Here is a 41,289-nt window from a genome sequence, read left to right as displayed (position 1 = left end):
TGGTTCGGAATAGTGTAGTGCTGGCGGTCTATCTCTTGTTTTCGGTTGCTTGCTTCCTTACCGTACATGAGCATTGTATTAAGGATTGAAACCTCTGATAAGCCTGCTATGTTGAGTCTTTCAGACAGTTTGCCTGATGATTCCACTTCATGAATACGGAGCAGCATTTATCCGTACTGGGACAGAAGCTGAGCGTTGCAGGAAGCTCCGTATCTTCATCTTCTATTTCATAATAACCGCCCCTAGAGAACAGACAAGCAGAATCAACCGACTGTTTGATACTCTCCCATCCGGGGATATCCGTGAGAAGTGGGTGGTGATCAGCACGACCTTCAACAGCTCTCGAGATCTGCGTCAGCGCAAGAACAGCGGCGTTATGGTGCCGAGCCATCACTTTAAGGGCAGCACAGGCATTTGGAGAACTATATACCGGATGCCTTTTCGGCGAAAGGTAATAGACATCTTGTAGGCAGTCCACCAATATAAGATCAACAGGCTTCCGAAAATCTTTCATCACCAACTTCATTTCATCAATGTTGCCGACACGATCCTCTGTGTAGAAGTTGCTGCATGAGGTTAAGTCGCGCTTAAAAGCATACACCCGGTCAGACACTTGAGATACCGACTGCCTTAAAGAAAAGACAAGAACCGTGCCACCCGCATCAGTAATGTTCGATGCGATTTGGAGTGCTATTGTCGTCTTCCCCATACCAGGGCGAGACCCAAGTAGGGCCAGTGTCCCCCGGCGTAAAAATGTGGTTTGTGAGTCGATTGACTCAAATCCTGTTCTAATAGCGGGATGATTGAGGTCGTATTTGGGTTTACCAAGTAGGAACTGATCCATTCTATCCATATCCAGAACGCCTCCAAAATAGAAATTGATGCTTCTGAAATGAGAATAACAAATGGGCTGTACGATATTCAGGACAGAATCCGAATTCCCTTAGCCGTTGAAAATGAACGCGTTGAATTATCCGAAGCGGGCATCTAACTTCATGTAAAAGTACGAGTAGATTTTGGTATTATGGAAATTGCCTTTCAAACATAGTAGGATACCCATGTACTTATTCAGTTTACTTCTCCCGTGCGTGGGACCTTTACTATGCAGTGAGCCTTTGAGTAAATGACTCAAGACAGTTTTGGGATTTGTGCCGCAAGGCGCAGTGCCCCACCTAATAGCGCTTTGATTTGATGTATTTCAAGTCGAAGTGCTCTTTTTTTGTCCAAATTCCGATTCCATCGGGTTTGAGAATATTTTGAAAGGCGGTTACGCAATCATGACGGAAAGCAAAATCTACGCGGACAATTTCAAATGCTCTTTCGGAAATTCGGATCAGTTTCTGGATTTTCTGAAGGAACGGAAGGAGAAAAGCTTATGGATGAAAGCGCCCTCGAACAGCCTCCAGTTTAAGCCCCTTGAGAAGGACTCCGAGCTTGGGAGCCTGTACATGCAGCTCTATCAGTCCAACGGCAGTGCGGAGATCCTGGTTGATACCATGGAGAATACCAGCCTGCTGCTGAGCGTGAATGGCGCGGATTACCCCGTGCGATCCTGCGCCCTGAAGACCATCCTTGAGCGTGCCAGGATTTCTGGAAACGCACTTGGGAAGGTATCGAAGTCGGTACTGACGCAGATTCTCAACTACTGCCTGGATGTCGCCACTGGAGATAGTCTGATCAAGGTGGCGGATGACAAAGTATCTGCGGTACATGGTGGAGATCCCTCTGACTACGCTGTGCTGGAGATGCTGCCCATGTTCCAGAGCGTGAAGGACTTCCTGGATGACGAGTTCCCTGGGAACAGCTTCCTTACGGCAAACTACGATCATTCGGTGGTCACGGCAATCTGGAGCCTGGATGGACAGGCCAACGACCTGCTGGATACCTACTATCAGGAACTGGCGGCAAATGGCCTGAGTGGAAAAGTCAATGTCACACCGGGCCTGCGAGTCACAACTTCTGATGTCGGTGTCAGCGGAGCCAACCTGTACCCAATTCTGCTGAACAAGCATGGAGACAAAATCATTCCGCTGGGAGCCCCTATCAAAACCGAGCATAGCAATGGTGTTAATCTGGATAAGTTCGAGGCGCAGCTGAAGCTGCTCTATGCACGGTTCCGGGAGACCATTGAGAAGCACAAGAAGATGATGGGGATCGAGATCCGGTATCCGAAGAACACCATGCTTGGCGTTCTCAAACACATCAAAGCACCGAAGAAGGCGAGCTATGAGGCCCTGGATCAGTTCCTGGCTCTCAATGGCGAGCAGCCCTGCACCGCCTATGAGCTGTATCTGGCAATGAGTGAGGTAATTTTCCTCATTCAGTGTGAGGGTGCATCCGGTGTCCGGATCGCACAGCTGGAGGAGTGTATCGCGAAGGCCGTCCATGTGAAGTGGTCGGAATACGATCACCCCGGCGACTTCAAATGGTAATCAGGAGGGAGAACAAGATGGCAAACTATTACGCGTCAATAAGAACGAATTACTTCCGCGTCAAAGACGAAAAGAAGTTTCGTGAGTTTATGGCCCATGTCTCCGGAACGGAAGATCGCGTTGAGTTGTGGGAAGAAAAGGACAAGAATGGCAACACCGTCTTTGGCTTTGGTACGCTTGGCGGTATTGCCGGTGTCACTGATTACCACAACAATTCTGAGGATGACGGCGAGGATGAGGACAGCGAGGCCGATTTCGACGCGTTCCTCGATTCGCTTCAGACCTTTGTTGCTGATGATGATGCAATCATCATTCTGGAAAGCGGCCATGAGAAACTGTGTTATGTGGTTGGAAGCGCATACATCATCACGAAAGATCGTTGTGACTGTCTGGATATCAGCGATCTTGCCGTGAAGTACGCTGCACAGTTGCTCGGGAATCCGGAGTGGACGACTATCTGTGATTACTAAGGAGCGTTTAATATGTCACTTGATTTGAATTACAAACCGAATGTGTTCGTGGAAACGGCCAACCTCACGGAAGACGAGTGGCTGGCGTGGAGGCGGAAAGGTGTGGGCGGCAGCGATGTAGCTGCGGCCCTCGGTTTATCCCCCTACAGGACGGCGAGAGAGCTTTACTATGACAAGATCGGCGTCGTGCCCGCAGTGGAGGGTGAGGACAAGTCTATCACCTTTGAAATCGGACATCTGCTTGAAGATGTTGTGGCTAAGATCTTTGCCAAGAAAACCGGCCTGTCTGTCTTTCAGGATCAGAAAATGTTCCAGCATCCGCTGTTCCCATTCATGCTGGCGGATGTGGACCGATTCATTCATCTGCCTAATGGTGACACTGGCATCTTAGAGTGCAAAACCGCTCACTATGATACCCAGTACCTGTGGGCGAATGGCGCAGTGCCCAGGCACTACGAGTTGCAGGTAAAGCATTACATGGCAGTCATGAACATTGATGTCGCCTACATTGCGTGCCTGTTCTCAAATAGCGAAAGTGACTTCGTGTGGCGGAAAATTGAGCGGGATCTGGATGAGGAGGAAAACAATATCCTTCTGCTCCAGAACTTCTGGAACCGCTATGTTCTCAACCGCGTGGAACCTCCGCTGACGGAGAAACCGGACATGGTGCTGGCTGCGCTGAGCCGCTACTATGGGCCTGCGGATAAGAACGCACCTACCGTTACCGTTGGTGCTGAATTTGCCCCGGCCCTGGAGCAGCTGCTTGCCATGAAGGCTCAGAAGAAGGACCTGGATGCTCAATCGAGGAAACTCGACGAGCAGATTAAGCGCACCTATGCCCCAATTGCGGAGCTGATGGGCGCTGCCTGCGGTGCCATCTGCGAGAGTAACGGGATCAAGTACAACATTTCGTTTGCTCCACAGTATCGCGAGGGCATCTCCAAGGACAACCTCAGCAAGCTGAGAGCGCAGTACCCGGATGCCTATGACGATCTGGTGCAGACCACGGAGAGCCGGATCTTCAAGTTGACTAAAGCCATCGCATAACAGGAGGTCTTCAACCATGGAAATGACCTATGTGTGTTCGCCGCTCTCTGCCCCATCTCGGGCAGAGAGATTGGCGAATGCCGCAAAAGCTACTACTTACATGATCTGGGCGGAAAAGGAGTTTGGCGGTCGCGCTGTTGCTCCTCACGCCTATCTTCCGTATTTATTAGATGACAGTGTTCCGGAGCAACGGGCACTGGCATTGGATTTCGGACTGAAACTACTGGGTATGTGTTCCCGCCTGGTTGCCTTTGGAGACCGGTTATCTGCTGGTATGAAAAAGGAGATTGAGGCGGCACACGAAAAGGGTATTCCTGTCTTCTATCGGACTGGCATCTGCACTGAGAGCAAGCCTGCCGTCAAGAGGACACCGGTAATTGTTGGCCGACCTATAAACGGGGTTACTCTCAATGGCCTGGAGTACCTGCAAGATGAAGATGGTGTCCCTATCTACTTTGAGGATCGGGATGCTGCCAGAAAGTATCTTCGCGAGCATGGCGTGACTGATGACGAGATGGAGGATATGGAATTCCGCGAAAGCAACGGAATCTGCCGTTTCTGCGGGAGCCCTCTGTTTCCCAGTGATGTCGAGGAATACACCTATCAGTGTTTCCAATGCGATGAAGACTTTTACTCCATCGAGCAGAGTCCGGTATCCAACAGTTTGAATGCGGAGGTGAATGGATGATATGCCGATATGAACGGACGATCTTCAAGTCCTCAGATGGATTCTGTATCTTTCTCTATGTGACGGAAGACCAGACGGTTCCAATGGAGGCACGAAGAAACAGCTATCAGTCAAGCAAGAAAATCCACTTCAGCGCCATTGGCCACCACCTGCCGGAAACGGACACGGTGGAGGTCGATCTGGACGGTAAGTGGCAGCAGTCAAGTTATGGTGTCCAGTTGTCGGTTGAGAAATGCGAGCAGAAGCTACCCACCGATAACAAGGGCATCGTAGCGTATCTCAGTTCTGGTTTTATCAAAGGGATAGGCCCTGAAACCGCAAAGGCCATCGTTGCCCGTTTCGGTAGCAGGACGCTCGAAGTGATGGAAAATGACCCGCAGCAGCTCCTGACAATCAAAGGGATCAAGCAGGGCAAACTCCAAAAGATCATCGACTCCTATGAAAAGACCCGTAAACTGGGGGCTCTGACTGCGTTCCTTGCTCCTTATGATGTTTCGGAGAAGAAGATCATGAAAATCCAGGAGAAGTTCGGTGACAACAGCCTCAACATCGTCAAGACAGATCCATTTCAACTTTGCCGGATCAAAGGGTTTGGCTTCCTGACGGTTAATGCCATTGCGAAGAAGGTCAAAGTCAGCCCGAAAAATCCGTTGCGGTATGCTGGCGCTATTGAGTACACACTGGAGGAAGCTCGAAACTCCGGGCACTTATTTCTCCCGCGTGATGAGTTGATTGACCGGAGCCACACTCTTCTGAACGATGGTTATGGGCGCGAAGTGGTGTCAAAGGCTGAAATACTCACTGCCATACAAAGCGAGCACCAAAATGGAAGCATCTATGTTGAGCATGAAAGAGTCTATCTGACATTCGAGCGCACCTGTGAGGTGAAGGCGGCGAAAAGGCTGGTGTCATTGCTCCTGTCTGAGCCAATTCCCAAGATCAGAAATCTGGATGATGAAATCAAGAAGACTGAGGCGAAGATTGGACAAACCCTTGCTCCATCGCAAAGAAATGCGGTCAAGCTGTGTCTGGAAAACCGCTGTGCCATCATGACCGGCGGCCCCGGCGTTGGCAAAACCACCACTTTGCGTGCGATACTGGACATCTACCATCGCCTGAACCCGGACAATGAACTGCTTCTTGCAGCTCCGACCGGTAAGGCAAGCAGGCGGATGACAGAGCAAACGGGATTCCCGGCATTTACCCTGCATTCGGCTATGGGAATTATCTCGGAAGAGGATCTGGAGGAAGAGAAACCTGATTTCCTCTCAGCGGATTTCGTTGTCATTGACGAATATTCCATGGTGGATATGAAGGTGACTTATGCCTTGTTCCAACGGCTTAAACCCGGCGTACAGATCCTGTTCGTCGGTGATCCGGATCAGCTCCCCTCAGTGGGCGCAGGAAATGTCTTGCGGGAATTGCTGCGAAGCGGTGTGATTCCAACGGCGGTGCTGGATACGGTTTTCCGTCAGGCATCGAACAGCCGGATCTTCCTCAATGCTTACGCGGTGAACAACAATGACACCAATCTCCAGTTTGGAGATGATTTTGCCCTTTATGAAGCAAAGGATAGCGAGGCGGCAGCCGCACTGGTGATTCGAGCCTATCTGTCCGAAGTGAAGAAAAAGGGCATTGAGGGTGTTCAGATACTGTCCCCTTTCCGCAAGCGAGGAGCAGTGGGTGCAGATCAACTCAACAAAGAGATCAGAGATCTCATCAATCCGCAGCGTGCCGGCGTCAATGAGCTGAAGCATGGTTCAAAGGTGTTCCGCGAGGGTGATCGCATTATTCAGACGAAGAACAACGAGGCTGTGTCCAATGGAGATGTGGGCGTCATCGAACGCATCTACAAAGATGACGAGGGTGATGTTCAGGTTGACATTAAGCTGTTCGACGGTCGGGCTGTTACCTATAGCGAAGACTTAATGGATGATGTTGACTGGTCTTATTGCATCACGATCCACAAGAGCCAAGGAACAGAGGTGCCAACTGCTATCATCCCGCTGATGAAGGAACACTACATCATGTTGCGGCGGAATTTGCTTTATACAGCCATTTCCCGTGCAAAAGAGAAAGTGATCCTGATAGGACAGCGGCAGGCAGTCTACATGGCAATTCACCGGAGCGATGTGGATAAGAGAAACACGGTGTTTGCGGACCGTATCGTGGCCTATCTCAACAGAGAAGTTCAAAAAAGAGCGTGTTAAAAAGCGGCGTCAAGGAGGCGTTCTGCCTCCTTGCGCCGACTATGATTGGAGGTTTCATACAAATGACGGAAAACAATGCGCGAATCATCCCTACGATCAATGCGGTAGACAACTTCAACCCTGCGGACTTTACACGGCAGTTGCCCAATGAGGATGGCACTATGAGTCTTTATTTGGATGTCAAGTACCGGCTCCTTTGGTTCCGGCTCCACAGACCCAACGGGAAGATCGACTCCGAGATCATCCATGTGGATGATAAATCGGCGGTGGTCTGCTGCAAGCTGTATGCGGATCGAGGCGATGCCCTGGATCAGTATGTGGCGAAGTCCAGTGCCCAGAGATTTGTGACCCAGGAACGCTTTGGTGACCGCTATCTTGAAACGGCGGAAACCGCAGCGATGGGCCGAGTGCTTGCCGCTGCCGGATACGGTACGCAGTTCTGCGGCGCTGCTGATATGTTTGGCGATATTATGGTGGATGCGCCTGTGGATCTCGGTGCAGTTGAAGAAGACTGTTCCGAAGAGCCGGGAGTGGCAAGCCAGGTCAAACATGAAACGAAGCAGACCGGAACTGCTCAAACGGCTGCCACGGTTTCTATGCCGCAGCCGGCACCTGCTACTGCCCCAGCCCCTGCTGCTGCTCCTAAAAAGCAGGAGCCTGTCACGCTGGAGGACTATCTGAACTCCATGACGCTGGAAGAGGCAAAGAATGTGCGTATTGATGTTGGCTACTACAAGGGCAATACCCTGGGCGAACTCGCCCTGCGGAAGCCCAGCGATCTGGAGTGGTATGTCAAAAACTATTCGGACCGGAATCTGGCGCTGAAGGCCGGGGCAATCCTGCTTGTCGATGCAGCCAGTAAAATGGCAAGCTGATGGGTTGGTTTGGCAGATGGGAGGTGAAGCACAATGGGTTTCCGTGACGAGCTGCCATGCAGCATTCGGGATGTGGTGGATTTGCTCAGTATCCAGGTGATCCGGGACACTGGCACGCAGCTCCATTGCAGATGCCCATTTTGCGATGACAGAAAAGCACACCTGAATGTCAAACTGGATAAGAATGTGTTTCGCTGCAACCGATGCGGCGAAGGCGGAGGAGTGCTGCACCTGTATGCCGCAGCCACGAACATCAGCATGGCAGCAGCCTATGAGGAGTTGTGCCGCGTTTTTCAGTCCGGAGAGGACATCCGAAGAAGAAAGCTTAATGACACGCCCCGAAATCAGAGGATTGTAACACCGGAAGCTGAGTTGGCTCCATCCAATATCCGCGATAATACTTACAGAAATCTCCTCTCTCTGCTCACTCTTGGGTCCATGCACAGAGAGTCCCTGCTTATGCGGGGACTCTCTGGCGATGCAATTGACCAACTTGGGTATCGAACCACACCTGCGGTGCGGTCGGGGCGCATAGTTGCGGAGCTTCTGGAGCGCGGATGCGAATTGGAAGGTGTTCCAGGTTTCTACCGTGATCGCGAGACTGGCAGTTGGAAATTGGATATTCGGGCTTCGGGTATTATGATCCCAGATCGGAATATGCTCGGAGAGATTGAGGCCATTCAGATCCGCCTGGATCGGCCCTACAAGTCCAAATTTAACAATCTCACCAGTGTTGATAAGTATTACGGGACAACCGCTTCCTGCTGTCCACATTTCGCAGGCCCACATGATTCTGATGCGGTCTATCTAACTGAAGGTGTCATGAAGGCAGATATTGCTCAGTATCTATCGAATGCACTTGGCCAACCCAGATGCTTTATTGGCCTAACTGGAGTGGGCAATATCAATCAGTTCCGTAGACTGCTCAAGGAATTGGCCACCGTTCATATCAACCGGATCATTGTCGCTTTCGACATGGATGCCCTGATCAATGAAAATGTGCGGAATGCACGACAGCGGGTATTACAGGAAGGCAGCGATGCCGGATTTGAGATGACACCAATTGCCTGGGATGAAAAATACAAAGGGATTGATGACCTGCTGCTCTCTTTCAAGGAGGCAAGGGCATCATAAAATCAGTAAGGTCGCTGTTGCACTTCATGAGCAACGGCGACCTTTTTGCGGAGATGACGACTGATATGACTGTGAAAGATATATTAAGCTTCCCAAGCGGGCTCTACACCAGCGGTGATCTTGTGATTATGCGCCAGAAAGGAATAGGCTTCTTGATCATGGAAGAGACACATCATAACTGGGTGGAGTTACGCAGATATGATGAAGCTGGTCTATTGACCGAGGTAACTTATGAACGAGCGTGAAAGGAATTGATGGAATGAATACGAAAATCAACTATTTATATCGTGACGCTGATAACTACAAAGTCCACAATGAGTGCGTTGTCCAAGGAACTATTTCCGCTGAACAAATCGCTGTTATCCTGGAATGTTTGGATGAAGGAGAATACTTTATCCCCCATCTGGTGGGCCTGCCGGAGAAACGGTTTGATACCTTTGATCCGCAGGTCGATCATCCGTATTTTGAGTTGTCGGAGGATAGCTTTGCGGAAACGATGGAGTCGGAAACTGTCGAAGTTCAGGTAGATGAACTCGTATCAGCGTTTTTGTGCTGCAAGGGGAAATGGGAGCAAATTGACCCGGATCGGACGATGGAATTGCTGAACATACTCATTGATGAAAAAGTCAATGATGAAGGCGGCCATGGATATCGGGTTGTTGAGAGATTAGTGGAACTAGGCTTCTCCAAAAAGGAACTCATGGTTCTGAAGTTTGCTGAGAGCGACATCGACCGCGCAATGCAGGAGGGCAAAGAAAATGTTTGAAATCTACTTTTCTGACCTGACACCGGAGGCACAAGAGCGTTTCTTGGCCTCCTGTGGCCTTTCCAACGCTGCTGAGGGCAATTATGATGTGTTCCCGATAACAGCCATCCCCACTCCGGAAATGGACAGGGAGAGCGCAGGAACAAGCGAAAACGGGGCCTGTAATGAGGAATCTACCAAAGCCTCAGATATTGTGGAATGGGAGGAACCCTGGCATGAATGAAGTCAAACACGAGCGATTTCGGCGTATTGTCGAAAAGAGAATGACGGGCATCATCAAGGATCTAAAGAAACTCGGGAATTGCGCTGAGCCAGCATCGTATGAGTACACGGAAAGAGAAGCAGAGCAAATAATTGCGGAGCTTGAATTACAGATTTTTCACCTCCGGGAGCGGTTCGCCGGCAGAAAGCGGTTCTCGTTGAGAAACGAGGACAATACAGCCAACGACACACCAGATAACGCGGCTTCCTTTGAAGTTGATTGCGGGGTTGGCGTTATTGTAGTTGATGAACTCCTGAGCGGCCCCCATCCTGGAGTAAGAGTATTCTTCAAACTCCCTGATTGTAACCGTCCCGAAGAAAACTAATTTGAACTTATTTGCCATTAGGGGGTTTCATTTGCCCCACCTTTTTCTCCATTTATAGTGAAGGGGCATTTGCCCACAAATCCATTTTTTTGAAGGAGCAAATTACGATGGAACTGTTTAACCGAAGAGAGACGGCAGCCATTCTTGGAGTATCGCTAACTACCTTGGATAAAATGCGTGAGAACAAGAAAATCGGATACTATCAGTCCTGCCCAGGCGGTAAGGTTCAGTTTACCAGAAAACACATTGAACAATACTGGGAGCGGATTGAGAGTGAGCCGCGAGAGAAGTATGCGAGGAAGCCTAAGAAGGCAAAACTGATTTTTTAATGGAGTGGGCCGTTGCAGAATGCCAAATTCTGCAACGGCCCTTTTTCTGCGCTCAAATTCTGTTTTCAGATGGGGGACGATCATTCGAGATTCAGAGCGAAGAACAAACCATTGCTCATTATCCATAGAACGCAGGATGAAGAAAAACAGAGTCGTGATTAGATGTGCGGATACCAATTTCTGGGCGGTTTTCCCACCGCAAATTTAACCTCAAACCCTCAAAAAAAGGCTTCCCACCGCAAATTTAACCTCAAAAATTGTGCTATAAAAGGTTACGCACCACAATATATTGTGGTGTGCTTTTTGAAAAAATAGACCCCTTAGATTTAGGTATCGTAACTTTTGACATAAGAAAACCCCGGAAAACCGAAGTTTTCCGGGGTAACTGATAACAAAATCAGCGCTTGGAGAACTGGGGAGCACGACGGGCGGCTTTCAGGCCGTACTTCTTGCGCTCCTTCATACGGGGATCGCGGGTCAGGAAACCGGCCTTCTTCAGGATGGGACGGTTGTCCTCGCTGGCCAGCAGCAGGGCGCGGGCGATGCCGTGGCGCAGAGCGCCGGCCTGACCGGAAACGCCGCCGCCGGTGACGGTGGCAACGATATCCATCTTACCGGTGTTGCCAGTGGCCTCCAGGGGCTGACGGACCACCATCTTCAGGGTGTCCAGGCCGAAGTACTCGTCGATGTCGCGGCCGTTGATGATGATGGAGCCGGTGCCGTTGGGGAACAGATGGACGCGGGCCACGGAGGACTTCCGGCGGCCAGTGCCATACAGATAAGGCTTCTTAGACTGATACATTCTCTTACTCCTCCTTATTCGACGTCCAGAGCGACGGGCTTCTGGGCCTGCTGCTCGTAGTTGGCGTCAGCGTAGATGTGCAGGCGCTTCAGAGAATCCTTGGCCAGGGTGTTCTTGGGCATCATGCCCTTGACGGCCACTTCCATGGCCAGCTCGGGCTTCTCCTGCATCAGGATGCGGTAGGGAGTCTCCTTCAGACCGCCCACCCAGCCGGAGTGGCGGCGGTAGATCTTCTGGGTGCCCTTGTTGCCGGTCAGAACGGCCTTGCCGGCGTTGATGATGATGACGTGGTCGCCGCAGTCAGCGTTGGGGGTGAAAGTGACTTTGCCTTTGCCGCGCAGCAGGTCGGCAGCCCGGACAGCGGTCTTGCCCAAGGGCTTGCCGGCGGCGTCCAGGATGTACCACTTGCGCTCAATGTTGGCCTTGTTTGCCATAAAAGTGGACATGGTGTTTCCTCCATATGATATATTTGCATTTGCTTTACAAATCAAGAGCTCCGGGGTAAAATCGGAGCAAGGATATTTATACCACGGGAAACAAGCTCTGTCAACAGCAAAATGATTTACACCGGGAAAAACTCGATTTTTCTCTCGATATCTCCTGATATCTCCTGAAATCTCACTTTCGATTTTCGATTTGAGGAGGCGGCCATGAAAAAGGCATCGATACAGCGATGGGGATTTTTGTTCCTGTCCTTTGCGATACTGATCTGTGCAGGCGGCTGGAAGCCCGCGGTCTACGGCAATGACGAGGCGTCCATCAAGCGGTATATCGTCCAAGAGATGGGCCGGAAGCTGGGGGACCATGTGGAGCTGCTGGCGGTGGAGGATCGGGGCGAGGACCGCATCGTCGTGTACCGCCTGGAGACAAAAAGACCGGATGACCGTTACGTCATCCGGTTCCGGCGGAATGATGGGGGAAACTATGAGCAGTACGGCCGACTGCTGAAGGGCTTGCCCATGTACGGCGGCCCCGGCATCTGGTCGGAGCAGGTGCGGCCATGGGGCTCGGACCGGCGGCTGTACGGCGACAAAAAGATGTACTATGTGGTCTGGAGCGAATCCCCGAAGCTGGAGGAGATCCGGGTCCAGGTCGGCAATCAGCCGGAGCAGACGGCCCGGCCGGTGGAAACGCCGTCCCTGACGGTCCTGGAATTTGAGGACCCCGCCGGGAGCTTCCGCACGACCAGCTCCTTTCGTGACGCCGGGGGGAACGAGCTGTGATATGTAGCCCTACAACACCCATTGGGTCAACAGCAGCAGCACGAACCCCGGCAGGCCCAGGATGCCGATGACCAGGGCGTTCCACAGGTTCAGGCCCAGGGTGATGCCGGTGAATCCGGAGGTCAGTCCCACCGCCCACAGGGCCAGAAAGCCCAGCAGGGTGTTCACCAGCAGCTTCAGCGCCAGCCGCAGCGGCGCGCTGAACACCCGGATTAGGGCGATGAGAAAAAATCCGGCCAGGATGGCGGCAATGACTTTTTGACTTAGGTCCATACGGCGTCCCCCTCCATGCGGATGGCGGCGGCAGCCTCGGGGCTGCGCTCCTTGATGGCGCGGATCAGATAGTTGCACCGGGCTTTGACGGCGCTGATCTGATAGATGCAGGATTCCACCAGCTCCGGGTCCAGGGCCTGGTCAAACTGGCGGTAGGCCAGGGCCAGGTCCCCCTGGGCGTCGACCAATTCGGCTTTCAGAGCCAGCAGCTCGGGATCGGGTTTGGATTTTTGGGAAAAGGGGATCATTTTCATGGCATCGTTCCTCCTGCTATCATGTCGTGTTGGGGATCGGGGCTGCTTGTAAATACTTCCTTATACATTTATGGAGAGTTTGGACAAATATGCCAGATTTTATGCGGCAGGGAGGGAATATTATGCCAACGGAACAGGAGAACTATATGCGGCAGGCCCTGGACCTGGCTCGGGAGGCCGCGGCGGCGGGGGAGGTCCCGGTGGGCTGTGTCATCGTCCGGGACGGCGAGATCGTGGGCCGTGGCCGCAACCGGCGGGAGGAGCGGCAGGCCACCGCCTCCCACGCGGAGATGGAGGCCATCGCCCAGGCCAATGAGACCCTGGGGACCTGGCGGCTGGACGACTGTGAGCTGTATGTGACGCTGGAGCCCTGCCCCATGTGCGCCGGGGCCATTTTGAACGCCCGGATACGCCGGGTGTGGTACGGCGCCCGGGACGAGGCCATGGGGGCCTGCGGCGGCGTGACGAACCTGTTTATGGAGGCGTTTCCCAACCGGCCCGCGCTGGTGGGCGGCATTCTGAAGGAGGCGTGCGGGGCAGTCCTGGCGGACTTCTTCGCCGGTCTGCGGCAGCGCGGAAAAAGTTGACATAAAGATATTTTTAGATTTAAGACTTTTGTAACAATTGCTGCTGGTTTGGTTAACAACTCTTCTGTATTGTAATACTTGCAAGAGACAAAACTTCTTTTCATCCAATCTTCCAAAAAATAGAGAACAGGGCCAGCTTTCCGGCTGGCCCTGTTCTCTTTCTGATCTCCCGCATGTCGAAACCAGTGGTATTTGCGGGAAAATCGTGTTATGCTTTAAGCGTGATCCGCCGTTCCAACGGCCAGGCGCAGAAGCAGAAAGCCCAGCAGCGTCAGCGCGCCGCCGATGTACAGAAGGATGGAGGAGAGGTAGGGACTCTCGTCTGCCAGCGCGGCGATGCAGAGGACCACGGAGGCCCCGGCGTACAGGGCGAAGCGGCGGGTCCGTCCGGCCCGGAAGGCAAAGGAGGACAGCCGGTAAAAGGCCAGGGACAGAAAGACCAGAGCCAGAAGCTCCACATAATACGCGGACAGCGAGGGGTCCACAGAGTCGATCCGGTAGACCAGCACCAGCCGCACCACCAGGCTGACGGCGGGAGCCAGCAGCAGGTTTGCGCTGGCGGGACGGGGCGCCGCGCCGTCTTTGCGGCGGCAGGCCAGCAGGTTGATGAACAGCCCGGCGGCGGCCAGAATGGACAGCAGGCCCATCAGGATCTGGGCCTTTTCGGAGAAGCCGGGGGCCGGGACCTGCCAGACATCGTCCGGCACACCGCCGGGACCCGCCGCGGCAGCGGCCATTCTGGCCATCAGACTGCCCATGCCAAATCCCTCGCAGAGGTCCGCCAGGCCGGACAGGGCGGTGAGAAACACCCCCATCACCGGCAGGGTCAGGAGCCTCACATCGCTGGTGATAAAGGCGTCGGGAAAAGCGGGACCGGCCTCTGTTTCCTTCGGCAGCTGCCGGGCCAGCAGGATCAGGACGGCGGCCAGCGCCGCCAGCAGGACCACCAGGGCGATCCCGGCGGGAGCGCCGGGGACCGGCAGTCCGGTATCGGCTTCAAATCCGGTGTGCCGCTGGACCAGCCGCAGCACAAAGGCGGCAGCGCCGCCCAGCACCGCCGTCAACGGGAGCAACCATTGTTTTTTCATATCAAAGACCCTTTCGGATGAAATATTTGCGGAAACACGGTTAGTATAACACGCCTGATTTCATTTGTCCATGCCGCATGTTCCGCACCGCGGGGGCATATCATGGAGGGACAGGCCCATGCCGCGAAAACGAAAGAGGAGGAACACCATGAAACGAGAAAGTCAAGTCCGGCAGACCGCCGCCGTCTCGGCGGTGCTGCTGGCGGCGCTGTTTATCCTGCCCCTGGCGGTCATCGTGCCCTTCCGGTCGGAGCTGTTCGGCCGGGAGACACCGGTGGACGAGACGGAGGGGGCGCCCTTCGTCAGCGGCGACCTGGACGCCCGGACGACCCTGCAGGTCCTGAACGGAGACCAGGTGGAGGAGATGGACCTGGGGACCTATCTGGTGGGGGTGGTCCGGGCGGAGATGCCCGCCTCCTTTGAGCAGGAGGCGCTGAAGGCCCAGGCGGTGGCGGCCCGCACCTATACGCTGTATAAGATCCAGACCGGCGGCAATCACGGAGACGCCGCCGACATCTGCACGGACTCCACCTGCTGTCAGGCCTACATCAGCGAGGAGCGGGCCAGGAGCAACTGGGGAGAGGATGCCGATGCATACGAAAAAAAGATCGAGGAGGCTGTCACCGGCACGGACGGGCAGGCCATCCTATATGGCGGGGTGCCCATCCTGGCGGTGTTCCACTCCTCCTCTGCGGGGCTGACCCGGGCGGCGGGAGAGGTCTGGATCAACGACCTTCCCTATTTGCAGGCGGTGGCTTCCCCGGAGGCCAAGGACGCCATCCCCAACTACTACAGCCGCGCGGAGTTCACGGCGGAGGAATTCAGGACGAGATTTCTGGCCGCCCACCCGGAGGCGGACCTGTCCGGGGCCGTCTCCGGATGGCTGGGGAACGCCGTCACCGACACGGCGGGAAGCGTGGACACCCTGTCCGTGGGCGGCGTGACCGTAAAGGGCAGCGAGCTGCGGTCCATCCTGGGCCTGCGCTCAGCCTGCTTTGAGTGGGAGGTCCAGGAGGGAAAGCTGGTGTTCTTCGTCACGGGATACGGCCACGGCGTGGGCCTGAGCCAGTACGGCGCCAACCAGATGGCGGCGGAGGGGGCCGGGTATCAGGAGATCCTGACCCACTATTATACCGGCGTGACGGTGGAGCCCTACCTGCCGGGAGGCCTGTCATAGATCGTGCTGATTTGGAACCATTGAAAGTGCCATTCGGCGGAACCACGGGAAAAGCCCCGCGGGAACAGGCCCGCAGCGCAAGCTCCATTTCTGCGATCCATTTTATCCTACCATATTTTTTCGCTGCCTGCAAAGCTTCGCCAAACCGCCGGAAGTTCTGCGATACCCACGGAATCTTTAACAGGGACCTGCCTGGCTGACGCTTTACAAAAACCCGGGATCTGTGATAAAATAATGCATTCCATAGAAGATCGAGAAAAGGAGGGACCGCATATGAAACGGAGAATCGCGGCGATGATCTTCAGCATCCTGCTGGTGCTTCAGCTGGCGGTCCCGCCGGCCGGCGCCGCTGAGACAGTCTACTTTCTGGCGACGAGCAATGAGGTCCATCCGCTGTCCGACCAGACCATGCCCTTCTGGTCCGGCGGTTACCTGTACATCCCCGCCTCGATCTTTACGGGGACCTGGCGGCGGTATTTCGGCATCTCCTATAACTACAATCCCACCAGCCGGACGGCAATCCTGTATAACGGCGTTGGCGATCACTCGCTGATATTTGACCTGAAGGAGACCTACACCCTGGACAGAGAGGGCAACATCAGCTATCCGGGGGGCATTCTGCGGAACGGTGTGCCCTTTGTGCCTGCGTATTTGGTGGCGAAGTATTTCAACTTCGAGTACTCCGTCATAGAGGTCGAACACGGCTATTTGGTGTGGCTGCGGCTGCCGGGATTCGGCCTGCCGGACAAGCAGTTTGCCGACGCGGCCACCTACAGCATGGTGCGCCGGTACGATGAGTATGTGAAGGAAAAGGCGGGACGGGACAACGAGACGCCGAACACCCCCAGCACCCCCAACACCGCCAGCGGAAAGCGCATCTACCTGTGTTTGGAGGCGGACGGGACTGCGTCCGCCATGCTGGATGCGCTGGACCGGTACGAGATGCAGGCGGCGTTTTTCTGCACGCCGGAGTTTTTGAAGAACAACGGCGCCCTGCTGCGGCGGATGGCCGCAACCGGACAGGCCGTGGGCATTCTGGTCGACGGGGAAAACGAAGACCAGTCCATCGAGGAGCAGCTGCGGGAGGGGAACCAGGCCCTGGAGCTGGCCACCTGCGGCAAGACCCGGCTGGCCATGGTGAAAAATGGGGATGACGCGGCGGTGCAGGCTGCCCAGGCCGCGGGCTTCCGCTGCCTGGAGGCGGACCTGGACCGGTCGGGCTATGACCTGCGCAGCGCGTCCAATGCCAGCGCCCTGCTTCAGAAGATCTCCGCCAGACGGGGAGATGTGACCGTCTGGCTGGCGGATACCGCCAGCACAACAGGCATGCGGGCCTTTTTGTCCGCCGTGCAGGACGCCAACAGGCGGTGCCTGGCCGTGACGGAGACCGCGTGAGCGCAGGAGAGACAGACAATTTACAGAAAATTCAACACCCCGAACGGGTACGGGGTATAATGTGGATATAAATTTGTAAAACTTGGGAGGGAGCGCCATGGGCCGCAATATTCTGGTGGTAGAGGATGACCGCAATATCTCTGACCTCATTCAAATGTATCTGGTGAAAGAGGGATTTGACGTCCGCATCGCCGGGGACGGCGGAAAAGCCATTGAGGAATTTCAGAAAGAGGCCCCGGACCTGATCCTGCTGGATATCATGCTGCCTGTGATGGACGGCTGGGCCGTCTGCGCCAAGATTCGGGAGACCAGCAAGGTCCCCATCATCATGCTGACGGCCAAGAGCGAGGTCTTTGACCGCATCCAGGGCCTGGAGATGGGTGCGGACGACTACATCGTCAAGCCCTTTGAGATGAAAGAGCTGATCGCCCGCATCAACGCGGTGCTGCGGCGGACGGAGATCCCCAACGACACCAGCAAGCGGCTGACCTTCGACAAGCTGGTCATCAATCTGGACTCCTATGAGCTGGTGGTGGAAGGCAGGAAGATCGACACGCCGCCCAAGGAATTGGAGCTGCTGTACCACCTGGCCTCCACGCCCAACCGGGTCTACACCCGGAACCAGCTGCTGGACGAGGTGTGGGGCTTCGACTACTTCGGCGACAGCCGGACGGTGGACGTGCATATCAAGCGCCTGCGGGAAAAGGTGGAGAACGTGTCCGACCAGTGGGCGCTGAAGACCGTCTGGGGCGTGGGCTATAAATTTGAACTGACCGGCGGCAAGGCGGAGAAGGCAGGAGAATGAAACGATTCCGGAACCACTTTCAGGGACTGTACTGGCGGCAGCTGTCCGTGACCGCCGGCATGGTGATACTGACGCTGTTTTTGCTGGGCGCGTCCTTCTTCTCCCTGAGCTATAACTATGCCCGGGGGCAGAAGAGCGAGGAGATCGGGACCAAGGCCCGGGTCATGAGCCAGCTGTCCGTCAATTATTTGGAAAATGGGCGGTACCTGACCATTGAGGAGCTGCAGAGCGACCCGGATTTTCAGCAGCTGGCCTCCTTTGCCGCCATGGTGTCCGACGCGCACTTCATGATCTGTGACACGGCGGGCCACGTGCTGCTGTCCACGGACAAGGCGCTGGACGGCATGGTGGTGACCATGCCGGCGGAGATGACCCGGGAGATCATGGAGAAGGGCTATGCCGCCCGGCGGGACAGCCTGAACGGTTTGTATGAGGGCAAGCGGTTCGTGGTGGGGGTGCCCGCCGTCAACCCGGAGACCCAGGAGAAGGTGGGCGAGGTGTTCGCCGTGTCCACCATGGCGTCTCTGGACTCCATGTGGAGCGGCTTCATCGGCCTGTTCTTCATGACGGCCTTTGTGGTGCTGATGATCTCCTTCATGGCCTCCTCCGTGACCACCATGCGGCAGATCCAGCCCATCCGGGAGATGGCCCAGGCCACCCGCCGGTACGCGGAGGGCGACTTTGACATCCGCATGAACGACTATGGCCGCGACGACGAGATCGGAGAGCTGGCGGCCTCCTTCAACAACATGGCGGAGAGCTTACAGCAGACGGAGCGCCAGCGGCGGGAGTTCATCGCCAACATCTCCCACGAGCTGAAAACGCCCATGACCACCATCGCGGGCTACACGGACGGCATCCTGGACGGGACCATCCCGCCGGAGAGCGAGCGGCAGTATCTGCAGATCATCTCCGACGAGAGCCGCCGCCTGAGCCGCCTGGTCCGGCGGATGCTGGACGTCAGCCAGCTCCAGGCCATGGACCCCCTGCGGAACGGCAGCCACTTCGACCTCTGCGAGAGCATGCGCCGGGTGCTGATCTCCATGGAGAAGAAGATCACGGACCGGGATCTGGACGTGGAGGCGGATATCCCGGAGGAGCCGATCCTGGTTCTGGGCGACAACGACATGATCACCCAGGTCATCTACAACCTGCTGGAAAACGCCGCCAAGTTCGGCAGACCGGGGTCCACGCTGTATCTGGGCGTCGCCGTCATCGACGGCAAGGCTCGTGTCACAGTACGGAATTGGGGAGATACCATCCCGGCGGAGGAACTGCCGCTGCTGTTCGAGCGGTTCCATAAGAGCGACAAGTCCCGCAGCGAGGACAAGGACGGCGTGGGACTGGGCCTGTATATCGTCAAGACGATCCTGGAACAGCACAAGGAAAAAATCAATGTGACCAGCGAGGATGGAGTGACGACGTTCACCTTCTCCCTGACCACGGAATGAGGAAGCATGGAAGAGGGAAACAAGACCTGCCGGGAGGAGAGGACCCCCGGCGAGGTCGTGGAAGTCTACCGGCAGCCGGACCCCCGGGAGGTGGTGGAGACCTATATCCGCCCTCTGCCGAAAACTGCCGCTGCCGAAGCGGCGGAGAAGGTTTCTGCCAAACCCAAAAAGCACAGGAGACTGGGCCTGTGGATCTTCATAGCCTGCATCGCGGCGGGAGTGGTCCTGGCCGTTGGGGCGCGGGTGCTGGACAGCCTGTACAGCCAGGAGCAGCACGATCCCTTTGAATGGTATTACGATGAATACGAGCCAAGCAATGTGTCCACGGAGATCACCATTCCAACAGCACCCACCGGACAGGGCGTGGAACTGGCGGTGACGCGGGAGCAGGGAGAGGCCTTGACGGCCCAGGAGGTCTACCGCCAGGTCAACCCGGCGGTGGTGACGGTCCTGGTCCAGCTGGACCCGGAGAAGGACGTCGCCTCCGTCGGCACCGGCGTCATTTTCACGGAGGACGGCTATGTCGTCACCAACTACCATGTGATGGAGGGCGGAAGCGACTGCCGGATCATCCTGGACAGCGGCCGCAGCTACACGGCGCGGTATGTGGCCGGTGACGCGGAAAACGACCTGGCCGTGCTGAAGATGGATGCGGAGGGCCTGCCCGCGGCGGTGTTCGGCGACTCGGACCTGCTGACGGTGGGCGACAAGGTGTACGCCATCGGCAATCCCCTGGGCGTGGAGCTGCGGGGGACACTGACGGACGGCATCGTCTCCGCCATCAACCGGGACGTGTGGGTGGACGGCCGCACCATGACCCTGATCCAGACCAACGCGGCCCTGAACTCCGGCAACTCCGGCGGCCCGCTGATCAATGAATACGGCCAGGTGGTGGGCATCAATGTGATCAAGATGAGCTCCGCCTACTCCAGCGTGGAGGGCCTGGGCTTTGCCATCCCCTCCGCCTATATGGGACGGATGGTGAACGACCTGCTGGCATACGGCGAGGTCCAGCCGGAGGTGGTGCTGGGCGTGTCGGTCGCACAGATCGGCGAACAGCTGGAGGAGGACCTGTGGGGACTGGAGGTCGTCGAGGTGACCGCCGGCTCTCCGGCGGAAAAGGCGGGCATCCAGGTGGGCGACTATGTGACCGCCGCCAACGGCGAGGCGCTGTATGGCAGCCGGGACCTGCTGCGTATCCGGCGGCAGTACCATGTGGGGGATGAGATGCCCCTGACCCTCTGGCGGGACGGCGAGATTCTGGAAGTGGTCCTGAAATTGGATATGACCAGCGGCCAGAGTGAATAAGCATATCCTGTATAGCAGAAGAGACCGTCTCCTAGGAGACGGTCTCTTTTTATGCCTGGAGACAGATCAGGCGCGGAGGGCAGAGCCTCACGCCTGCTTTTTCTGCGGCCAGACCAGGCTGACGCCGGACAGCAGCAGATAGACGCCAAAGGGCTTGCGCAGGATCTCCACATCCACGGCGGTGGCGATCCATGCGCCGATGAGGGCGGCGAGGACCGCCGTGGGCACGGCGTTTTTCAGGGTGGGCTTGTCCAAGTAGCCGTTTTTGGCGTGGCAGATTAGGGCGGAGACGGCGGTGGGGAGAAAGAACAGCAGGTTGATGCCCTGGGCGGTCCGCTGGTCCACACCGAGAAACAGCGTCATCACCAGCAGGAGCAGCGTCCCGCCGCCCACGCCCCAGGCGGAGATGACGCTGGCCCCCAGGCCGCAGAGAAAGGGAAGAAGCCAATCCGTCACAGCAGATATTTCACCCCCGCGTAAAAGAGAAAGGCGGCAAACAGCCACTTCAAAAATTTGGTGGAGACCTTGCCGTACAGCCTGCCGCCCAGAAACCCGCCGATGAGGCCGCCCATCAGATAGGGCAGGGCGGTCATGAGGGAGACCCCGCCCCGCCACACGTACACGGCGGCGGACACCAGGCACACCGGGAAGATGACGCCCACGCAGGTGGCGTACAGCTTTCGCGGGGAGAGGCGTCCCCACCGGGAGAGGATGGGCAGGAACACCATGCCGCCCCCGCCGCCAAACAGCCCGTTTGCCAGCCCGGACGCGCCGCCGGCGATCCGCGCCGGCCAGTTGGACTTCATCGCACCGCCTCCCATCCAATATGTAGAGGGGAGCCTTGGGGAGGAGCGGGCTCTTCCCCAAAGCTCCCGGCGCGGTGTTATTTCAGCTTGAAGCTCTGGCAGTCGGTGCACTCCACCATGGTGGGGTTGGTCTCATGGGTGCCCACCTGGATCTCGGTCAGGCCGCAGTACTGGGTGTCCTGGCAGTGATGGGCGCAGTTATTCACGGTGCACTTGATGCTCTGGTTGGGGGTGCATTCGCAGCCGCTGTTGGTGCAATCCTTGTTCATCAGAATGATCCTCCTGCGTGAAAGAATTTGGCTTTCCGCCGGTAGCTAGTGTGCACAGGAGGCCCCTGATTATGCATATTGATTTTGGATACGGACAAACCGCGGGCAGGCGGGTGAAATGATGGTACGCCGCCCATATATTGCGTGTTGGCAGCGGCCTTCAGGTGTTGGGAAAAACTCCGAGTCCGCTTTTATGTAGAAGCGGGTGAAGTATATGCAGTTTTTGCAGATGGAATCATCTCTAAACATAGAATATTTCATGATACTGATTATATATGATATCAAAATGATGTTAATATGAATTCGCAAAAAATGATGGAGGATTGATATAATAATGACATCAAAATGATAGAGGTATTGCCATGGGAAATTATTATACCCCATTTCCTCTGCGCGCTGCGGAAGAGACCATTGCGAAAATGAAGTGGCTTGGGAAAAAACACCATCGGTCGGCTACAAAGGAAATGGAAGTTGCCCTGGAGCAATATATTGCGGCTTATGAGCAGCAACATGGGGAGATAAAAATAGACGGGGAGCCCTAAGCTCCTCGTCTGTTTTTATAATCAAATAACTTGAAAAGTGATCAATTCACTTTTCAAGTGTCACAGCGCATGTGCGCTGTGACAGGCCGCGGTCCGCGGCCTTGATTTTCATTTCATAGTCAATTACTGTGCGCTTTACGCACAGCGGGCATCGCTCGCTAAAAAAATCGCATGCGATTTTTTAAGTTAATGGACAATATCAAATTCCCAAAATCGAGATGGCGAACCGGAAGTAGATCAGCAGGGACAGGGCGTCCACGATGGTGGAGATGAAGGGCGAGGCCATCACAGCCGGGTCAAAGCCCAGCTTTTCCGCCAGGATGGGCAGGGAACAGCCCACCAGCTTGGCGCACAGCACCGTGCCCACCAGGGTGGAGCAGACCACCAGCGCCACCATGGGCGTCACGCTGGGGTTGTGCAGCAGCCAGCGGTCCACCAGCATCATCTTCACAAAATTGGCGGCCGCCAGACAGACGCCGCACATCAAAGAGACCCGCAGCTCCTTCCAGAGCACCCGCAGGGTGTCCGAAAAATGGACCTCGCCCAGGGACAGGGCACGGATGATGGCGGTGGAGGCCTGGGTGCCGCTGTTGCCGCCGGTGCCGGAGAGCATGGGGATAAAGGAGGTCAGGATGGCGCAGGACATGAGGGCGTTTTCAAAATGCGTCATGATGATGCCCGTGAATGTGGCGGAGAGCATCAGCAGAAGCAGCCAGGGGGTGCGGGCCTTCCAGGTCTCAAAGACGCTGGTTTTCAGATACGGCTTGTCGGAGGGCAGGATAGCGGCCATCTTCTCGAAGTCCTCGGTGGCCTCTTCCTGCAAAACGTCCATGGCGTCGTCAACGGTGACGATGCCCACCAGGCGGTTTTCCGTGTCCACCACCGGCAGGGCCAGGAAGTCGTATTTGCTCAGGGCGTTGGCGGTGGTCTCCTGGTCGTCCAGCGTGTGGACGGAGATGAAATTCTGCTCCATGATGTCGCCGATGACATCGTCCTCCTCCGCCAGCAGCAGCGTCCGGATGGACAGCACGCCGATGAGGTGCCGGTTGGCGTCGATGACATAGCAGACGTTGATGGTCTCCTTATCGGGTCCGGTGCGGCGGATGCGCTTGAAGGCGTCCTCCACCGTCATGGTGGCCTTCAGGTCCACGAACTCCGTGGTCATGATGCTTCCGGCGGAGTCCTCCGGGTATTTCAGGATCTCATTGATGCTCTTGCGGATCTCCGGGTCGGAGTGCTTCAGGATGCGCTTGACCACGTTGGCGGGCATCTCCTCCACGATATCCACGGTATCGTCCAGATACAGCTCGTCCAGCACCTCTTTCAGCTCCGTGTTGGAAAAGCTTCGGATCAAAAGCTCCTGCTCGTCGGAGTCCAGCTCCACGAATACCTCGGCGGCCTGCTCCTTGGGCAGCAGGCGGAACACCAGGGGGACACGCTCATCCAGTCCTGCGCAGAGGACGGCGATATCCGCCGCCTCCAGCGGGATCAGAAGGCCCCGCAGCTCGGCGTAGCGTTTTCGGGAGAGCAGATCCTCGATCTTCTCCAATAATTCCGCCCGTTCGTTTTCAAATTCAAACACAGCACGCGACCTCCTTCCCTGTGTGCTGGTGTAAATAAAAGTCCCCACTCGTTCCGTCCGGCACAAGTGGAGAAATGCTCGGGAGAATCGGCTCAATGGTGATTCTCCCCCAACCGTTCAAGCTTTAGCCTCACAAGGCGGTGAAATCGCATTAGATGATACCTTCGTGTTCGATATCGCCTGCTCAAACCCTCTCATGATGTCTCCATCACTCCGCGGCAGCGATCCATATCCCTGTGGTAGCCTTACCTACCGGACATTATCTGATTTTATACTGCTATATTATGCTAAAAATTCACTACTGTCAACCCGGGACGGCAGAAAGCTGAACGGAATTTTGGAAAGGGAAAATGCAAGTTTGTCAAACATGTTGGACAGCGAAATCAAGGGGGGAAAAGCCAACGAAGAGGCCTCATAGGGAAGCTGCTGTGTGATAACGCAACTGTAACCGATGAGGCGCTTTCCTTCATCCCTTTTATTCATCTGTCCAGCATGTATTGGAATCCTACCATTCATGCAGGTGCCGGAGATATGGCTATGGCATACGTCCTAAAAGAGATGAAATCTCCTTGCATTTTGTTATGGGTTTGGTATACAATGAACACATTGTTGCGAAAACGACTGTGTTTTATGAGAAATTAGGCGTATACTATCCAGGAATGATAAAAAACGGCAGAACCAGAGCTGTCCGAAAGGGATGGGGGGTTTTGCAGGAGATCAGAGGAATGATAACATGTATCGATTTAATCCAGTGGCGCAGAGAGACAGCGGAAAGCTGCGGAAATATTACCAGAACTGCCGGTACGGGCTTTGCGAATACTCTGTTGGCACCAAACTGATGTGGCGCCAGACCCTGCATCCCGCCTGGGCGGAGATCGCGGGGTGTCTGGTGGTCCGAAATACTATTGAGGGCCAGGTCGTCTTTGACTATCCCGTGCCGGGGCCGGAGGGGGACGAGGACGCCGCGCTGGAAGCCATAGAGGCCTATTGTATGGAAAAGGGGATCACCCCGGTCATCTCCGTGGTGCCGGAGTGCAAGGCGGCCCGGCTGCTGGCCCGCTATCCCTATGTCCTGGTCAGCGACATCCGGACCTGGCGGGATTATGTGTATTACCGGGAGGACCTGCAGCTCTTTGCGGGGCGGCGGTATTCCGGACAGCGGAACCATATCAAAAAGTTCCATACCCAGTGGCCGGACGCGGAGTTCCAGCGGCTGACGGCGGCGGATGGAGCGGTCATCGACCGGTTCTGGCAGGACTACGAGGCGGAATTCCCCAAGGGGAACAACGCCAAGGCCCGGGACGAGCTGGAGCTTGCCAAAAAGATGCTGCGGCTGGTGAACAAGCCCTGGTTCCTTGCGGGAGGCATGTTTGACGGGGACAAGCTCATCGCCCTGTCCCTGGCGGAAAAGTGCGGAGACACCCTGATCATCCACATCGAGAAGGCGCTGTATTCCTATACCGGCGTATATCCCACCCTGGTCCAGACCTTTGCCGGGGCCTTTGGCGGCGGCTGCCAGTGGATCAACCGGGAGGACGACGCGGCGGACCGGGGCCTGCGGACCTCCAAATTGCAGTACGGTCCTGCGAAGCTGGCGCCCAAATACCGCTTTGAGCCGCAGAACGAGCTGACGCGCCATGTGGACGCCATCCCGGAATTGAAAACGGAGCGGCTGACGCTGTCCGCGCTGAAAGAGGCGGATATTCCCGCGTACAATGCCCTGGTGCTGGACGGCGAGCGGAACCGCTGGTGGGGTTATGACGACGTGGGCGGCCTGGGCGGACCCGTGGAGGAGCGGAGCTTCTTTGACGTGGCCCGCCGGGATTTTGAGGCCCGGCAGGCGGTGAACTTTGCCGTCCGTCTGGACGGAAAGCTGATCGGCGAGGCGGTGCTGTACCGGTTCGACTGCCGGGGCGGCGCGGAGCTGGGCTGCCGCATCGATGGGGCCTATGCCGGGAACGGCTACGGCACAGAGGCTTTTGCCGCCGTGGCGGATTGGGCGCTGTATAAGGTCCATCTGACGCGGGTGGTGGCCAAGTGCTTTAAGGAGAACCAGGCGTCCTATAAGATGCTGTCCTCCTGTATGCGGAAAAACGGCGAGGACGAGACATTTTTCTATTTTGAAAAGCTGGTATAAAGGATGCATTGGCAGATGCGGAACGCCTTATCCGGCGGAAAAACGCACCAGGGGTATCCAGATCCAACGTAAAAGACGCACTGACTTGTCAGTGCGTCTTTTTGAATGGATGGGTCATTCCTCAGGCATGGAGGTCCGCCAGACGGCAGGTGCCGCCCTCCGTCAGGCCCAGGGCTTCCACACGGGGTTCCGGGACCTCCCGGGAAAACTGCTTTCCGTCGGCGGTCTGGACCAGCAGCCACAGCAGAGGCGGGTCCTTGGGCTCCTCGCACCCAAAATCCCCATCCTCGATGCGCAGGACACAGACGTCATCCCCCGGCGCGCCGGACAGCCGGGCCGCAACCTCCTCCTTACTCAGCTTCACGGATCAGATACTCCGGGCCAAAGCTGTATGGGAGCAGGGCGCTGAGGGGCATGGCCAGTTCCTCGCCCTTCCCGTTCAGGCAGATGACCTCGATCTCCGGAGCGAACTCCCGCAGGACCTGGCGGCACACGGCGCAGGGGACACAGAACTCCTCACATCGGCCCGCCACGGCGATGCGGACAAAATCCCGGTGCCCCTCGCTGACGGCCTTGGCCACCGCCGTGCGCTCGGCGCACATGGTGGGGGAGTAGGCGGCGTTCTCGATATTGCAGCCGGTGAACACGGTGCCGTCGCTGCACTCCAGGGCGGCGCCCACCGCAAAGTGGGAATAGGGGCAATAGGAGCGGTCCAGCATAGCGACGGCCGCGGCCTTCAATTCTTCACGGGTCATAAAGAAAACCTCCCTGTTATTGACTCAGGATGCCCAGCTGATCTCCCGCTGGGGGCGGACATCCACATCCATAATATCCTTTGCGTCGTAAAATTGCAAGTACCGCTCCCGGGAGTGGCGGAGGGTGGTGCCGTCGGGATGGAGGCGGTCACAGATGACGGCGCAGATATCTTTTTTGATATAGCTGAAGCTCTCGACGCCCACGGAGCAGAACACCCGGAAGCCCTGGCTTTGCAGGTACTGGAACACCGGCCCGGTGTTTTTCCAGTCATTTCCGTCGGGCCGGGCGCCGTGGGGATAGAACAGGATCGTGGTGGGCCCCACCAGACTCTCCACCTCGTCGGCCCAGCGCTGGGTGTCGGCCTGGATGCTCTCCAGGGACTTGCTGTCCAGCCGGAGATGGCCCCAGGTGTGGCTGCCGAAGGTCCAGCCGGTGCGCTTGAGCTCGGCGATGATGGGCTTCACCGCCTCCCGCTCCTTCTGGCGGTTGGCCTCCTGGGCCTCGGTCCAGCTTTGGGTGTCGGTCTGGGTGCGGTAGCCCAGGATGCCCTCATAGCCTGTCAGGCTCAGGCAGCCCTTGGCGCCGAATGGGGAGAAGTCCGGGTGCGCCTCCACGAATTTGTCCAGGATGGGGATGGCGTCCAGGTCCCGGCTAATTACCTCGCCGCCCTGGGGATTTCTGCCCCAGGAGGCGATCTTGCCGTCGTCCCCGATGATGAGCTTATAGGTGAGGCCGTTTTCAAGCATATAGGGGTAGTAGTTGGTGTCATCGTAGGAGAGGATCAGGGGCTTTTTGCCCTCCGGGAGGTACAGGGTGTTGCGGACCATTTTGGGCTGGCCGTCCTCTCCGGTGGTCTCGCTCCACACGTCGGCGATGTCCACCAGCACGTAGCCCTTGTCATAGACGCTTTGCAGGATCTTGTTGTATTCGTCCACCGTCACCATGAAGTCGTCCAGGCCGTTGGCCTGCTTGTCGCCGTCGAAGGCCAGCTCCGGATAGGCGATGACGGGATGGAAGAACAGATGCTCCACGATGCCGTCGTAGGCCGCGTAGGTCACGCCGTCCCGGATGCCGCCCTCGGGCATGACGGTGGGGTCCAGGATGGTGTAAGGCGCAGGCTCCTCCGGTGCTTCGGGGGTCTCCGCCGTCTCAGGGGCCTCCGCCTCCGGCTGGGAGGGGCCGTCGCTCCCCGGAGCGGGGGCGGAGCCGCCGCAGGCGGTGAGGGAGAACAGCAGAAGCGGCAGCAAAAGCATACTGACAAAACGTTGCATGATCCAGGGGTCCTTTCTGTCAAATTTCTGAGATCGTCCATGAACTTGAAAAAAACACACGGGATTTTTCAAGCGGGCGATGCCCGCTGTGCGGAAAGCGCACAGGGATTGCCTATGAAATGCAAATCCACGTTTCAAGTTGTTTGATTATAAAACCAGTATAACAGGTTCTTCGACAGGAAGGAACAACAAAATAATGACAAAATAGAGACAAAACGTGGACGGGTCCCGTCCACGTTTTGTGATCACCGCTTATCGCCCGGTTTGAAGAGCAGGGCCATGAGGACACCGAACACCACCGCGGCAGTGATGCCTCCGGCAGTGGCCGAAAGGCCGCCGGTCAGAACGCCCAGCCAGCCCTGCTCCCCGATGGCCTTTTCCACGCCCTTTGCCAGCGAGTGGCCGAAGCCCGTCAGAGGCACGGTGGCGCCTGCACCGCCCCAGTCCGCGATGGGCTGATACAGGCCCAGAGCGCTGAGGAGCACGCCGGCCACCACATATCCTGTTAAAATGCGGGCGGGGGTCAGCTGCGTCTTGTCAATGAGGATCTGACCGATGGCGCAGAGAATGCCGCCGCAGAGGAACGCCTTGAGATATTCCATAGATGATCCCTCCCGGATGTTTTCTGCGGTCAGTTTTTCCCAAGGAAGGGGAAATTATGCGGACCGTGGAAAAAGGCGGGGCTGCGATGCGGTCCCGCCTCTTCCGAAAGAGGGACTGTTGAAAAGCGATTTATTTCACATCGTCCAGCAGGGCGTCATAGCCCTGCTCGCCGGTGCGGACCTGGATGACATTCTTCACGTTGCAGGTGAAGATCTTGCCGGCGTCGGGCTTTTTGCAGCGGAGCCAGGTGCAGATCATGGTGACGCAGCTGGCGGCCATGTTGGTATTGACAACGATGAGACTGGGGGAGACCATCACACCGGACGCACCAGATTGGTGTAGCCGATCAGGTATTCGTCCACCTCCGCGGCGGCGGCACGGCCCTCGGCAATGGCCCACACCACCAGGGACTGGCCCCGGCGCATGTCTCCGGCGGCAAAGACCTTTTCCACGCTGGTGGCATAGCTGCCCTCCCGGGTGCGGACGGTTTTGTCCATCTCCACGCCGAAGGCCTTGCACACGTTGGAAGCACACCCGGCAAAGCCGGTGGCGGCGATCAGCAGTCCGCAGGGGAGGGTATCGCCGCCGGTGGTGACGACGCCGGTGAGGGAGCCGTCCTCAGCCGTCACCAGGGACTGGACCTGGACGCCGAAGCGGCGGGGGTCCTTTCCTGTGACAGCCACGGCCTCCTCATGGGCATAGTCCAGGGGGAGCTGGCCGTTTGGATCCAGATAATCAGCCTGGGGGCGGCGCACCAGCTGCGTGACAGAGGCGGCGCCCTGCCGCAGGGCGGTGGCCACGCAGTCGCTGGCAGTGTCGCCGGTGCCGATGATGACCACATCCCGGCCCTGGGCGGTGGGGAGGACGGGGGACTTGCCAAAGATGTGGCGCTCCACAGCGGCTTTGAGATACTCCGTGCCATAGCAGACGCCGGAGACCCCCTTGGTGTCCAGTCCCAGGGCGCGGGGGGTTTCCGCGCCGCAGCACAGGATGACAGCATCGTATTCCGCCAGCAGCCGCTGGGCGGTCTTTGGCACAGCGGCGTCCACGCCGGTGACGAAGCTGACGCCCTCGTCGGTCATCAGGTCGATGCGGCGCTTGACAATGGATTTGGACAGCTTCATGTTGGGGATGCCATAGGTCAGCAGGCCGCCGGGCTGCTCCTCCCGCTCGATGACGGTGACGGAGTGGCCCCGGTGGTTCAGCTGGTCCGCCGCGGCCAGGCCCGCCGGACCGGAGCCGACCACGGCCACCTTTTTCCCGGACCACTGGGGCGGGCGGCGGCGCTTTACGGTGCCGGAGGCAAAGGCGTCCTCAATGACGCACAGCTCGTTGTCCCGGATGGTGACGGAGCTGCCGTAGATGCCGCAGATGCAGGCGCGCTCGCAGGGGGCGGGACACACCCGGCCGGTGAACTCCGGGAAGTTGTTGGACTTCAGCAGACGGCTGAGGGCGTGGGAGAGGTTGCCGGAGAAGATCATGTCGTTCCACTCGGGGATCAGGTTGTGGAGCGGACAGCCGAAGGTCCTGCCCTCATAGAGCATGCCGGTCTGGCAGAAGGGCACGCCGCAGTTCATGCAGCGGCCGCCCTGCTGCTCCCGCGCCGCGTCGGGGAGCGGGAGATGGAATTCGTCCCAATCGCGGACACGCTCCAGCGGCGGCCGGGTGGGGTCGTCCTTGCGGACATATTCTAAAAAACCAGTTGTTTTTCCCATGATAGATACCCTCCTCTCAGCCCTTGGTGTTGGCATAGAACGCCTCGATCTCCGCCTGCTCCCGGCTCATGCCCTTCTCCTCATACTGGGCGATGGACCGCAGCATCCGGTCATAGTCCTTGGGCATGACCTTCTTGAAGCAGGGGACATAGGAGTGGAAGGCCGCCAGGATCTGCCTGCCCCGGGGGGAGCCGGTGGCGGCGACATGCTCCTCGATCAGGGAGCGCAGCTCTTGGATGTCGTGGGACTCCGTCAGCGCATCCGTCAGGACCTGTTCCTTGTTCAAACGCATATAGAGGTCGTGGTGTTCATCCAGCACATAGGCGATGCCGCCGGACATGCCGGCCGCGAAGTTTTTGCCCGTGGGGCCCAGAATGACCACCCGGCCGCCGGTCATGTACTCACAGCCGTGGTCACCCACGCCCTCCACAACGGCCACCGCGCCGGAGTTCCGGACGCAGAACCGCTCGCCGGCGCAGCCATTGATAAAGGCGCGGCCGCTGGTGGCGCCGTACAGGGCCACATTGCCCACGATAATGTTCTCGCCGGGGTCAAAGGTGCTGCCCTTGGGGGGATAGACGATGAGCTTGCCGCCGGAGAGGCCCTTGCCCAGGCCGTCGTTGCAGTCGCCCTCCAGGGTCAGCGTCAGGCCCTTGGGGATGAACGCACCGAAGGACTGTCCGCCGCCGCCGTGGCAGGTGATGACATAGCTGTCGTCCGGCAGGGAGCTGCCGCAGACACGGGTGATCTCGGAGCCGAACAGGGTGCCGAAGGAGCGGTCCGTGGAGGTGACCTGCAGATCCAGTTTGCCGGTCTTTCTGGTTTTCAGGCTCTTGCCCAGCTTTTCCACCAGCACGCCCAGGTCCACGGTCTTTTCCAGGTGGAAGTCATAGACGTCCCTGGGGTCGAAATGGGGGACATGGCTGCCGTAGGGATTGCGGAGCAGGCCGCTGAGGTCCAGGGTCTCCGCCCGGTGGGTGACCAGCTTTTCCCGGACCCGCAGCAGGTCGCTGCGGCCCACCAGCTCATCCACGGTGCGGATACCCAGGCGGGCCATATACTCCCGCAGCTCCTGGGCCACGAATTCCATGAAATGGATGACATATTCCGGCTTGCCGGAAAACCGCTTGCGCAGCTGGGGGTTCTGGGTGGCGATGCCTGCGGGGCAGGTGTCCAGGTTGCACACCCGCATCATGCAGCAGCCCATGGCCACCAGGGGCGCGGTGGCAAAGCCGAATTCCTCGGCGCCCAGCATACAGGCGATGGCCACGTCCCGGCCGGTCATCAGCTTGCCGTCGGCCTCGATGATGACCTGGGTTCGCAGGCCGTTTTGAATGAGGGTCTGGTGGGCCTCCGCCACGCCCAGCTCCCAGGGCAGGCCCGCGCCCATGATGGAGTTCCGGGGGGCTGCGCCGGTGCCGCCGTCATGGCCGGAGATCAGCACCACCTGGGCGCCCGCCTTGGCGACACCGGCGGCGATGGTTCCAACGCCCGCCTCGGAGACCAGCTTCACGCTGATGCGGGCGTCCCGGTTGGCGTTCTTCATATCGTAGATCAGCTGGGCCAGGTCCTCGATGGAGTAGATATCGTGGTGGGGCGGCGGGGAGATCAGGCTGACGCCGGGGGTGGAGTACCGGGTCTTGGCGATCCAGGGATAGACCTTTTTGCCGGGCAGGTGCCCGCCCTCGCCGGGCTTGGCGCCCTGGGCCATTTTGATCTGGATCTCCTGGGCGCTGCGCAGGTATTCGCTGGTGACGCCGAAGCGGCCGGAGGCGATCTGCTTGATGGCGGAGCAGCGCTCGTCGTGGAGGCGCTCCGCGGCCTCGCCGCCCTCGCCGGAGTTGGACTTGCCGCCGATGCGGTTCATGGCGATGGCCATGCACTCGTGGGCCTCCTGGGAGATGGAGCCGTAGCTCATGGCGCCGGTCTTGAACCGCTTGACGATGGAGCTGACGCTCTCCACCTCGTCGATGGGGATGCCGCCGTTCTCGTCGAACTGGAAGTCCAGCAGGCCCCGCAGGGTGTGGGGCTTGTCGGCGAAGTCCACCAGGGCGGAATACGCCTTGAAGGTCTCGTAATCCCCCTCCCGGGTGGCCTTTTGCAGCAGCAGGATGGTCCGGGGATTGTACATGTGGTCCTCTTTGTCCGGGCCGGAGCGCAGTTTGTGATTGCCGGTGGAGTCCAGCGTGGCGTCAAAACCCAGCCCCAGGGGATCGAAGGCCTGGTTGTGGTTCCACTCCACGCCCTCGCCGATCTCCTCCAGCCCCACGCCGCCCACACGGCTGATGGTGTTGGTGAAATACTTGTCGATCACGTCCCTGTTGATGCCCACACACTCGAAGATCTGGGCGGACTGGTAGGACTGGATGGTGGAGATGCCCATCTTGGAGGCGATCTTCACGATGCCGTGGAGGATGGCGCTGTTGTAGTCGTTGACGGCGGCGCCGGGATCCTTGTCCAGCAGGCCCAGCGTCACCAGCTCCTCCACGCACTCCTGGGCGAGATAGGGGTTGATGGCCTGGGCGCCGTAGCCCAGGAGGGTGGCGAAGTGGTGGATGTCCCGAGGCTCCGCGCTCTCCAGGATCATGGAGACGGCGGTGCGCTTCTTGGTGCGGACCAGGTACTGCTCCAGGGCGGAGACCGCCAGCAGGGAGGGAATGGCCACATGGTTCTCATCCACCCCCCGGTCGGACAGGATCAGGATATTGGCGCCATTGCGGTAGGCCCGGTCGCAGTTGACGAACAGACGGTCCAGGGCGTGCTCCAGGGGCATGGACTTGTAGTACAGCAGGGAGATAGTCTCCACATGGAAGCCAGGCCGCTTCATGTGCCGCAGCTTCATCAGGTCCACGGAGGTCAGAATGGGATTGTGGATCTGGAGGACCGTGCAGTTCTCCGCCTTTTCCTGCAGCAGATTGCCGCCGGAACCCACGTACACCGTGGTATCGGTGACGATCTCCTCTCGGATAGCGTCCATGGGCGGGTTGGTCACCTGGGCGAAGAGCTGCTTGAAGTAGTTGAACAGGGGCTGGTGATGCTCGCTCAGCACCGCCAGGGGGGTGTCCACGCCCATGGCGCTGGTGGGTTCCGCGCCGTCCCGGGCCATGGGCAGGATGGAGTCCTTGACCTCCTCATAGGTGTAGCCAAAGGCTTTGTACAGCCGGTCCCGGACCTCCTGGGAGTGGGTCTCCACCCGCATATTAGGGATGGGGAGGTCCTTCAGATAGACCAGGTGTGCGTCCAGCCACTCGCCGTAGGGCTGCCGGCGGGCATAGCGGCGCTTGATCTCCTCGTCGTCCACCAGACGACCCTCCCGCAGGTCCGCCAACAGCATCTTGCCAGGCTGGAGCCGGGATTTTTTCACGATGCGCTCCGGCGGGATCTCCAGCACGCCCACCTCGGAGGACAAAATCAGATAGCCGTCATTGGTCAGATACCAGCGGCAGGGACGCAGGCCGTTGCGGTCCAGCACGGCGCCCATGGTGTCGCCGTCGGAGAAGATGATGGCGGCGGGGCCGTCCCAGGGCTCCATCATGGTGGCGTAGTAGTGATAGAAATCCCGCTTCTCCCGGTCCATCTTCTTGTCGTTGGCCCAGGGCTCCGGGATGGTCATCATCACCGCCTGAGGCAGCTCAATGCCGTTCATCATCAGAAATTCCAGGGTGTTGTCCAGCATGGAGCTGTCGGAGCCGCTCTGGTCCACCACGGGCAGGATCTTGTCCATATCCTCCTCCATGACGGCGGAGGACATGGTCTCCTCCCGGGCCAGCATCCGGTCCACATTGCCCCGGATGGTGTTGATCTCGCCGTTGTGCATGATGTAGCGATTGGGGTGGGCCCGCTCCCAGCTGGGGTTGGTGTTGGTGGAGAACCGGGAGTGGACCAGGGCAATAGCGCTCTGGCAGTCCGGGTCCGTCAGGTCGGCGTAAAATTTTCGCAGCTGCCCCACCAGGAACATGCCCTTGTAGACGATGGTCCGGCTGGAGAAGGAGGGGATGTAGGTGTTGACATTGGACTGCTCAAACACCCGGCGGGCCACATACAGCTTCCGGTCAAAATCCAGGCCCTGGGCGCAGTCCGCCGGGCGCTTCACGAAGCACTGGCAGATGGCGGGCATGCAGGAGCGGGCCTTCTCACCCAGCACGTCCGGGTGGGTGGGAACGTCCCGCCAGCCCAGAAACTCCATGCCCTCCTTGGCCACGATGATCTCCATCATCTTTTTGGCCTGGGCGCGCTTCAGCCCGTCGTTGGGGAAGAAGAACATGCCCACGCCGTAGTCCCGTTCACAGCCCAGGGCGATGCCCTCGGCAGCGGCGGCCTTCACCATCAGCTTGTGGGGGATCTGCAGCATCAGGCCCACGCCGTCGCCGGTCTCGCCGGAGGCGTCCTTGCCCGCACGGTGCTCCAGCTTTTCCACGATCTTCAGGGCGTCGTCCACCGTCTGGTAGGTCTTGATGCCCTTCAGGCTCACCACGGCGCCGATGCCGCAGGCGTCGTGCTCAAAGCGTGGATCGTACAGGGGATTCATTTTCTGATCACATTCCAACATGTATGTCACTCCAATTCGTTTGGAATTGATATCATCAAATCACTTGAAAAGTGATCAATTCACTTTTCAAGTGTCACAGCGCATGTGCGCTGTGACAGGCCGCGGACCGCGGCCTTGATTTGCATTTCATCGTCAATCACTGTACGCTTTACGTACAGCGGGCATCGCCCGCTTGAAAAATCCCATGCGATTTTTCAAGTGAATGGACGATAACGGTCAATTACCGATATAGGGATTCACCGGGTATAGGAATCGATGACGATCTGCGCGGTTTCCGCCATTTTCAGCCCCGCGTCCATGCTCCGTTTTTGGAGGAAGCGGTGGGCCTCGGATTCCGTCATGCGGTTGACGTCCATGAGCAGCTCCTTTGCCCGCCGGATCAGTGCCTGCTCCGCCTCCCGCCGCTTTGGGGGCGGATGGTGCAGGTGCTTTTCCTCAAACTGCCGCAGCAGGTCCAGGGTGGCGAAGAAGTCGGAACGGGATATGGGCGTCGCCAGCTTGTGGAGATTTTCTCCCTCGCAGAAATCCAGATTGGCGGCGGAGGAGACCACCAGCAAAACAGCGGTCCCATGGAGGTCGGCGGCCAGGTCCCCGGCGGTCATGTCCCGCAGCTTAAAGCCGCAGACGACAATGGCGCTGCCCAGCTTGCGGACCGTGCGGATGACCTCCGCGCCGGCGGTACAGCAGGCGGCGGGCGAATAGCCGTGGGCCTCCACCAGCCGCAGGATGCGGCGCTGTGCCTCTTCATTGGCAAAGGCGACCACCATCCGGTCCATATGCTCCCCTCCCTTCGTCAAGCGCTCTTCCGCGGCCCGTCAGCGGGTCAGTACGTCACCAGATACCGGTCCAGCTCCCACTGGGAGACCTGGGTGCGGTACTCCTCCCACTCCCGCAGCTTTCCGGCCACATACTGTCCGGAGACATGGGGCCCCATTGCGTCCAGGATCACAGAGTCCGCCGTCAGGGCGCGGATGGCGGCCTCCAGCGTGCCGGGCAGGCTCTCAATGCCGTGGGCGGCCCGGGCCTCCGGCGTCATGGCATAGATGTTCTCCGTGATCTCGGCGGGGGGCGTCATGCCATGCTCGATGCCGTCCAGTCCCGCGGCCAGGCAGGCCGCGAACACCAGATAGGGGTTGCAGGAGGGGTCCGGGCTCCGCAGCTCCACCCGGGTGCCCTGTCCCCGGGGAGCGGGGATGCGGATCAGCGCTGAGCGGTTGGAGGAGGACCAGGCCAGATAACAGGGGGCCTCATAGCCGGGGACGAACCGCTTATAGGAGTTCACCAGGGGATTCGTCAGGGCACAGAAGCCCTGGACGTGGGACAGCAATCCTGCGATGAACTGGTTTGCCAGGGGAGAGAGCTGGTTGGGTGTGTGCGTGTCAAAAAAGACGTTCTGTCCGTTTTTGAACAGGGACATATTGACATGCATCCCGCTGCCGGCGGCGCCGTAGACCGGCTTTGGCATAAACGTGGCGTGGAGGCCGTTTTTCTGGGCCAGCGTCTTGACCGCCAGCTTGAAGGTCATGATGCTGTCGGCGGCATGGAGGGCGTCGGTGTACTTAAAGTCGATCTCGTGCTGGCCAGCCGCCACCTCGTGGTGGCTGGCCTCGATCTCAAACCCCATTTCCTCCAGGGCGAGGCAGATCTCCCGGCGGGTGCTCTCGCCGTGGTCCAGGGGCCCCAGGTCAAAATAGCCTGCCTCATCAGAGGTCTTGGTGGTGGGGTTTCCATCGTCATCGGTCTGGAACAGGAAGAATTCCAGCTCCGGGCCGGTGTTGAAGGTGTATCCCAAGCGCTCCGCCCGGGAGAGGACCCGCTTCAAAACATTGCGGGGGTCGCCCACAAAGGGGGTGCCGTCGGGATTGTGGACATCACAGATCAGCCGGGCCACCTTGCCGTACTGGGGCCGCCAGGGCAGGACCGTGAAGGTATCCAGGTCCGGCCAGAGGTACTGGTCGGACTCCTCAATGCGGACAAAGCCCTCGATGGAGCTGCCGTCCATCATGATCTCGTTGTTGAGGGCCCGCTCGATCTGGGAGGCGGTGATGGCCACGTTTTTCAGCTGGCCGAAGATGTCGGTGAACTGCATGCGGATGAACTGGATGTCCTCCTCCGCCACCCGCCGGATGATATCTTCCTTGGTATAAAAACTCATGGTCGTGCTCCTTTCGGAATGACGTAATTTACCACTTTAACGTGAAAGAACGCATATATACAAAAAATGAGCAGGGGCGGCCCAAGAGGGGGCGCCCTTGCTCTCTCTTTTTTGAATTATACGGGGGGAAACCCCGCCCTGTCAACGCTTTTGACGGCGGCAGGGCAGAGTTCTCCGGGATTTCAGGAACTCTTCTAAATCGGGAAGTTCCCGTGAAAAAACCTTTGTGCAATTTCCATACGACAGATATTTGTGTTTGTGCGGAAAACATTATTTCTCGGCAGAGATACAGACCGCATGGCAGATGCCGGGGATGGACTCCCCCTGGAAGCTGGAGGTGGGGGACAGCAGCGCCCCGGTGGGGGCGAAGAGGATGCGCTTCCACTTGCCCCGGCGCATCTCCGTCAGCAGGTATCCGTTCAGCACGGAGGCGGAGCAGCCGCAGCCGGAGGCACCGGCGTGCATGTCCTGCTTTTTCCGGTCGTAGAGCAGCAGGCCGCAGTCCTGGAAGTTCTCCCCCAGCTCGATGCCGTCCCGGGAGAAGAAGTCCCGGACAACGGCGTGGCCCAGCTCGCCCAGGTCGCCGGTGATGACCAGGTCGTAGTCGTCCGGCTTGGTCTTGGTATCCCGGAAGAAGGTGGACAGGGTGTCGTAGGCGGCGGGGGCCATGGCCGCGCCCATGTTGTTCACATCGCTGATGCCCTTGTCCACGATCTTGCCGCAGGTGACGTGGGTGATATAGGGGCCTGGGCCGTCATCGGACAGAATGGTGCAGCCGGAGGCGGTGGCGGTCCACTGGGCGGTGGGAGTCCGCTGGTTGCCGTAGGGCACTGGCATCCGGTACTGCCGCTCGGCGGTGCAGAAGTGGGAACTGGTGATGGCAGCGGCCCTGCGGGCATAGCCGCCGGCCACGATGAGCGCCGCCAGTGACAGGGACTCCCCCATGGTGGAGCAGGCGCCGTACAGGCCGTAAAAGGGGATGTTGAAATCCCGGAGGCCGAAGGAGGAGCCGATGCACTGGTTCAGCAGGTCCCCGGCAAAGATATAGTCCAGGTCGCCGGGGGCGAGCTTCGCCTGGTCCAGCGCCCGCTGGAGGACTTTTTTCTGCATGGCGGACTCCGCCTTTTCCCAGGTCTTTTCCCCGAAGAAGGAGTCCTGGCCCAGCTCGTCAAAATACGCCGCCAGAGGCCCCTCTCCCTCAAATTTGCCGCCGATGTTGGCAAAGGAGAGCACAGAGGGAGGATGGGCCAGGGCGATGGTCCGCCGCCGTTTTTCGTTCATGGATGCCACCTCGTTTTGATGGATTTTCCATAGGTTGTCCACAAACGGAATAATTATGAGAAATGGCGGGTCCTTTCGGGAACATCCAAAAGAGCGGCGCGCCGCGCAAAAAAATGATACGGGAGACGGGGCCGTGAGGCCCGTCTCCCGTGCCGCGTGCTATTCATTTTCCTATCGAAAGGGCGTCTCACAGGCATAGCAGAAGTCCCGGTTGCCCCGCTGGCACCTGCCGCAGCGGGGGCAGGCGATGGTCTGCTCCGTGCGGGCGGGAAAGACGGCGGGACCCTCCGCGGGAGGCGGCGTGGGACCCGCTTCCTCCTGCGGCGGAGGCGGCAGGAGTCCCTTTTCCGACAGGAGCGTTTCCAGCGCCAGAAGCTGGTTTTCCAATTCGGAGACCCGCTTGTTCAGCGCTTCGATCTCCCGGTCCTGCTTCCGGTCGGCGGCATGGGAGCTGCTGGCGGACCGGGCCAGCGACTCCTGGGCGTCCAGCATCTCCGCGTGCAGAAGCAGGTCGGGTTTCAAAAACCAGGGAAGTCCCATAAAATGCCCCCTTTTTCAGAATAAAGTCATTGTAACAGGGAAAAACGGACGGGTCAAGCCCGTCCGCGCTCTCATGTATAGGCCCGCTCCACGTGGACCACGGCGAAGTAGTTCCCGTCCAAGGCCCGGACGGCAGTCCGGATCTTCTCCTCCACCTCCGCGTCGGTGAGGCGGAATTGGAAGGGGACCACCGCGTCAAAGATGACGTTGGTATGAGTGGGCCCCGCCACCATGCGGAAGTCGTGGATGTTGATGGTATCGTCGATGCAGTGGACCAGGGACGCCACCCGCTGGCGGGTCTCCTCGGTGATTCCGTCGTCGGTGACGATGGGGTCCATGTGGATGACGGCCTCGCAGCCCAGCTTGGCCCGCAGCTCGTTTTCCACATTGTCGATCTCGTCGTGGAGGGCCAGCACGTTCTCCGAGGCGGAGACCTCCGCGTGGAGGGAGATCATTATCCGGCCGGGGCCGTAGTCGTGGACGATCAGGTCATGGATGCCGATGATGGCGGGATGGGCCATCACCAGGTCCCGGATCTGCTCCACGAATTCGTGGGTGGGCGGCGTGCCGAGGAGGGGATCGATGGTGTCCTTGGCGGCGTGGAAGCCGGACCAGAGGATGAACAGGGCCACCAGAAGGCCGCACCAGCCGTCGATCATCAGGCCGGTGAAGCGGCTGACCAGCGTGGCTGCCAGCACCGCGGTGGTGGCGACGCTGTCGCTGAGGGAGTCCATGGCGGTGGCCTGCATGGCGGTGCTGTTCAGCTGTTTGCCCAGCCGCCGGTTGTAAAAGGCCATGTACAGCTTCACCAGAATCGAGACGCACAGGATCACAAGGACCAGTCCGCTGGAGTCCACCGGAACGGGGTGGAGGATCTTGTCCACGGAGGACTGCATCAGTTCAAATCCCATCAGCAGGATCAGCATGGAGACCGCCAGGCCGGACAGATACTCGATCCGCCCGTGGCCGAAGGGGTGGCCCGCATCTGGCTTTTGGCCCGCCAGCTGGAAGCCCAGCAGGGTGACAAAGGAGCTGCCTGCGTCGGACAGGTTGTTGAAGGCGTCGGCGGTGATGGCAATGGAGCCGGAGATGGTGCCGGCGAAAAATTTGCCCAGGAACAGCAGAATATTGAAGCCGATGCCCACAGCGCCGCAGAGGATGCCGTAGGCTTTGCGGAGTTCCGCCTCCGGGCGGCCGGGCTTGAGAAAGATACGCGCAAGCAGGGAGATCATAAGGTCAGGTCCTTTCCGCCGGGCGGGATGGCGCTGCCCGGCATGAGATGCCGCTCCGTATGGAAGGGGCGCAGGTGCATTGTATGCGGGGGAGCAGGCGGGGATGCTGTTAGAAAAAGCCGTGACAGCATAGCCGTCATGGCTTTGTATGGAGAACGCGCGGATGGTCCGGGATCATCCCTGCCTGCCGGGGATGACCAGCTTCATATGGCAGCACAGGTCGTCCAGGTCCCGGTCCGTGGCGGCGGGGATCCGCAGCTTGGCGCCGCAGGTCCGGCAGACCAGATCCACGGCGGACCGGCGGATCTCCATGCCATAGCCCCTGCTGCCGCAGGCGCAGGTGATGCCGTCCTTCCGGGCGGCGATATCCCTCAGCTCGGAGAGGACCTCGTACATGATGACATTGTCCGCAAAGGCCTCCTCCTCGGCGTCCTTTTGCTGCTTTTCCTTTTCCGCCAGAATAGACAGCTCCCGAAGATTCTTCTCCACCGTGCCCTCCGGACCGATGAAGCAGCAGAACTGCTTGGTCCGGGCGCAGCCCAGAGCGGTGGCGCCCCGCAGGATGCGGTCCGGCTGGCAGACCGCCACGTGGGTCTCCCCGCAGATGCCGCAGGGGACATATACCTTGTATTTCTGGCCGTCGAACTCCGTCCGCAGGACGCTTTCACCACAGCCGCATTCGATCTCCGCGTCGGCGGCCTCCAGCGCGAAAATGGAACGGGCGCCCATCACCATTTTGCCGCACTTGGGGCAGAGATAGCCAAAGGTCCGCATCTCTTCGCTCATATCGGAACACCTCTCAGTTGTCAATGGGAAATTCGGAATATTTATTATAACATGGAAAAATTTACTTGTACAGAGGGACTTTGCCGGGGGGAGTGTCCAAACACGCAGTTAAAGGAAGTCAAAGAGAGAAAATGGCACAGCAATCCCTGGATGTTTGGAGCGAT

At 58.4% G+C, this 41,289-nt stretch carries 43 protein-coding genes and 1 riboswitch; of the genes, 20 read left to right on the top strand and 23 right to left on the bottom strand.

Annotated elements, in window-relative coordinates:
- Positions 1-106 precede the first annotated feature (106 nt).
- Complete coding sequence (locus Q0Z71_RS14425) at positions 107-853, bottom strand: DnaB-like helicase C-terminal domain-containing protein (RefSeq protein WP_298024276.1); 747 nt, start codon at positions 851-853, stop codon at positions 107-109.
- A gap of 526 nt (positions 854-1,379) precedes the next feature.
- Here Q0Z71_RS14425 and Q0Z71_RS14420 point away from each other — a divergent pair.
- The 11 genes from Q0Z71_RS14420 to Q0Z71_RS14370 all read left to right on the top strand — a co-directional run bounded on the left by Q0Z71_RS14420 (position 1,380) and on the right by Q0Z71_RS14370 (position 10,538).
- Complete coding sequence (locus Q0Z71_RS14420) at positions 1,380-2,432, top strand: transposase (RefSeq protein ID WP_298024274.1); 1,053 nt, start codon at positions 1,380-1,382, stop codon at positions 2,430-2,432.
- Positions 2,433-2,449: 17 nt separating this feature from the next.
- On the top strand, positions 2,450-2,902 hold the full coding sequence (locus tag Q0Z71_RS14415; protein ID WP_298024272.1) for a hypothetical protein: 453 nt from the start codon (positions 2,450-2,452) through the stop codon (positions 2,900-2,902).
- Between the two features lie 12 nt (positions 2,903-2,914).
- A complete protein-coding gene (locus Q0Z71_RS14410) occupies positions 2,915-3,949 on the top strand; it encodes a YqaJ viral recombinase family protein (RefSeq protein WP_298024270.1) in 1,035 nt (344 codons plus the stop codon).
- 16 nt (positions 3,950-3,965) lie between these two features.
- Positions 3,966-4,637, top strand: a complete 672-nt coding sequence (locus tag Q0Z71_RS14405; protein ID WP_298024268.1) for a hypothetical protein — start codon at positions 3,966-3,968, stop codon at positions 4,635-4,637.
- Positions 4,634-6,847 carry an ATP-dependent RecD-like DNA helicase gene (locus tag Q0Z71_RS14400; RefSeq protein WP_298024266.1) on the top strand — a complete coding sequence of 738 codons (2,214 nt, stop codon included), beginning with the start codon at positions 4,634-4,636 and terminating at the stop codon, positions 6,845-6,847. Before Q0Z71_RS14405 ends, Q0Z71_RS14400 begins: the two co-directional genes overlap by 4 nt.
- A gap of 62 nt (positions 6,848-6,909) precedes the next feature.
- Positions 6,910-7,722 (top strand): hypothetical protein, encoded by an 813-nt coding sequence (locus Q0Z71_RS14395; RefSeq protein ID WP_298024264.1) that lies wholly within the window; start codon positions 6,910-6,912, stop codon positions 7,720-7,722.
- A gap of 33 nt (positions 7,723-7,755) precedes the next feature.
- Positions 7,756-8,856: a CHC2 zinc finger domain-containing protein gene (locus Q0Z71_RS14390; protein ID WP_298024262.1), complete on the top strand. Its 1,101-nt coding sequence runs from the start codon at positions 7,756-7,758 to the stop codon at positions 8,854-8,856.
- Positions 8,857-9,115: 259 nt separating this feature from the next.
- Positions 9,116-9,622: a hypothetical protein gene (locus Q0Z71_RS14385; protein WP_298024260.1), complete on the top strand. Its 507-nt coding sequence runs from the start codon at positions 9,116-9,118 to the stop codon at positions 9,620-9,622.
- Positions 9,615-9,845 carry a hypothetical protein gene (locus Q0Z71_RS14380; protein ID WP_298024258.1) on the top strand — a complete coding sequence of 77 codons (231 nt, stop codon included), beginning with the start codon at positions 9,615-9,617 and terminating at the stop codon, positions 9,843-9,845. The genes Q0Z71_RS14385 and Q0Z71_RS14380 overlap by 8 nt, the downstream gene beginning before the upstream one ends.
- Positions 9,838-10,209: a hypothetical protein gene (locus Q0Z71_RS14375; protein ID WP_298024256.1), complete on the top strand. Its 372-nt coding sequence runs from the start codon at positions 9,838-9,840 to the stop codon at positions 10,207-10,209. Before Q0Z71_RS14380 ends, Q0Z71_RS14375 begins: the two co-directional genes overlap by 8 nt.
- Positions 10,210-10,316: 107 nt before the next feature.
- On the top strand, positions 10,317-10,538 hold the full coding sequence (locus Q0Z71_RS14370; RefSeq protein ID WP_298024254.1) for a helix-turn-helix domain-containing protein: 222 nt from the start codon (positions 10,317-10,319) through the stop codon (positions 10,536-10,538).
- Between the two features lie 397 nt (positions 10,539-10,935).
- Here the strand turns inward: Q0Z71_RS14370 and rpsI are convergent, their stop codons facing one another.
- Together rpsI and rplM are read right to left on the bottom strand one after the other, a co-directional pair.
- Entirely contained in the window at positions 10,936-11,340 is a 405-nt protein-coding gene (rpsI, locus tag Q0Z71_RS14365) for a 30S ribosomal protein S9 (RefSeq protein WP_298024252.1), read from the bottom strand.
- A 14-nt stretch (positions 11,341-11,354) separates the two neighbouring features.
- Positions 11,355-11,786 (bottom strand): 50S ribosomal protein L13, encoded by a 432-nt coding sequence (rplM, locus tag Q0Z71_RS14360; RefSeq protein ID WP_298024250.1) that lies wholly within the window; start codon positions 11,784-11,786, stop codon positions 11,355-11,357.
- A gap of 204 nt (positions 11,787-11,990) precedes the next feature.
- Here rplM and Q0Z71_RS14355 point away from each other — a divergent pair, with 204 nt between their 5' ends.
- Positions 11,991-12,563 (top strand): hypothetical protein, encoded by a 573-nt coding sequence (locus Q0Z71_RS14355; RefSeq protein WP_298024248.1) that lies wholly within the window; start codon positions 11,991-11,993, stop codon positions 12,561-12,563.
- 9 nt (positions 12,564-12,572) lie between these two features.
- Here Q0Z71_RS14355 and Q0Z71_RS14350 read toward each other — a convergent pair whose 3' ends face one another.
- On the bottom strand, positions 12,573-12,836 hold the full coding sequence (locus Q0Z71_RS14350; protein ID WP_298024246.1) for a pro-sigmaK processing inhibitor BofA family protein: 264 nt from the start codon (positions 12,834-12,836) through the stop codon (positions 12,573-12,575).
- A complete protein-coding gene (locus Q0Z71_RS14345) occupies positions 12,827-13,090 on the bottom strand; it encodes a DUF2508 family protein (protein ID WP_298024244.1) in 264 nt (87 codons plus the stop codon). The genes Q0Z71_RS14350 and Q0Z71_RS14345 overlap by 10 nt, the downstream gene beginning before the upstream one ends.
- Before the next feature lie 122 nt (positions 13,091-13,212).
- Between Q0Z71_RS14345 and Q0Z71_RS14340 the strand changes: the two genes are divergently transcribed.
- Positions 13,213-13,677, top strand: coding sequence for a nucleoside deaminase (locus tag Q0Z71_RS14340; protein WP_298024242.1), 465 nt, complete (start codon positions 13,213-13,215; stop codon positions 13,675-13,677).
- Positions 13,678-13,892: 215 nt separating this feature from the next.
- On the opposite strand, the gene Q0Z71_RS14335 is transcribed toward Q0Z71_RS14340, so the two are convergent.
- Positions 13,893-14,765, bottom strand: a complete 873-nt coding sequence (locus Q0Z71_RS14335) for a hypothetical protein (RefSeq protein WP_298024240.1) — start codon at positions 14,763-14,765, stop codon at positions 13,893-13,895.
- A gap of 148 nt (positions 14,766-14,913) precedes the next feature.
- On the opposite strand from Q0Z71_RS14335, the gene spoIID reads away from it, so the two are divergent.
- The 5 genes from spoIID to Q0Z71_RS14310 all read left to right on the top strand — a co-directional run bounded on the left by spoIID (position 14,914) and on the right by Q0Z71_RS14310 (position 20,901).
- Positions 14,914-15,942: a stage II sporulation protein D gene (gene spoIID / locus Q0Z71_RS14330; RefSeq protein ID WP_298024238.1), complete on the top strand. Its 1,029-nt coding sequence runs from the start codon at positions 14,914-14,916 to the stop codon at positions 15,940-15,942.
- Between the two features lie 273 nt (positions 15,943-16,215).
- Entirely contained in the window at positions 16,216-17,337 is a 1,122-nt protein-coding gene (locus Q0Z71_RS14325) for a polysaccharide deacetylase family protein (protein ID WP_298024236.1), read from the top strand.
- A gap of 97 nt (positions 17,338-17,434) precedes the next feature.
- Positions 17,435-18,142: a response regulator transcription factor gene (locus tag Q0Z71_RS14320; RefSeq protein ID WP_298024234.1), complete on the top strand. Its 708-nt coding sequence runs from the start codon at positions 17,435-17,437 to the stop codon at positions 18,140-18,142.
- Positions 18,139-19,593 carry a HAMP domain-containing sensor histidine kinase gene (locus tag Q0Z71_RS14315; RefSeq protein ID WP_298024232.1) on the top strand — a complete coding sequence of 485 codons (1,455 nt, stop codon included), beginning with the start codon at positions 18,139-18,141 and terminating at the stop codon, positions 19,591-19,593. Before Q0Z71_RS14320 ends, Q0Z71_RS14315 begins: the two co-directional genes overlap by 4 nt.
- Positions 19,594-19,599: 6 nt before the next feature.
- The gene (locus Q0Z71_RS14310; protein ID WP_298024230.1) at positions 19,600-20,901 is read left to right on the top strand and encodes a S1C family serine protease; all 1,302 of its coding nucleotides are present in this window, start codon (positions 19,600-19,602) and stop codon (positions 20,899-20,901) included.
- Between the two features lie 87 nt (positions 20,902-20,988).
- Here Q0Z71_RS14310 and Q0Z71_RS14305 read toward each other — a convergent pair whose 3' ends face one another.
- From Q0Z71_RS14305 to Q0Z71_RS14295, 3 genes are all read right to left on the bottom strand, one after another.
- A complete protein-coding gene (locus tag Q0Z71_RS14305) occupies positions 20,989-21,357 on the bottom strand; it encodes a sulfite exporter TauE/SafE family protein (protein WP_298024228.1) in 369 nt (122 codons plus the stop codon).
- Positions 21,354-21,707, bottom strand: a complete 354-nt coding sequence (locus Q0Z71_RS14300; protein ID WP_298024226.1) for a TSUP family transporter — start codon at positions 21,705-21,707, stop codon at positions 21,354-21,356. The genes Q0Z71_RS14305 and Q0Z71_RS14300 overlap by 4 nt, the downstream gene beginning before the upstream one ends.
- A 77-nt stretch (positions 21,708-21,784) precedes the next feature.
- Positions 21,785-21,976 (bottom strand): DUF1540 domain-containing protein, encoded by a 192-nt coding sequence (locus Q0Z71_RS14295; protein WP_298024223.1) that lies wholly within the window; start codon positions 21,974-21,976, stop codon positions 21,785-21,787.
- 362 nt (positions 21,977-22,338) lie between these two features.
- On the opposite strand from Q0Z71_RS14295, the gene Q0Z71_RS14290 reads away from it, so the two are divergent.
- The gene (locus Q0Z71_RS14290) at positions 22,339-22,518 is read left to right on the top strand and encodes a hypothetical protein (RefSeq protein WP_298024221.1); all 180 of its coding nucleotides are present in this window, start codon (positions 22,339-22,341) and stop codon (positions 22,516-22,518) included.
- Positions 22,519-22,717: 199 nt separating this feature from the next.
- Here the strand turns inward: Q0Z71_RS14290 and mgtE are convergent, their stop codons facing one another.
- On the bottom strand, positions 22,718-24,100 hold the full coding sequence (gene mgtE / locus Q0Z71_RS14285) for a magnesium transporter (RefSeq protein WP_298024219.1): 1,383 nt from the start codon (positions 24,098-24,100) through the stop codon (positions 22,718-22,720).
- Positions 24,101-24,201: 101 nt separating this feature from the next.
- Positions 24,202-24,364: riboswitch (M-box (ykoK) riboswitch) on the bottom strand.
- Positions 24,365-24,833: 469 nt separating this feature from the next.
- On the opposite strand from mgtE, the gene Q0Z71_RS14280 reads away from it, so the two are divergent.
- A complete protein-coding gene (locus Q0Z71_RS14280) occupies positions 24,834-26,237 on the top strand; it encodes a GNAT family N-acetyltransferase (protein WP_298024217.1) in 1,404 nt (467 codons plus the stop codon).
- Positions 26,238-26,358: 121 nt separating this feature from the next.
- Here Q0Z71_RS14280 and Q0Z71_RS14275 read toward each other — a convergent pair whose 3' ends face one another.
- The 13 genes from Q0Z71_RS14275 to Q0Z71_RS14215 all read right to left on the bottom strand — a co-directional run bounded on the left by Q0Z71_RS14275 (position 26,359) and on the right by Q0Z71_RS14215 (position 41,125).
- Entirely contained in the window at positions 26,359-26,601 is a 243-nt protein-coding gene (locus tag Q0Z71_RS14275; RefSeq protein ID WP_298024215.1) for a hypothetical protein, read from the bottom strand.
- On the bottom strand, positions 26,588-26,992 hold the full coding sequence (cdd, locus tag Q0Z71_RS14270; RefSeq protein WP_298024213.1) for a cytidine deaminase: 405 nt from the start codon (positions 26,990-26,992) through the stop codon (positions 26,588-26,590). Before cdd ends, Q0Z71_RS14275 begins: the two co-directional genes overlap by 14 nt.
- A 24-nt stretch (positions 26,993-27,016) precedes the next feature.
- Positions 27,017-28,264, bottom strand: a complete 1,248-nt coding sequence (locus Q0Z71_RS14265) for a polysaccharide deacetylase family protein (RefSeq protein ID WP_298024211.1) — start codon at positions 28,262-28,264, stop codon at positions 27,017-27,019.
- Between the two features lie 245 nt (positions 28,265-28,509).
- Entirely contained in the window at positions 28,510-28,866 is a 357-nt protein-coding gene (spoVAE, locus tag Q0Z71_RS14260; protein ID WP_298024209.1) for a stage V sporulation protein AE, read from the bottom strand.
- A 130-nt stretch (positions 28,867-28,996) separates the two neighbouring features.
- Positions 28,997-29,182, bottom strand: a complete 186-nt coding sequence (locus Q0Z71_RS14255; protein WP_298024278.1) for a P-II family nitrogen regulator — start codon at positions 29,180-29,182, stop codon at positions 28,997-28,999.
- Positions 29,182-30,582 carry a glutamate synthase subunit beta gene (locus Q0Z71_RS14250; protein WP_298024207.1) on the bottom strand — a complete coding sequence of 467 codons (1,401 nt, stop codon included), beginning with the start codon at positions 30,580-30,582 and terminating at the stop codon, positions 29,182-29,184. The genes Q0Z71_RS14255 and Q0Z71_RS14250 overlap by 1 nt, the downstream gene beginning before the upstream one ends.
- Before the next feature lie 16 nt (positions 30,583-30,598).
- Positions 30,599-35,131, bottom strand: a complete 4,533-nt coding sequence (gltB, locus tag Q0Z71_RS14245) for a glutamate synthase large subunit (protein WP_298024204.1) — start codon at positions 35,129-35,131, stop codon at positions 30,599-30,601.
- Positions 35,132-35,367: 236 nt separating this feature from the next.
- Positions 35,368-35,907 (bottom strand): ANTAR domain-containing response regulator, encoded by a 540-nt coding sequence (locus Q0Z71_RS14240; protein ID WP_298024202.1) that lies wholly within the window; start codon positions 35,905-35,907, stop codon positions 35,368-35,370.
- A 47-nt stretch (positions 35,908-35,954) separates the two neighbouring features.
- Entirely contained in the window at positions 35,955-37,286 is a 1,332-nt protein-coding gene (glnA, locus tag Q0Z71_RS14235; protein ID WP_298024200.1) for a type I glutamate--ammonia ligase, read from the bottom strand.
- A 270-nt stretch (positions 37,287-37,556) separates the two neighbouring features.
- Positions 37,557-38,567, bottom strand: coding sequence for a stage V sporulation protein AD (spoVAD, locus tag Q0Z71_RS14230; protein ID WP_298024198.1), 1,011 nt, complete (start codon positions 38,565-38,567; stop codon positions 37,557-37,559).
- Between the two features lie 171 nt (positions 38,568-38,738).
- A complete protein-coding gene (locus Q0Z71_RS14225) occupies positions 38,739-39,107 on the bottom strand; it encodes a hypothetical protein (protein WP_298024196.1) in 369 nt (122 codons plus the stop codon).
- Between the two features lie 71 nt (positions 39,108-39,178).
- Positions 39,179-40,339: a cation diffusion facilitator family transporter gene (locus Q0Z71_RS14220; protein ID WP_298024194.1), complete on the bottom strand. Its 1,161-nt coding sequence runs from the start codon at positions 40,337-40,339 to the stop codon at positions 39,179-39,181.
- A gap of 174 nt (positions 40,340-40,513) precedes the next feature.
- Positions 40,514-41,125, bottom strand: coding sequence for a hypothetical protein (locus Q0Z71_RS14215; RefSeq protein ID WP_298024192.1), 612 nt, complete (start codon positions 41,123-41,125; stop codon positions 40,514-40,516).
- Positions 41,126-41,289: the final 164 nt, after the last annotated feature.

Source organism: uncultured Dysosmobacter sp. (genome assembly GCF_947631635.1).
Taxonomy (GTDB): Bacteria; Bacillota; Clostridia; order Oscillospirales; family Oscillospiraceae; genus Oscillibacter.
Note: the sequence above shows the minus strand (reverse complement) of the source record. Positions and strands in the feature narration are given on the sequence as shown.

What these genes read in the sequence shown, in the direction of transcription:
- Q0Z71_RS14395 (WP_298024264.1), top strand. Translation starts at nt 6,910, where the DNA reads ATGACGGAAAACAATGCGCGAATCATCCCTACGATCAATGCGGTAGAC.
- Q0Z71_RS14420 (WP_298024274.1), top strand. Translation starts at nt 1,380, where the DNA reads ATGAAAGCGCCCTCGAACAGCCTCCAGTTTAAGCCCCTTGAGAAGGAC.
- spoVAD (WP_298024198.1), bottom strand. Translation starts at nt 38,567, where the DNA reads ATGAACGAAAAACGGCGGCGGACCATCGCCCTGGCCCATCCTCCCTCT.
- spoIID (WP_298024238.1), top strand. Translation starts at nt 14,914, where the DNA reads ATGAAACGAGAAAGTCAAGTCCGGCAGACCGCCGCCGTCTCGGCGGTG.
- Q0Z71_RS14240 (WP_298024202.1), bottom strand. Translation starts at nt 35,907, where the DNA reads ATGGACCGGATGGTGGTCGCCTTTGCCAATGAAGAGGCACAGCGCCGC.
- Q0Z71_RS14250 (WP_298024207.1), bottom strand. Translation starts at nt 30,582, where the DNA reads ATGGGAAAAACAACTGGTTTTTTAGAATATGTCCGCAAGGACGACCCC.
- Q0Z71_RS14315 (WP_298024232.1), top strand. Translation starts at nt 18,139, where the DNA reads ATGAAACGATTCCGGAACCACTTTCAGGGACTGTACTGGCGGCAGCTG.
- Q0Z71_RS14405 (WP_298024268.1), top strand. Translation starts at nt 3,966, where the DNA reads ATGGAAATGACCTATGTGTGTTCGCCGCTCTCTGCCCCATCTCGGGCA.
- glnA (WP_298024200.1), bottom strand. Translation starts at nt 37,286, where the DNA reads ATGAGTTTTTATACCAAGGAAGATATCATCCGGCGGGTGGCGGAGGAG.
- Q0Z71_RS14425 (WP_298024276.1), bottom strand. Translation starts at nt 853, where the DNA reads ATGGATAGAATGGATCAGTTCCTACTTGGTAAACCCAAATACGACCTC.
- Q0Z71_RS14300 (WP_298024226.1), bottom strand. Translation starts at nt 21,707, where the DNA reads ATGAAGTCCAACTGGCCGGCGCGGATCGCCGGCGGCGCGTCCGGGCTG.
- cdd (WP_298024213.1), bottom strand. Translation starts at nt 26,992, where the DNA reads ATGACCCGTGAAGAATTGAAGGCCGCGGCCGTCGCTATGCTGGACCGC.
- Q0Z71_RS14225 (WP_298024196.1), bottom strand. Translation starts at nt 39,107, where the DNA reads ATGGGACTTCCCTGGTTTTTGAAACCCGACCTGCTTCTGCACGCGGAG.
- Q0Z71_RS14310 (WP_298024230.1), top strand. Translation starts at nt 19,600, where the DNA reads ATGGAAGAGGGAAACAAGACCTGCCGGGAGGAGAGGACCCCCGGCGAG.
- Q0Z71_RS14255 (WP_298024278.1), bottom strand. Translation starts at nt 29,182, where the DNA reads ATGGTCTCCCCCAGTCTCATCGTTGTCAATACCAACATGGCCGCCAGC.
- Q0Z71_RS14340 (WP_298024242.1), top strand. Translation starts at nt 13,213, where the DNA reads ATGCCAACGGAACAGGAGAACTATATGCGGCAGGCCCTGGACCTGGCT.
- rplM (WP_298024250.1), bottom strand. Translation starts at nt 11,786, where the DNA reads ATGTCCACTTTTATGGCAAACAAGGCCAACATTGAGCGCAAGTGGTAC.
- spoVAE (WP_298024209.1), bottom strand. Translation starts at nt 28,866, where the DNA reads ATGGAATATCTCAAGGCGTTCCTCTGCGGCGGCATTCTCTGCGCCATC.
- Q0Z71_RS14325 (WP_298024236.1), top strand. Translation starts at nt 16,216, where the DNA reads ATGAAACGGAGAATCGCGGCGATGATCTTCAGCATCCTGCTGGTGCTT.
- Q0Z71_RS14385 (WP_298024260.1), top strand. Translation starts at nt 9,116, where the DNA reads ATGAATACGAAAATCAACTATTTATATCGTGACGCTGATAACTACAAA.
- Q0Z71_RS14265 (WP_298024211.1), bottom strand. Translation starts at nt 28,264, where the DNA reads ATGCAACGTTTTGTCAGTATGCTTTTGCTGCCGCTTCTGCTGTTCTCC.
- Q0Z71_RS14400 (WP_298024266.1), top strand. Translation starts at nt 4,634, where the DNA reads ATGATATGCCGATATGAACGGACGATCTTCAAGTCCTCAGATGGATTC.
- gltB (WP_298024204.1), bottom strand. Translation starts at nt 35,131, where the DNA reads ATGTTGGAATGTGATCAGAAAATGAATCCCCTGTACGATCCACGCTTT.
- Q0Z71_RS14345 (WP_298024244.1), bottom strand. Translation starts at nt 13,090, where the DNA reads ATGAAAATGATCCCCTTTTCCCAAAAATCCAAACCCGATCCCGAGCTG.
- Q0Z71_RS14320 (WP_298024234.1), top strand. Translation starts at nt 17,435, where the DNA reads ATGGGCCGCAATATTCTGGTGGTAGAGGATGACCGCAATATCTCTGAC.
- Q0Z71_RS14335 (WP_298024240.1), bottom strand. Translation starts at nt 14,765, where the DNA reads ATGAAAAAACAATGGTTGCTCCCGTTGACGGCGGTGCTGGGCGGCGCT.
- Q0Z71_RS14390 (WP_298024262.1), top strand. Translation starts at nt 7,756, where the DNA reads ATGGGTTTCCGTGACGAGCTGCCATGCAGCATTCGGGATGTGGTGGAT.
- Q0Z71_RS14350 (WP_298024246.1), bottom strand. Translation starts at nt 12,836, where the DNA reads ATGGACCTAAGTCAAAAAGTCATTGCCGCCATCCTGGCCGGATTTTTT.
- Q0Z71_RS14415 (WP_298024272.1), top strand. Translation starts at nt 2,450, where the DNA reads ATGGCAAACTATTACGCGTCAATAAGAACGAATTACTTCCGCGTCAAA.
- rpsI (WP_298024252.1), bottom strand. Translation starts at nt 11,340, where the DNA reads ATGTATCAGTCTAAGAAGCCTTATCTGTATGGCACTGGCCGCCGGAAG.
- Q0Z71_RS14290 (WP_298024221.1), top strand. Translation starts at nt 22,339, where the DNA reads ATGGGAAATTATTATACCCCATTTCCTCTGCGCGCTGCGGAAGAGACC.
- Q0Z71_RS14410 (WP_298024270.1), top strand. Translation starts at nt 2,915, where the DNA reads ATGTCACTTGATTTGAATTACAAACCGAATGTGTTCGTGGAAACGGCC.
- Q0Z71_RS14295 (WP_298024223.1), bottom strand. Translation starts at nt 21,976, where the DNA reads ATGAACAAGGATTGCACCAACAGCGGCTGCGAATGCACCCCCAACCAG.
- Q0Z71_RS14370 (WP_298024254.1), top strand. Translation starts at nt 10,317, where the DNA reads ATGGAACTGTTTAACCGAAGAGAGACGGCAGCCATTCTTGGAGTATCG.
- Q0Z71_RS14215 (WP_298024192.1), bottom strand. Translation starts at nt 41,125, where the DNA reads ATGAGCGAAGAGATGCGGACCTTTGGCTATCTCTGCCCCAAGTGCGGC.
- Q0Z71_RS14355 (WP_298024248.1), top strand. Translation starts at nt 11,991, where the DNA reads ATGAAAAAGGCATCGATACAGCGATGGGGATTTTTGTTCCTGTCCTTT.
- Q0Z71_RS14375 (WP_298024256.1), top strand. Translation starts at nt 9,838, where the DNA reads ATGAATGAAGTCAAACACGAGCGATTTCGGCGTATTGTCGAAAAGAGA.
- Q0Z71_RS14220 (WP_298024194.1), bottom strand. Translation starts at nt 40,339, where the DNA reads ATGATCTCCCTGCTTGCGCGTATCTTTCTCAAGCCCGGCCGCCCGGAG.
- Q0Z71_RS14380 (WP_298024258.1), top strand. Translation starts at nt 9,615, where the DNA reads ATGTTTGAAATCTACTTTTCTGACCTGACACCGGAGGCACAAGAGCGT.
- Q0Z71_RS14280 (WP_298024217.1), top strand. Translation starts at nt 24,834, where the DNA reads ATGTATCGATTTAATCCAGTGGCGCAGAGAGACAGCGGAAAGCTGCGG.